Raw genomic sequence first — 57,671 nt, forward strand, 5'->3', positions numbered from 1 at the left:
CAATGGTATTCCCTCTCCTGCCACCACGCGCTATGTCTCCGGCATGAGCGTCGAAAAAGGCGTCGTCAGCCTCACCGGGCAGGAAAGCCTCAACGGTCTGAGCGTCACCCTGACGCCCAACTGGGACAATGCCAACGGTATTACCGGCTGGAGCCGTAATTGCAACATCCAAAATGACGGTGCTTTGCAGCAGGCCTGTGAAGACGTTTTCCGTTTTGATGCCAACTAAGGAACAACGATGAATACCACGCAACTGACGGCACTATGCCAACGCTATCAAGGAATATTACTGGATGCAGACAATGACGTGGTTCACATCGCCGTCGTGGATGCGCCTTCCCACGAACTGCTGGATGCACTGCATTTTGCCACGACCAGACGCATCGACATCGTGTGCTGGACGCGCCAGCAAATGGAAGGTCATGCGCACAAACCGCGGCAAATGCTGCCAGCGGTCATCCCTGAAAGCAGCGCGACAGCAGCAGAATTACTCACACAGACGCTACAATCCGCGCTGGTAAAACGGGCATCTGATATTCACATTGAGCCCGCACAACATCACTATCGGATACGGCTACGCGTAGATGGCGTGCTGCACACGTTACCGGAGGTGTTGACGGAGAGGGGTATTGCGCTTACCGCAAGGTTAAAAGTGCTGGCCAGTCTGGACATTGCCGAGCACCGACTACCGCAGGATGGGCAATTTACCGTTGAGATTTCAGGTGCCCCCATCTCATTTCGCATTGCGACACTCCCCTGTCGCTACGGAGAAAAAGTGGTGTTACGCCTGCTGCATCAGGTTGAGCAGGCGTTGGAAATTAACGCGCTGGGTATGCAGGACGCGCAGATGGTCGCCTTTGCGCAAGCCTTACAGCAGCCTCAAGGGTTGATTCTGGTCACCGGTCCGACCGGAAGTGGCAAAACGGTCACGCTTTACAGCGCGCTACAAACCCGAAATACCCCGGAGGTGAATCTGTGTAGTGTAGAAGATCCGGTAGAGATCCCGATTGACGGGGTAACTCAGACGCAAATTCACCCGCGCGCAGGCCTGACGTTTCAGGGTGTATTACGTGCACTGCTGCGCCAGGATCCCGACATTATTATGGTGGGTGAAATCCGCGACGGTGAAACAGCAGAGATCGCCCTTAAAGCCGCGCAAACCGGTCATCTGGTTCTTTCAACGCTGCATACTAACTCCACCAGTGAAACACTGGTACGCCTGCAGCAAATGGGCGTCGCCCGATGGATGATCGCCTCCGCGCTGACGCTGGTTATCGCCCAGCGATTAGTCAGAAAGCTGTGCCCCCATTGTCGGCAGCGCCTTGATGTCCCGGTCACGCTGCCAGCATCGCTCTGGCCCACGCCGCTTCCGCGCTGGCAGGCTCCAGGCTGCGAACACTGCTATCAGGGATTTTATGGCCGCACGGCGCTGTTTGAAGTTCTGCCCATCACACCCACAGTACGCCAGCTCATCGCTAACGGTACCACTGCTGACATAGTGGAATCCGGCGCCCATCAGGCGGGAATGAACTCACTTTTCGAGAACGGATGTCAGGCGGTTGAAAGAGGGTTAACGACGTTTGAAGAGCTCATCCGTGTACTGGGCATGCCCCATGCCCGTTAAGCAACTCTGGCGATGGCAAGGCATAAACGCTCAGGGTCAGCCAGCAGAAGGTGCGCTATGGGCGGACGATCGCCCCTCGCTGGTCTATGCGCTGCAACAACTGCACATTACGCCAATTCGTATTAAGAGTATGCATGTTAAAACCTCGCACTGGCGTAGAGAACAAAGCACGGAAGTCATACACCAACTGGCTACATTGCTGAAAGCAGGGTTGACGCTTTGCGACGGATTAACACTGCTTGCCGACCAGCATCCCAGCAATCAGTGGCAGGCACTACTGCGCTCGCTGGCTTACGACATGGAACAAGGTATGTCACTGTCCGCCTCGCTGTCGCGTTGGCAACACGTTTTTCCGCCACTTTACCAGGCGATGATTCGCACCGGAGAGCTTACCGGCAAACTGGACGTCTGCTGTTTTGAACTGGCCCGCCAGCAGACACAACAGCAGCAACTGACCGATAAAGTTAAAAAAGCACTGCGTTACCCAGTCATCATTCTCACCATGGCGGTAATGGTCGTCATCGCGATGCTGCACTTTGTACTACCTGAATTTGCCGCCATCTATCGTACGTTCAACACCCCGCTACCGGCGTTAACGCAGGGGATTATGACCCTTGCCCATTACAGCAGTCGATGGGGATGGATGATCGGATTACTCGGTCTGGTGCTGGGGGTGACATATAGCCTGATACAGCAAAAACCGTCCTGGCTTATTCTGCGTCAGCGTTTTTTGCTGCGCTGTCCGGTTATGGGACCGCTGGTCAGGGGCCAAAAACTCACGCAGATCTTCACCGTTCTGGCATTGACGCAAAACGCGGGAATTCCCTTTCTACAAGGTCTGGAGAGCGTAGTGGAAACCCTCGCCTGCCCTTTCTGGTCACAACGATTAGCGCAGGTACACCGAGACATCAGTGCCGGAAAACCGGTCTGGCAAGGGCTGAAAAATGCAGGAGAATTTAGTCCACTGTGTTTACAGCTGGTGAGAACCGGTGAAGCTTCCGGCTCGCTGGATGCGATGCTGCATAATTTGGCCCGGCATCATAGCGAAAACACAATGTCTCAGGCCGAGAATCTGGCTGCGCTGCTTGAGCCTGCATTGCTTGTGATTACAGGATTAATTATCGGCACGCTGGTGGTGGCGATGTATTTACCGATTTTTCATCTGGGAGATGCGATGAGCGGAATGGGGTAAATTCAGATGCCGGATGGCGGCGTAAACGCCTTATCCGGCCTACGAAAATCATGAACGTAGGCCTGATAAGCTGAGCGCCATCAGGCATTTTACAGCGTGCTATTTGTTCTTACAGGCTATTGAAAATACGGTTTTCTTGTTCCTGCACACGAATAAAGGTTGTACGTTTGGTCAACTCTTTCAGACGAGACGCACCGACGTAAGTGCAGGCAGAACGCAGACCGCCGAGGATATCACGGGCGGTATTCTCAACCGGACCGCGCAGTGGCAGCTTAACGGTTTTACCTTCTGCTGCACGGTACTGGGCAACACCACCCACGTGACGCGTCATGGCGGACTCAGAGCTCATACCGTAGAACAGCATAAATTTCTCACCGTTCTCTTCCACCACTTTACCGCCACTTTCTTCGTGACCGGCCAGCATACCGCCCAGCATGACGAAGTCTGCACCGCCGCCAAACGCTTTTGCCACGTCACCCGGCATCGTGCAACCGCCATCGCTGACAATCATACCGCCCAGACCGTGTGCAGCATCCGCACATTCGATAACCGCTGACAGCTGAGGATAGCCCACGCCGGTTTTTACTCGTGTGGTACAAACAGAACCTGGACCAATGCCGACTTTGACGATATCCGCGCCAGAAAGCACCAGCTCTTCACACATTTCACCGGTCACCACATTACCGGCACAGATTGTTTTCGTCGGCCATGCTTCGCGTGCTTTCGACACAAACTGAACGAAATGCTCTGAGTAGCCATTTGCCACATCAATGCAAATGAAGTTCAGCGCAGGATTCTGCGCCAGAATTTGTTTGGTTTTTTCGAAATCGGTGTCAGATGTCCCGGTCGAAACCATCACGTGTTTGATGACATCAGCAGATGCATTCGCAACGAAAGCAGACCAGTCTTCTACGGAATAGTGTTTATGTACAGCAGTCAGAATGTCGAAAGAGGCAAGCGCGGTTGCCATGGCAAACGTTCCGACAGTGTCCATATTTGCGGCGATGATTGGCACGCCGGACCATTTCTGACCTGAATGTTTAAAGGTAAATTGACGTTCCAGCTCAACATCGGAACGGCTTTTGAGAGTAGAACGCTTAGGGCGGATAAGAACGTCTTTGAAACCTAACTTCAGATCTTCTTCGATACGCATGTGCGGATTCCTGGGGTTAATGGCGAAAAATCGAAACTCACAACTCCAGTGACGCTATCATACGCACTAATCAATACCGCGCAAGACTGCGAAATTCTCTTTTTTTACGCTACAATCCCATAAATTTACCTGGCGCAGAGTAGGTCAATCCTGCAGCAGCCTCGCCTTCGCATGCTTAACTTTTAACTGTTTGATAATCAAACTTAAACTCCAGGATCCGGATCTATGAGGTATACGGTAGCCTTAACTGGCGGTATTGGCAGTGGTAAAAGTACCGTTGCCAATGCGTTCGCTGACCTCGGAATAAACGTGATTGACGCCGATATTATTGCGCGTCAAGTTGTTGAGCCTGGTACGCCTGCCCTTAACGCGATTGCTGAACATTTTGGCAGTGAACTCATCGCCGCAGATGGCACGTTGCAACGGCGAATTTTACGCGAACGTATTTTTTCCGATCCTGATGAAAAATCCTGGCTGAACACCCTGCTCCATCCACTGATTCAACAGGAAACTCTGCGCCAGTTTCAGCAAGCGACATCTCCTTATCTGTTATGGGTTGTCCCCCTGCTGGTTGAAAACTCACTGTACAAAAAGGCCAATCGCGTACTCGTGGTGGATGTTACTCCCGAGACCCAGCTCAGACGAACCATGCAGCGTGATGATGTGACACGCGAACATGTTGAACAAATTTTGGCAGCCCAGGCAACACGTGAAGCTCGTCTTGCCGTGGCTGACGATGTTATTGATAATAATGGCGCACCGGATGCCATCACCTCGGATGTCGCCCGCCTGCACGCGCGCTATTTGCACTGCGCGTCGCAGTTTGTCTCACAGGAAAAACCGTAATGCACACCCAGGTCCTTTTTGAACACCCTCTCAATGAGAAGATGCGTACATGGCTGCGCATTGAGTTTCTGACCCAGCAACTCTCCGTTAACTTACCCATTGCCGATTATGCAGGCGCACTGCATTTTTTTAGAAATATTGGGGATTTACTGGATGTATTTGAACGCGGCGAAGTCCGTACCGAACTCCTCAAGGAACTGGAACGACAACAGCGTAAACTTCAGGCCTGGGTTGAAGTTCCCGGCGTCGATCAAAGCAGAATAGATGCCCTGCGCCAGCAGTTAAAAAGCGCAGGCAGCGTTTTGATTTCAGCACCGCGTATTGGACAAACGCTACGTGAAGATCGCCTGATTGGTCTTGTACGCCAGCGTTTAAGTATTCCTGGTGGATGCTGCAGTTTTGATTTGCCAACTCTGCATATCTGGCTGCATCTGCCTCAGTCACAGCGAGATGCGCAGGTTGAAAACTGGCTTGCCAGCCTGAATCCACTGACTCAGGCGCTGACGCTGGTTCTGGATCTAATCCGTAATTCGGCACCGTTCCGTAAGCAAACTAGCCTGAACGGTTTTTACCAGGATAACGGTGACGATGCGGATTTGCTACGTTTGCATCTGCCGCTTGATTCACAGCTCTACCCGCAGATATCCGGTCATAAGAGCCGTTTTGCCATTCGTTTTATGCCGCTGGATAGCGAAAATGGCCAGGTACCAGAACGCCTCGATTTTGACCTGGCGTGCTGTTAAGGAGTAAACATGTCTGAACAAACCATCGTCAACTGCCCAACCTGTGGTAAACCCGTCGTCTGGGGGGACGTGAGTCCGTTTCGCCCATTTTGCTGTAAACGCTGTCAGTTAATCGATTTGGGCGAATGGGCCGCAGAAGAGAAGCGTATTCCCAGCTCCGGCGACTTATCAGAAAGCGATGACTGGAGTGAAGAGCAGAACTAATTCTGCTAAAGCGTAGGCCGGATAAGGCAACGCCGCATCCGGCATTTTTATGCCATTCTGCCGGATGACGCTGCGCTTATCAGGCCTACGAATACCGTTCATTATCCCGCAATCAGCTTGGTAATCACCGGTTCATTGGCCGGCGGAAAATCCTCTGCATTCAGTGCAGACTGCGCAACCCACTGCGCCGGTTGCCCCTCTTTACCCCATGGCTCACCTTCCCAGCTGTCGACCAGCCAGAACCACAGCGTGATGTGTCGGTCCGGGAACGCGTACTCCAGCTTTTCGAACAGCGTACTATGAACGGGTGTAATCCCGACTTCTTCCTGTAGCTCTCGAATCAGCGCCTGCTCAGGGGTTTCGCCTGCTTCAATTTTGCCACCGGGGAATTCCAGCTTATTCGCCATGTGGGCATCCGCAGCACGCTGAGTAATAAAAATCTCTTTTTGCTGATTACGAATAATCCCAACGGCAATTTGCAGTATTTTCATTTTGTTTATCCATAAAAAAGGCGCAGAATTCTGCGCCTTTTCAGTGAGTTATTTGCTTAGCTCAATCGACCATGGCACTGCTTGAATTTTTTACCGGAACCGCAAGGGCACGGATCGTTACGACCGACTTTACGATCGCCGGTCTGCGCAGCAAGTTCTTCTGCTACAGCAGATTCATCATCTTTGTGGCTCAGTTGCTGCATCTGCGCTAAACGCTCAGCATCTTCGCGACGCTGCTGCTCCATTGCTTCGACTTCTTCAGGCATACGCACCTGAACTTTGCTCAGAGTACTGATCACTTCATATTTCAGCGACTCCAGCATCGATGCAAACATAGAGAAGGATTCACGCTTGTATTCCTGCTTCGGATCTTTCTGCGCATAACCACGCAGGTGAATACCCTGACGCAGGTAGTCCATTGCTGCCAGGTGCTCTTTCCACAGGGAATCGAGGGTTTGCAGCATCACGCCTTTTTCGAAGTGGCGCATCATTTCTGCGCCCACAACCTCTTCTTTACGCTGATACACTTCAATGGCGTTAGCCAGAATACGTTCACGCAGCGTCTCTTCATGCAGCTCAGGTTCTTTATCCAGCCACTCTGAAATCGGCATCTCGAGGTCGAAATCGTTTTTCAAACGTTCCTGCAGGCCCGGAATATCCCACATTTCTTCCAGCGACTGAGGCGGAATATAAGCATCAATAGTAGCTTTGAAGACGTCTTCACGGATGCTGTTGATAGTTTCGCTAACGTCAGTCACATCCAGCAGTTCGTTACGCTGGGTGTAGATGGCGCGACGCTGATCGTTGGCAACATCATCGTATTCCAGCAGCTGTTTACGAATATCGAAGTTGCGGCTTTCTACTTTACGCTGCGCGTTGGCGATGGCTTTGGTTACCCACGGGTGCTCGATCGCTTCGCCCGGTTTCATACCCAGTTTACGCATCATTCCTGACACACGGTCAGAGGCAAAAATACGCATCAACGCATCTTCCATCGACAGGTAGAAACGAGAAGAACCCGCATCCCCCTGACGGCCAGAACGACCACGCAGCTGGTTATCGATACGACGAGATTCGTGACGTTCGGTACCAATGATGTGTAAACCACCGGAGGCTAATACCGCGTCGTGACGCACCTGCCAGTCGGCTTTAATCTGCGCGATTTGCTCTTCGGTCGGGTTCTCCAGCTCGGCAACTTCTGCCTGCCAGCTCCCGCCCAGCACGATATCCGTACCACGACCCGCCATGTTGGTGGCGATGGTCACGGCTGACGGATAACCCGCCTGTGCAACGATCGCCGCTTCGTTGGCGTGGAACTTGGCATTCAGCACGTTGTGCTTAATACCGGCTTTGGTTAGCTCGTTAGAAACCACTTCAGATTTTTCGATGGAGATAGTCCCCACCAGCACCGGCTGACCGTTAGCGGTACGCTCTTTAATATCTTCAATAATAGCCTGAATTTTTTCCGCTTCAGTCATGTACACCAGATCCGGTAAATCCTTACGGATCATCGGACGGTTGGTCGGCACGACAACGGTATCCAGTTTGTAGATAGAGCTGAACTCAAACGCTTCGGTATCCGCTGTACCGGTCATACCGGCCAGTTTTTCGTACAAACGGAAGTAGTTCTGGAAGGTGATGGATGCCAGCGTCTGGTTTTCATTCTGGATATCCACGCCTTCTTTCGCTTCAACGGCCTGGTGCAGACCATCGGACCAGCGACGGCCCTGCATGGTACGTCCGGTGTGTTCGTCGACAATGATAACTTCGCCGTCTTTCACAATGTAATCAACATCGCGAGTAAACAGGACGTGCGCGCGCAGCGCAGCGGTTACGTGATGCATCAGCATAATGTTGCCCGGAGAGTACAGTGACTCGCCTTCATCCATGATGCCTTCATTCACCAGCAGTTCTTCGATCAGTACCAGACCTCGTTCGGTCAGGTTCACCTGACGCGCCTTCTCATCGACAGAGAAGTGGCCTTCGCCCTGGAAGGTGTCAGAATCGTCTTTCTCCTGACGCACCAGATGCGGGATGATTTTGTTCACTTTTTTATACATTTCCGAGCTGTCTTCAGCCGGGCCGGAAATGATCAGCGGCGTACGCGCTTCATCGATCAGGATGGAGTCAACTTCATCCACCAGCGCATAGTGCAGTTTACGTTGAACGCGCTCTTCCGGGCTAAACGCCATGTTGTCGCGCAGGTAGTCAAAACCGTATTCGTTGTTGGTACCGTAGGTGATATCGGCGGCATAGGCTTCACGCTTAGCAGGCGCGGGCAGGCCAGACATGTTGATCCCTACGGTCATACCGAGGAATTCGAACAGTGGGCGGTTATTCTCGGCATCACGCTGTGCCAGATAGTCGTTGACGGTCACCACGTGTACGCCTTTACCGCTTAACGCGTTCAGGTATGCCGGCAGCGTCGCGGTCAGCGTTTTACCTTCACCGGTACGCATCTCAGCGATGCAGCGCTCGTTGAGTACCATGCCGCCCAGCAGCTGCACGTCGAAGTGGCGCATACCAAATACGCGTTTACTCGCTTCACGTACCACCGCGAATGCTTCAGGGATCAGGCTCTCAACGGTCGCGCCTTTTTCCAGACGCGCGCGGAACTCAGCGGTCTTCGCTTTCAGTTCATCATCGGAGAGTTTTTCCATCTCCGGTTCCATGGCATTGATGACGTTGACCACTTTGCGCATACGACGCAGTGTACGTTCGTTACGACTACCGAATACTTTCGTTAATAATTTGATTAGCATAATAAAATCTCAAACGCCCCGCAGCGCGGAGTCAAAAATTATAGTTGGAAGGTTCTTTTTTTAGCTGAGGCGTTGAGGACCGGCACGGATCCCCTGCAGCTGGCTTATCCAGACAGGAACGCTAAACGCGGCTTGAGAAGTAAAATGGGCATACGTCACGCGACTTACGGTCGCCGGCGGGTTGCCTTCCTGCGTCAGCATCGCGCTGAGCGTATTCAGTAAAGCAAGATGATGTGCCTGATTCGGCAATGGATCTTCGGCAACGGGTAACGCCTGAGGAGCCATGGCAAAAGAAAGGTGGCGGATAACCGTACGAATAGCATGCTGATGCCAGTAATCGACGGTAAAATTCGGGCGACGATTGCTCGCCTCCAGCAACGCCAATTGGCTAAAGTTGACCTTAGCTGATTGATCGTGATTACGGGTGGTCGCCTTGGCGGGGGTATTCGGTTCAGCGGCATTACCGATCGCGGGCAGGCCAAAACTCGCCGCGACCATCCCCAATAAGAGATGCGGCCAGAAGTACCGTCTGCCTAACTGTCGCCAGCGCGTCAGTATTCCACTCACGTTTTTGCCACCTGATATACCCTGCATTTGGGGTTATAAATTCAAAACGATTTTTGCGCACGGATCTTATCATTAAAGCGACCGCTCCACAGCAGTAATGACAACCCGCCATGGGAAAATATGCTCAACAAAGCAGCGATCGCACACTATTTTAACGTTACGGCAGGGAAAAGTTTGCGTTGAGAAAGGCTGCGTTAGTGAGTATATAAAAAAAACGACTGGCTTACCTGGCCGGAGAGAGTACCAGATTTACCAGTCGAATTTTGCGACAACGGGTGTCGTTACGCCAGTACGGTCGAAGGTGCTTTGAACGCCAGCGGCAGTTCTGCATCGTCCTGGAAGGTCACAAATTCCCAAGCTTCCTGTTTTGCCAGGACAGCCTGCAACAATTTATTATTCAATGCATGACCGGATTTATACGCGGTGAATGCACCAATAATGTTGTGACCACACATGAACAAGTCACCAATCGCGTCGAGCATTTTGTGACGAACGAATTCATCTTCAAAACGCAGGCCGTCTTCGTTCAATACGCGATAATCGTCAACAACGATGGCACAATCGAAGCTACCGCCCAGGCACAGGCCACGGGACTGCAGATATTCGATATCACGCATGAAGCCGAAAGTACGCGCACGGCTAATCTGGCGCATAAACGCATCCGCAGAGAAGTTCATCGCATAGCGCTGGGTGCTGGAATCAATCGCCGGATGGTTAAAGTCGATGGTAAAGTCCAACGAGAAACCATTGTACGGTTTGAATTCAGCCCACTTGTCGCCATCTTCGACACGAACGGTCTCTTTGATGCGTACAAATTTTTTGGCGCAGTTCAGTTCTTCAATACCTGCGTCAAGCAGCAGGTAAACGAACGGAGCAGCACTGCCATCCATGATCGGGATTTCCGGGGCATTAACCTCAATAACGATGTTATCGATGCCTAAGCCCGCCAGAGCAGCGTTGAGGTGCTCAACGGTTGAAATCCGTACATCATGCTCATTGACCAGACACGTACAGAGCATGGTATCACGCACAGATTTGGCATCGGCCGGGAAATCTACCGGAGGATTCAAGTCGGTGCGACGATAGATGACCCCGGTGTTGGCCGGCGCAGGGCGTAATGTCAGGGTGACTTTTTTGCCGGTATGCAAACCGACGCCAGTCGCCTGAACGATACGTTTAAGAGTCCTTTGTTTGATCATCGTATAATCTCGCCAAATTACCTATCCAACCGAAGTGTACTATACATTCGGTGGGCCAGTTTAGCACAAAGAGGCACAATTCCCAAATTCCAGCTAATTCTTAATCAGCTTGCTTACGCAGGAATGCGGGGATATCCAGATAATCCGGCTCTTTGGTGGTCTGCGGCGTATTGTCGTTGACCACTTTTGCTACCGGTTTCTGCTCTTGCGTCAACGGCGCCATACCGTGCTGCTGGTAACGATCCATTACCGGCTGCTGTACCTGCTTGTTGGTCACCAGAGTGATTTCCGGACGCTTGTCCATACCAATTCCAGTGGCCACCACGGTGACGCGCAGTTCGTCGTTCATATCCGGGTCCAGAGAGGTACCGATAACCACGGTCGCGTTATCCGAAGCAAATGCACGGATGGTGTTGCCGACGGTTTCGAACTCATCCAGACGCAGGTCGAAGCCCGCAGTGATGTTGACCAGCACGCCGCGTGCGCCAGACAGATCGATGTCTTCCAGCAGCGGAGAAGAGATCGCCATTTCAGCGGCTTCTTCTGCACGGTCTTCACCGCTCGCCACGCCAGATCCCATCATCGCGTAGCCCATTTCGGACATCACGGTGCGTACGTCTGCAAAGTCAACGTTCATCAGACCCGGACGGGTGATCAGCTCAGCGATACCCTGAACCGCGCCTTTCAGCACGTCGTTCGCTGCGCCAAACGCGTCCAGCAGTGAAATACCGCGACCCAATACTTTCAGCAGTTTGTCGTTCGGGATAGTGATCAGAGAGTCCACATGTTTGGACAGCTCGGTGATACCCTGCTCCGCGAATGCCATACGCTTCTTGCCTTCAAAGTTGAAAGGCTTAGTCACGACAGCAACGGTCAGAATACCTAAATCTTTTGCTACTTCAGCAACCACTGGCGCTGCACCGGTACCGGTACCGCCACCCATGCCTGCTGCGATGAACACCATGTCTGCGCCGTCAAGCGCTGCACGCAGAGCTTCACGATCTTCATCAGCCGCATTGCGACCGACTTCCGGGTTTGCACCCGCGCCCAGACCTTTGGTAATACCGCTACCAATCTGAATGGTCTGTCCAACCGCAGTCTTACGCAACGCCTGAGCGTCGGTATTCACCGCGAAGAATTCAACACCTTCGATGCGCTCGCGCACCATGTGTTCAACGGCATTACCGCCGCCGCCACCGACGCCGATGACTTTAATCACCGCGTCGTTGGTTAGTTCCATAGGTTCAAACATAGTTTCTCTCTCCGTTTTACACTTCATCCTTCAAGCCGCCTCTTTGTTGGCTGCCTTCACTCACTCCCGTCACATAGTAAACTATGCTCCAGGTGATTCGCTCAGTTGCCGCCGCGATGCAACTTGAATGATGTTGTGTATGTGCCTGTCGCCTGAGACCGTAATTGTTGCCGGTCTCATAAAAATTAAAACTCTTTTCGCAGCCAACTGTTGAGTCGTTTGATCCACGATCCAACCGATGCTGTTACACGTTTTTCAACTTCAGCCTCACCACTCAAATGGGATTCTTTCCCGTAGTGAAGCAACCCCACTGCCGTTGAATAATACGGCTCTTGGGCATAATCTGTCAGACCGGTAATGTTCAGCGGTGCACCAATTCGCACCTGCGTGTGGAACACGCGTTGAGCGCAGGCCGCAAGGCCTTCAATTTGTGCCGCACCACCGGTTAATACAATCCCCGCCGCCAGATGATGTTTCACACCCTGCTGGCGAAGCTGTTCCTGTAATTGCAAAATCTCTTCGTTGACCAGGTTGAGCAGCTCGGTATAACGCGGCTCAATCACCTCTGCCAGGGTCTGACGCTGCAGACTGCGCGGCGGACGACCGCCCACGCTTGGCACCTCAACGCTTTCATCTTTACCGACGATAGATCCCAGCGCGCAGCCATGGCGCACTTTGATGGCTTCGGCATCGCTCGGCGGCGTACCAAAGGCATACGCGATATCGCTGGTTACCACATTCCCTGCGTAAGGGATCACTTTGGTGTGGCGCAACGCGCCGCCAGTATAAACGGCGATATCCATTGTACCACCACCAATATCGACTACGCAGACACCCAGCTCACGTTCGTCTTCCGTCAAGACAGAATAACTGGCTGCCAACCCGGCAAATATGAGTTGGTCAACTTTCAGGCCACAACGTTCAACAGCTTTAACAATATTCTTCGCCATGTCGTTGTGGCAGGTAATCAGATGCACTTTAGCCTGCATGCGTACGCCGGAAAGCCCTACCGGATTTTTAATGCCTTCCTGGTAGTCAATGGCGTATTCCTGCGGAATGACATGCAGAACACGATGCTCATCGCGTACGCGTACGGATTTCGCCGTATGCACCACGTTCTCTACGTCTTCCTGTGTCACTTCCTCTTCGGAAATGGGCACCATACCAATTTCATTCTGACAGCTAATATGTTTACCAGAAAGCGCCAGATACACCGAGGAAATCTGGCAATCCGCCATCAGTTCAGCCTGGTCAATGGCGCGCTGTACGCATTTCACCACTGACTCAAGGTCATTCACCCCGCCTTTATCCATACCTCGCGATGGGCAACTGCCCACGCCAATGATATTGACCATACCGTCGGGCAGAACTTCCCCTACTAAAGCGGCTACCTTCGCGGTGCCTATCTCCAGTCCAACTACCAGTTTTCTGTCCGTCGCCTTGATCATTGTTGTTCTGCCTGTGCCTGATTCTGTTGCTGATTAGATTCCTCAGGAGGCAAGGGAACCCAGCCTACTGCCGCTCCTGAGTCATAACGCAAATCAACGTAGCTAATCCTTTTGCCATCGGTTTGCGCCTGCTGCTGTAAAACCGGGTAGAGTTCCACAAAGCGAGCCAAACGTTTTATCGTATCGCCCCTGCCCAGATTCAGCTTAATATCGTTATTCAGCGTCAACTGCCAGGAACGACGCGCGGTCATTGCCGCTTCCTTCAGGGTGAATCTGTCCTTAGCCAGCACCTGCCCCATATCGCGGAACCCTTGCAGCACTTCACTTGCGCTACCTTCCGGGCCATACAACATCGGTAATACCTGCTTGTTGGAGCGACCCGTCGGTATGCTGAACGTATTTCCGTCTGCATCGACCATATGCTGATCATTCCAACGCGCTATTGGCACATATTCAACCAGATGAATCTTCAATTCATCAGGCCATTGCTTCCTGACGCTCGCCTGTTTAATCCATGGCAGGCGTTCAATCTGACTCTGGATGATGTTGACATCCTGAGTCATAAAGGTTCCTGGTGCGCCCAGCGCCAGGATGGACTGACGAATATCATCGTTGCGCGTGTAGTGACGCTCGCCGGTCAAAACCAGTTTTGACAACGGCAAACGCTGCGCATCTTCCATCCATCCCAACACTACCCAGCCGCTGACAAACACGGTGCACAGCACTGTCAGCAGGAAAATAATTCCTGCAAGACGCGTTCCATTGTTGCGGCGTGAGGAGAGAGCTTCTTCTTCATCATCACCGTTTCGCGTGTTCAGCGCAGCCTGCGACATATCAGTCCGCCAACTCCAAAATTCGTACCACCAACTGCGAGAAGCTCAGGCCCGCCTGACGTGCCGCCATCGGCACCAGGCTGTGGCTGGTCATACCCGGAGAGGTATTCGCTTCCAGCAGATAAAACTGGTCATCACTGTCCAGCATGACGTCAATGCGACCCCACCCCTTACAGCCCAGCGCGGTCCATGCTTTCAGGACTAATGCCTGTAAAGCAGCCTCTTGTTCAACTTCCAGACCAGCAGGGCAGAAATATTGTGTCTCATCAGACAGATACTTCGCCTCATAATCATAGAAGGTTCCGGCCGGTTGGATACGTATTGACGGTAAAATTTCTTCGCCAAGTATTGCAACGGTAAATTCCGGGCCACTCAGCCATTTTTCAATCAGTACTTCTTCATCATGCTGAAAAGCCAATGCTAATGCAGCCTGCAAAGCATTTTCTTCTTCAACTTTTGACATCCCAACGCTGGAGCCTTCGCGGCTTGGCTTCACAATCAGCGGCAAGCCTAACGCAGAAATCTGCGTAACCACTTCATCGCTAAGCCCTTTTTCAAACTCAGCGCGGGTCAACGCCACCCATGGTGCAACAGGTAGCCCTGCCCCCTGCCACAGCAGCTTGCTGCGCAGTTTATCCATTGAGATAGCGGAAGCCATCACACCACTCCCGGTATAGGGCAAGCCTATCAACTCCAGCATGCCCTGCAAGGTACCATCTTCCCCACCACGGCCGTGCAGTGCAATAAACACCTTCTGAAAACCCATTGATTTCAGAAGCGTGACATCGACCTCTTTTGGGTCAACCGGGTGCGCATCCACGCCGCCTTCGCGTAAACCGGCTAGCACCGCTGCGCCTGAATTCAACGACACTTCTCGTTCTGCGGAGGTTCCGCCCAACAGGACCGCGATTTTATCAGCCATGTTGCTCTTCCTCCGGGTTTTGCGGCTTCAGTTTGATTTCAGCTAAGGAACGCGCGATTTTGCCGATATTTCCAGCGCCCTGCACCAAAATCAGATCGTTACCCGTTAACACCGATGCCAGCATTTCAGCCACCTGTGCCGGATCGGACACCAGGATCGGGTCAACCTTGCCACGGCCACGAATGGTACGGCACAGCGAACGGCTGTCAGCCCCCGGGATCGGCGTTTCACCTGCGGCATACACGTCCAGCATCAACAGCGCGTCAACCTGTGTCAGGACGTTAGCAAAGTCATCGTACAGATCGCGGGTACGCGTATAGCGGTGCGGCTGGAACAGCATCACCAGATTTTTGTCCGGCCAGCCCGCACGTGCGGCTTTGATCGTGGCATCCACTTCCGTCGGGTGATGCCCGTAGTCATCCACCAACATTGCGCTACCGGCTTTACCGTTGACGGGCTCCAGCGGGAATTCACCAAGGAAGTCAAAACGACGCCCAGTACCCTGGAAACTTTCCAGCGCGCGCAGAATAGCGTCGTCCTCAATACCCTCTTCGGTCGCTACCGCAACCGCGGCTGCCGCGTTCAGCGCATTGTGACGGCCTGGCGCATTTAACGTAACGCGCAGATCGGCCATCCCCTGACGCAACAGCGTAAAGTGACCCTGCGGGCCAATCTGCTGGTAATCTTCTATGCGTACGTCAGCATCATCGCTGAAACCATAGGTTGTAGTCTGACGACCGACGCGCGGTAACAATTCACGGATCACCGGATCGTCAACGCACATCACTGCACGACCATAAAACGGCAGGTTATGCAGGAAATTAATAAACGTCTGCTTTAAATTTTCGAAGTCGCCCTGGTAGGTATCCATGTGGTCAGCTTCGATATTGGTGACAATCGCCACCATCGGCTGCAAATGCAGGAACGACGCATCGCTCTCATCCGCTTCCGCAATTAAATAACGGCTATGGCCTAAGCGCGCATGTACGCCCGCCGCCTTCACCAGCCCACCGTTGACAAACGTCGGATCCAGCCCTGCTTCTGCGTAAATGCTGGAGACCATCGCGGTGGTCGTGGTTTTACCGTGCGTCCCGGCAATGGCGATACCATGACGAAAACGCATTAACTCAGCCAGCATCTCTGCGCGACGAATCACCGGAATACGCGCTTCATGCGCCGCCACAATTTCCGGGTTATCCGCAGAAATGGCGCTGGACACCACCACCACGCTCGCATCACGCACGTTTTCCGGGCGATGGTTGAAGAAAATCGTCGCGCCCAGATTACTCAGCTGTTGCGTGACCGGATTCGGCGCTAAGTCAGAACCGCTGATCTGATACCCTTCATTGGCCAAAACTTCGGCAATACCACCCATACCAGCACCACCGATGCCGACAAAGTGAATGTGCCGAACGCGACGCATTTCGGGCACGATGGAACGCAGTTTTGCCAATTGTTGTGTATTCATTCTTTAGCCATTAACTTCTCAGTTCATGCGATGCAAAAGGCATCGCCACAATTACGCCCGGGCAGCCCGGCTCACTGCATTTGCAACCCATTCGGTGGAATTCGGTATGGATGCATTACGAGCACGTTCTGCCATGGTTAATAAGGTTTCTCGCGACCACCCTTCAAGGGTGCTGGCGACGGCATCCACAGTAAACTGCGGCTGCTCTAAAATTTTGGCGGCGCCCGCTTTTTCCAGCGGCAACGCATTCCAGTACTGCTGTCGGTCTTTATGCTGGAACGGCACAAAAATCGCTGGCAGGCCCGCTGCTGCGATCTCGCTCACCGTTAGCGCGCCGGAGCGACAAACCACCACATCTGCCCACGCATAGGCTGCGGCCATATCATCAATAAATTCGGTGACCTTATGCTGCGGCTGTCCGGCATCAACATAGGCCTGTTCCACGGTCTGCTGTGCGCCTTTACCGCTCTGATGCCAGATAGTCACCGCGTCGCCAAGCTTTGCAGCAACCTGCGGCAGCGTTTGGTTCAGCACGCGCGCGCCCTGAGACCCCCCGACCACCAGCACGCGAACCGGACCTTCACGTCCAGCCAGGCGTTCTTCAGGTAATGGCAGCGCCAGCACATCGGTACGTACCGGGTTGCCCACCACTTCCGCATCCGGGAAGGCGCCGGGAAATGCCTGCATCACCGTCGTGGCAATCTTTGACAGCCATTTATTGGTTAAGCCTGCGATGCCGTTCTGCTCGTGCAGCACGACCGGAATGCCTAACGACCAGGCCGCCAGACCACCGGGGCCCGAGACATAACCGCCCATCCCCAGCACCACGTCAGGCTTAAACTGCTTCATGATGGCGCGAGCCTGGCGCCAGGCGTTAAAAATACGCACGGGTGCGGCCAGCAGTGCGTTGAGGCCCTTGCCACGCAAACCGGAGATACGAATAAAATCAATGTCAATGCCATGCTTCGGCACTAAGTCCGCTTCCATACGATCGGCGGTGCCCAGCCAACGAACCTGCCAGCCCTGGGCCATTAAATGGTGCGCAACCGCCAGTCCCGGGAACACATGCCCACCGGTACCGCCTGCCATCACCATTAACCGCTTCGGTTGACCACTCATCGTGCACCTCGTGTAAACGCCTGTGCTTTTTCCAGACGCGTTTCATAATCAATACGTAACAAAAACATGATGGCCGTCGACATGATCAACAGACTTGAACCACCATAACTAATCAGCGGCAGCGTCAGACCTTTCGTGGGCAGCATACCTGCCGCAGCCCCAACGTTAACCAGCGCCTGAAAACTAAACCAAACCCCAATCGAGCAGGCTAAAAAGCCAGAAAAACGGTGGTCAATTTCCAGCGCTTTACGGCCAATCGACATCGCGCGAAAAGCGACGAAGAATACCATTAAAAGTGCCAGTACCACACCGATATAACCCAGTTCTTCCCCAATAATGGCGAAGATAAAGTCAGTGTGCGCTTCCGGCAAATACTCCAGTTTTTGTACCGAATTCCCCAGCCCCTGCCCCCAAATCTCACCACGACCAAAGGCCATCAGGGATTGCGTCAGCTGGTAGCCGCTACCAAACGGATCCTCCCAGGGGTTCCAGAAAGAGGTTACGCGACGGATACGATACGGTTCGGCGAGGATCAGCAGCACCACCGCCGAGATCCCCATGCCGATGATGGCGATGAACTGCCACAATTTTGCACCGGCCAGAAACAGCATCGCCAGCGTGGTAACAAACAGCACCACCACAGTACCGAGGTCAGGCTGCGCCAGCAGTAGCACCGCCAGCACCAGGATCACGCCCATCGGTTTTAAGAAGCCGCGCAGGTTGTTACGCACCTCATCCACCTTACGTACCAGGTAGTTGGCGAGATAACAGAACAGCGACAGCTTGGTAAATTCCGCCGGCTGAATACGCAGCGGGCCCAGTGCAATCCAACGCGATGCCCCGTTAACCGAGCTGCCTACCACCAGTACGATCAGCAACATGATGATCGAGGCGATCAACATGGTGGTGCTGTACTTTTGCCAGAATTCCATCGGCAGACGTAGCGTGACCATCGCCAGACAGAACGCCAGGAAGATATACAGCGCATCACGTTTGGCGAACAGGAAAGGATCGCCCGCCAGACGTTGCCCAACGGGCATTGACGCCGATGTCACCATCACAAAACCAATCGCTGCCAGACCAAACGTCAGCCACAGCAACATGCGGTCATACATGATCAGGCTGTCCGCGTCTTTATCACGCGACGCCATCACCCAGCCTTTAAGCGCCGCGAAGATCCACGCCAGGACACCCAATCCCGGTATGCGCGGCATTCTCAGACGAGGGAGAGATAAACGCATCAACCCAACTCCTTCGCCAGGCGGGTAAAGACATCGCCACGCTGCTCAAAGTTTTTAAACTGGTCGAGGCTGGCGCAGGCCGGCGACAGCAACACCATATCGCCCGGTTTAACGCGCGGCGCGAGCAGACGCATCGCCTGCTCCATGGTTTCAGTTTGCTCGGCAACGTCTGGTCGCAGAGCGGCAAGCTGCGCCCCATCGCGACCAAAACAGTAAAGACGAATACGATCGCCAACCAGATAACGACTGAGCGGAGAAAAATCAGCGGATTTCCCGTCCCCGCCCAGCAGCAGATGCAGCGTGCCGTCAACGTGCAGGCCATTCAGCGCCGCTTCAGTACTGCCGACGTTGGTGGCTTTAGAATCGTTAATCCAGCGTACGCCGTTATGTTCCAGCACAACCTGAAAACGATGCGCCAGTCCGGTAAAGGTGGTTAGCGCTTTCAGGCTGGATGCCCGCGGCAGGCCCGCAGCATCCGCCAGCGCCAGCGCTGCCAGAGCGTTGGTATAGTTATGCTGACCGGAAAGCGTCATCTCTTTCACGTTCAGCACTTTTTCGCCCTTCACGCGCAGCCAGGTTTCGCCCTGCTGACGATTCAGGTGATAGTCACCCATATTGATGCCAAAGCTCACGCAGCGTTCATCAGCTCCGCGAACCGGCATCGTCAGCGCATCGTCGGCGTTAACCACACACACTTTCGCGTTCTCATAGACGCGCAGTTTCGCTGCACGGTACTGCTGCAACCCAAACGGGTAGCGATCCATATGATCTTCAGTCACGTTCAGAATAGTGGCCGCCACAGCCTGCAGGCTGGAGGTGGTTTCCAGTTGGAAGCTGGATAGCTCCAGAACGTACAGCTCGCGTTCAGCATCCAGCAGCATCAACGCAGGCAAACCAATATTACCGCCGACGCCGACATTCACCCCGGCCGCTTTCGCCATTTCACCGACCAGCGTGGTGACGGTGCTTTTACCGTTAGAACCGGTAATCGCCACGATCGGTGCCTGCGCTTCGCGACAGAACAGCTCAATGTCACCCACAATTTCAATACCAGCATCAGCGGCCGCGCTCAGCGCTGGATGCGCCAGGGCAATACCTGGGCTGGCGACGATGAGATCGGCGGCCAGCAGCCAGTCATCATTCAGGCTGCCAACATGGCGCTCAACCGCTTCCGGTAATTTATCCAGCCCCGGTGGCGTCGTGCGGGTATCCATCACCCGCGGCGTAACGCCACGCGCGAGGAAAAAATCCACGCAGGACAGCCCAGTCAGCCCCAGACCGATAATGACGATTTTTTTACCCTGGTAATCAGCCATGATTAACGTACCTTCAGCGTTGCCAGGCCAATCAGCACCAGCATCAGCGAAATAATCCAGAAGCGCACGATCACGCGCGGCTCCGGCCAGCCTTTCAATTCATAGTGGTGGTGGATCGGCGCCATACGGAAGATGCGCTGTCCGCGCAGCTTGAAGGAGCCAACCTGCAGAATCACCGACAGGGTTTCCACCACAAACACACCGCCCATAATCACCAGCAGGAATTCCTGGCGCAACAGCACGGCAATAATGCCCAGTGCGCCACCCAGTGCCAGCGAACCGACGTCGCCCATAAAGACCTGCGCCGGATAAGTGTTAAACCACAGGAAGCCTAATCCTGCCCCGACAATCGCCGTGCAGACGATCACCAACTCCCCCGCATGGCGTAAATACGGAATATGCAGATAGTTGGCAAAGTTCATGTTCCCGGTCGCCCACGCCACCAGCGCAAAGCCAGCAGCAACAAACACGGTCGGCATAATAGCCAGGCCATCAAGGCCGTCGGTCAGGTTGACCGCATTGCCGGTACCGACAATCACGAAGTAGGCCAGCAGAACGTAGAACAGGCCCAACTGCGGCATGACGTCTTTAAAGAACGGCACGACCAGCTGCGTGGCGGGCGTATCTTTGCCCACCAGATACAGCGCGAAGGCCACGCCTAATGCAATCACCGACATCCAGAAGTACTTCCAGCGGGCGATCAGGCCTTTGGTGTCTTTACGCACCACTTTGCGGTAGTCATCGACAAAACCGATAATGCCGTAACCCACCAGCACCACCAGTACGCACCAGACGTAAGGGTTAGACGGGTAGGCCCACAGCAGAACGGAGATAACAATCGCGGTGAGGATCATAATGCCGCCCATGGTCGGCGTACCGCGCTTGCTGAAATGCGATTCTGGGCCGTCGTTACGCACAACCTGACCAAAAGACATTTTTTGCAGGCGGGCGATCATGCGCGGGCCCATCCACAACGAGATGAACAGCGCGGTCAGCAGGCTGACGATGGCGCGAAACGTCAGATAAGAGAAGACGTTAAAGCCGGAATAATATTTGACCAAATGTTCGGCCAGCCAAACTAACATGTTGCATTCTCCTGTAATGCGCGTACTACCTCTTCCATAGCGGCACTACGTGAACCTTTCACTAAAATCGTCATCACCTGATGCTCGGCAATCAATGTCTTAAGATGCGCGGCCAGCGCGGGTTTATCCGCAAAATGTTCGCCAACACCGCTGGCATCGCTGATTGCCTGACTCAGTTTCCCTGTACTCAATACGCGGTCGATACCCGCCGCCTTCGCAGCCTCTCCTACCTGTATGTGACAGGCTTCGCTTTCCGCGCCAAGTTCTGCCATATCGCCCACCACCAGCACGCGATAGCCCGGCATTTCAGACAACACCTGTACCGCGGCGGTCATCGAACCGACGTTGGCGTTATAGGAGTCATCCAGCAGCAACTGATTCTCGGCAAGCGGGATAGGGAACAGGCGTCCCGGCACTGCGTGTAAATCTTTCAGGCCGGTTTTAATCGCCTCATGCGTCGCGCCAACCGCCATGGAGAGCGCGGTGGCAGCCAGGGCATTGGCAATGTTGTGACGCCCCGGTAACGGCAGCAAAACATCAATGCTGCCCGTCGGCGTGTGCAGCGTAAACTCAGTGCCGTGTGACGTAACATGAATGTTGGTAGCAGAAAAGTCGCTGTTGGCCGCATTCGGCGAGAAGCGCCAGACGGTGCGATCGCCAATAATGCTCTGCCAGTTCAGCCAGTCGTTGTTATCGGCATTCATAATGGCGATACCGTTTTCCGCCAGGCCGGTAAAGATTTCGCCTTTTGCTTTGGCGACACCCGCCAGAGAACCAAACCCTTCCAGGTGAGCCGCCGCCAGGTTATTCACCAGCGCCGCTTCCGGTCGAGTTAATCCGACGGTCCAGGCAATCTCGCCCTGGTGGTTGGCACCAAGCTCAATCACCGCATAGTCATAATCGTTGTTCAGTCGCAGCAGCGTCATTGGTACGCCGATGTCGTTGTTCAGATTGCCCGCAGTGTATAACGTGTTCCCACACTGGCTGAGAATCGCGGCTGTCATCTCTTTGACAGAGGTTTTACCGGATGAACCGGTCAGTGCCACCACGCGGGCCGGAACCTGAGCGCGCACCCACGCCGCCAGCTCACCAAACGCCAGGCGTGTGTCCTTCACAATCACCTGCGGCAGAGAAACATCCAGCGGGCGACTGACCAGCAGCGCTCCCGCCCCGTTCTCCTTCGCCGTTTCGGCAAAATCATGGGCATCGAAGCGTTCGCCTTTCAGCGCTACAAACAGGCAACCCGACGTGACTTTACGCGTATCGGTGGTCACCGCATCAAGGGTCAGATCGCCCCCTTTCAGTTCGCCACCGAGGATCTCCGCCAACTGGCTGAGCGTTACGCTAATCATGCGATCACCCCCAGCAAACGAGCGGCCGTCACGCGGTCAGAATAGTCGAGGCGATGCGCGCCGACGATCTGGTAATCTTCGTGGCCTTTACCGGCCACCAGCACAACGTCGTTTTCTTTCGCCTGCATAATGGCGTTGGTGACCGCTTCAGCACGACCTTCCATCACCTTCGCGTGCCCGGCATCCAGCATACCTGCCAGAATGTCGTTAATGATGGCGCGCGGCTCTTCAGTGCGCGGGTTGTCATCAGTGACCACCACAATATCCGCGAACTCTTCCGCGATGGCGCCCATCAGCGGACGCTTGCCTTTGTCACGATCGCCGCCGCAGCCAAAGACGCACCACAGCTTACCGGTGCAGTGCAGACGTGCCGCCTGCAGCGCTTTTTCCAGCGCATCCGGCGTGTGGGCATAATCCACCACCACCGTTGTTTTGCCCGGCGCACTGAACACTTCCATACGCCCGCAAACTGGCTGCAGACGTGCCGCCGTTTTCAGTAAATCCGCTAACGGGTACCCTAATGCCAGCAGCGTTGCCAGTGCCAGCAGCAGATTACTGACGTTGAAGGCGCCCATCAGGCGGCTTTCAATTTCACCGTCACCCCAGGACGAGGTAAAGCGGATCGTCGCGCCGCTGTCGTGATAATTCACCTCAACCGCTTTCAGCCAACGACCGTGGCAGTTCGGGTTAATATGGTCTTCCATCGAAACGGCGACCGCATCCGGCAATTTTGCCAGCCAGCGACGGCCGACTTCATCATCTGCATTGACGATGGCCTGACCGCAATGGTGCGTGGAGTACAGCAGCCACTTCGCGGCTTCGTAATGTTCCATATCGCCGTGATAGTCGAGATGGTCACGGCTTAAGTTGGTAAATACCGACGCGGCAAACTTCAACGCTGCCACGCGATGCTGAACCAGACCGTGGGATGACACTTCCATCGCGCCTAACGTGGCCCCCTGCTCAACCAGCCCCGCCAGCACATGCTGGACGTCAACGGCTGAACCGGTGGTATTTTCGGTCGGGATCACTTTGCCCAGCAGGCCATTGCCAACGGTCCCCATTACGGCGCTGGTTTCGCCCAACAGCTGGCTCCACTGCGCCAGCAGTTGGGTGGTCGTGGTTTTCCCGTTGGTGCCGGTGACCCCCACCAGACGCATAGTGTCAGAAGGCTCGTGGTAAAAGCGGCCCGCCAGTGCTGATAAACGTTCGTTAAGCTGGCTCAGATAGATAACCGGTACGCCGTGCATTTCACGGATTTCACCGTCGGTTGCCTCATCTTTTGCCTCTGCAATAATGGCAGCCACACCTTGCGCTATCGCCTGCGGGATATATCGACGCCCGTCCGCCTGATGACCTACCACTGCCACAAAGAGATCGCCCGATGCAGCCACACGGCTGTCGAGCGTCATCTCCCGCAGTGCTCGCTCCGGTGCACCCGGCACCCATGGAGCAAGAAGGTCGCGCAAATTACGATCTGCCACCTGTCGCCTCGCCTTGATTATTCACAAAATCACTTTTATCGCTCGTTGTCAGCGCATCCGGCTCGATGTTCATGGTGCGCAGTACGCCGCCCATGATGGCACCGAAGACCGGCGCGGAAACGGCGCCACCGTAGTATTTACCCGCCTGCGGATCGTTGATAACAACCACCAGCGCGAAGCGCGGCTGACTCGCAGGCGCAACGCCTGCGGTATAAGCAATGTATTTGTTGATGTAGCGACCATCCGGCCCTACTTTTTTCGCCGTACCGGTTTTAATGGCGATGCGATAGCCTTTAATCGCCGCCTTCACGCCGCCGCCGCCGGGCAGCGCCACGCTTTCCATCATATGAACGACGGTACGTACGGTAGATTCCGGGAAGATACGCTCGCCCGGAACAGGAGGATCAACTTTGGTAATCGACAGCGGGCGATAAACGCCATAGCTGCCGATCGTTGCGTAGACTCGCGCTAACTGTAACGGGGTTACCATTAGCCCATAGCCGAAAGAGAAGGTGGCCCTCTCTATGTCAGACCACCGTTGTTTTTGAGGATATAAGCCACTGCGTTCTCCGACCAACCCCAAATTGGTCGCTTTTCCCAGCCCAAAACGTGAGTAAGTATCTACTAACGCTGAGGACGGCATCGCTAACGCCAGTTTGGAAACACCGACGTTACTCGACTTCTGTAGTACCCCGGTCAGGGTCAATTCGCTATAACGCGCCACGTCTTTGATTTCGTGGCCATTAATTCGATAGGGAATGGTGTTCAGCACGGTGTTTTCACGCACTACGCCGCGCTGCAGTGCCGTCATCACCACCATCGGTTTAACCGTTGAGCCCGGTTCAAATACGTCAGTGATGGTACGGTTACGCATGACATCTTTTTGCGTACCGGAGAGATTGTTTGGGTTGTAGGATGGGCTATTCGCCATCGCCAGCACTTCGCCGGTGTTGACGTCTACCAACACGGCGCTACCTGATTCCGCTTTGTTAAACGCGACGGCGTTGTTCAGTTCGCGATAGACCAGTGCCTGCAAGCGCTCATCAATACTCAGCGCCAGGTTATGTGCCGCCTGACTGTCTGTTGAAGAAATATCTTCAATCACGCGGCCATAGCGGTCTTTACGCACCACGCGCTCGCCCGGCTGACCGGTGAGCCATTTATCAAAACTCTTCTCAACGCCTTCAATGCCCTGGCTGTCGACGTTGGTAAAACCGATGAGGTGAGCGGTCACTTCCCCGGAAGGATAGTAACGGCGGGATTCTTCGCGCAGATGAATCCCCGGCAGCTTGAGTTTTTTGATGTAGTCGGCCATGTCAGGGTTGACCTGGCGTGCGAGGTAGATAAAACGCCCTTTCGGGTTGGCATTGATGCGAGAAGCCAGTTGGTCGAGCGGGATGTTCAGCGCAGTCGACAGCGCTCGCCAGCGTTCGCCAACGCTTACGCCACCCGCATCATGCACTTCTTTCGGATCGGCCCAGATGGCCTTCACCGGCACGCTCACCGCCAGCGGACGGCCGGAACGGTCGGTAATCATGCCACGTGACGTGGAGACTTCCTGGACGCGCAAGGAGCGCATGTCGCCCTGACGCACCAGCATGTCAGGCGCAATAATTTGCAGCCACGCAACGCGTCCCAGCAGGAAGCACAGCGCCAGCAAAATACAGCCGCACAGTAACGCAAAACGCCAACTGATAAAGTTGGCTTGTTCTTCCTGGCGTTTTGGTTTGAGCGTCTTTGCCGCTGCTTTCATGCGTCGCGTTTATCCTTATTTTTGTACAACGATATTTTCTTGTGAGGGATCGACATGCTGCAACTGCAGCTTTTCCGTTGCGATCCGTTCAACACGGCTATGGTCACCGAGAGCGTTCTCTTCGAGGATCAGGTTACGCCATTCGATATCCAGTGCATCGCGTTCCAGAACTAACTGTTCACGCTGCGCGGTCAGTAACCGCGTATGGTGCGCGGTCGTCACGACGGTGACCGCCGTCAAAATAATGCAAATGAACAGGCAGAGTGGCAGCTTCCCGAACCGCAAAAGATCGTCACCGATCACGCCAGGCAAAGCATGGCGCTCGTTACTTCCTATCGATCCTTTAACTTTGCTGAGGGCTTCTGTCACTCTGCTGATCATGCGTTCGTCCTCTCTGCAATGCGCAGAACTGAACTACGGGCACGAGGATTTTCTGCGACCTCTTCTTCACCCGGCATCAACTTGCCTAATGCTCTCAACTCACGGCCGCCCAGCTTTTGGATCTGCGCTTCGGTCATCGGGATCCCCGCCGGAACCTGAGGACCGCGACTTTGTTCGCGCATAAAGCGCTTCACAATACGGTCTTCAAGCGAGTGGAAACTGATGACAGAAAGGCGACCACCTGGAGCCAGCACGCTGAGCGAGCTTTTTAGCGCCTGCTCTATCTCCTCCAGTTCACTGTTCACCCAAATGCGCACCGCCTGGAAGGTACGGGTCGCGGGATGTTTGAATTTGTCTTTTACCGGCATGGCCGCCGCAATGACTTCCGCCAGTTGTTTGGTGCGGGTCATCGGTTCAACGCGGTTACGCTCGACAATGGCGCGAGCAATGCGTTTGCCAAAGCGTTCTTCGCCAAAGGTTTTAATCACCCAGGCAATATCCGCTTCATCTGCCGTTTGCAGCCACTCGGCGGCTGACTGGCCGCGCGTTGGGTCCATACGCATGTCCAACGGACCGTCACGCATAAACGAAAAGCCGCGCTCCGCATCGTCTAATTGCGGAGAAGAGACGCCAAGATCGAGAAGGATGCCATCGATCTTACCGGTTAGCCCGCGCTCACTCACGTACTCAGCCAGCGCGGAGAAAGGTCCATGAATGATGGAGAAGCGGGGATCGTTAATGGTCTGAGCCACCGCAATAGCCTGCGGATCGCGATCGATAGCCAGCAAACGCCCCTCTTCGCCAAGCTGCGAGAGGATCAGTCGTGAGTGACCGCCGCGACCAAATGTCCCGTCAATGTAGATGCCGTCCGGACGAATATTCAGACCGTTTACGGCCTCATCCAGCAACACCGTTGTATGTTTAAAATTTTCCATCATCTTATAGAGACAAATCCTGCAATCGTTCCGACAGCGCGCCGGTAACAGATTGCTCAGCGTCGATATCTTCCTTGACCTGTTGATACCAGGTCGTTTCATCCCACAGCTCAAATTTGTTGAACTGCCCAACCAGCATCACTTCTTTTGTTAACCCTGCATGTTGCCGCAAAATGGGTGCTATCAGTAATCGACCGGCGCTATCCATCTGACATTCACTGGCATGCCCCAACAGCAGGCGCTGTACGCGGCGCTCGACCGGATTCATGCTGGACAGACGAGATAGCTTCTGCTCGATAATTTCCCATTCAGGCAGGGGGTAAAGCAGCAGGCACGGGTGATGGATGTCAATGGTGCAAACCATTTGACCGGTAGCACTCTCGAGCAGTTGATCCCGATACCGGGTAGGCACTGATAAGCGCCCTTTACTGTCGAGATTAACTAACGTCGCTCCCCGGAACATGCCCGTCTCACCCCCGATTACCACTTTGTCCCACAAAATCCCACTTATAAGGAGTTTACGGAGCGGAGGAAAACCTTGTCAAGCAAGTCACGGCGCTTAGCGGAGCAAAAAACCCAATGTTTACGGCTAATATCAGCGTTGAACAAATTCCGTACAGCGAACGAAGCAAATTAACGTCATGAATATTTGTAAGAAAAAAATCCAACAACTCATCATTGTTTAAAACAACTCAATATCATCTCGAGAAAATATAAAGTGTCAGTTTGCGACGCGAGCGGCATTTTAGGACAATATGCAGCGAGATAACAGTACCAGTTAATCGGTCTGTACGCCTTGTACGACCAAGGCAGGTGAGAAAAATCTGCAATACAGAAGCAAAGTGTTTGTTAATTCGGCAATTCCCTACAACGATGTAACAAATTAATACAATCGTAACGCGTCGTTACGTATCAATAACGTAAAAATGGTGGTTTGCGTTTTTAATCACGATATATAGAAATTGAATTTCAGACAATTCTAAAGAATATTCTTAAATATAATGAGGTTATTTCTGATAATTGAATAAATGACCGCGCCAGAAGGTTATCGCCTTCCAGCGCGTCCAGCAGAACACCTTAACTCCGACTGAGAATACCGCGGCGATACAGGTTACGCTTGATGCGCGTTAAGCCTGGTTTTGGCTTACGCGGCTCATCCAGACTGGCCAACACGATTTCCAGTACGCGCTCTGCAACGTCGCGATGACGTTGCGCCACCGCCAGTACCGGGCACTGTAGGAAGTCGAGCAATTCATGATCGCCAAAGGTAGCAATCGCTAAATCAGACGGTAGCTGCCCGTCACGACGTAATGTCACATCCATCACGCCCTGTAAAAGCGCAAAGGAAGTGGTAAACAACGCCTGTGGCATCGGGTGCGTTTCCAGCCATTTATCAAACAGCTGCGCGGCGGCTTCCCGCTCATAGCTATTGGCATACAGGAAATTCACTTCACGCGGATCGTCCTTCCACGCGGTACGAAAACCCTGCTCACGCAGGAAACTCACAGATAATTCCGGCAGCGCACCGAGATAAAGGACGGTATCAGCCGGGAACTTACGCAATTCTTCCGCCAGCATTTCTGCATCGTCCTGATCGGCCCCGACAACGCTGGTGAAATGTTCACGATCCAGCGCGCGGTCTAACGCCACAATCGGGAATGCGCTGTTAGCCCAGCGCTGGTAAAACGGATGCTCCGGCGGCAAAGAGGTCGACACAATAATGGCATCAACCTGGCGTTGTAATAGATGTTCAATACAGCGCATTTCGTTATCTGGCTGATCTTCAGAGCAGGCAATCAGCAGCTGATAGCCACGCTGACGCGCCTGGCGCTCCAGATAGTTGGCTATCCGGGTATAACTTGTATTCTCCAGATCCGGGATCACCAGCCCGATAGAACGTGTGCGTCCAGCACGTAGCCCGGCTGCCACAGCATTTGGGTGGTAATTATGCTCGCGCACCACCGCCATGACTTTTTCAACCGTTTTGTCGCTTACGCGATATTGCTTTGCTTTGCCATTAATAACGTAGCTTGCAGTCGTTCGCGAAACGCCGGCCAGCCGAGCGATTTCATCCAGTTTCACAATTGCCCCTTGCGTAAAATGTACCAACCATAACCTTTGAGATGGCATGGGTTAAACTACTAACATCTAAGCGCAGAATAATGACCGCGGCAACCGCTTTTGTCTCTGGTTACCGCTGATTTCTCAAAAAAAAGCCCAACCGGTAGCATTGGGCTCACGAATTAATAACTGGGCCATGATTAGCGCATGATTTTATCACCGCGAGAAAGCCCCACCACGCCGGAGCGCGCAACCTCGACGATTTTCGCCACTTCACGCAATGTAGCCAGGAAAGCATCGAGCTTATCGCTGGTACCTGCCAGTTGTACGGTGTAGATGGACGGCGTGACGTCAATGATTTGCCCGCGGAATATTTCCGTATTGCGCACCACTTCTTCACGACCGTAACCGCTGGCCTGAATTTTCACCAGCATGATCTCTCGTTCAACATGAGCCCCCTGTCCCAACTCGCTTACGCGCAGGACATCCACCAGTTTGTGCAGCTGCTTTTCGATCTGCTCAAGGACCTTTTCATCACCCACCGTCTGGATCGTCATTCGCGATAACGTCGGATCGTCCGTCGGTGCGACGGTCAGGCTTTCAATGTTGTAACCGCGCTGAGCGAAGAGACCAATCACTCGTGACAATGCACCCGACTCGTTTTCCAGTAATACTGATAATATCCGGCGCATAATCAGGTCCTCTCCGTTTTGCTTAACCACATTTCATCCATACCGCCTCCGCGAATCTGCATCGGGTAGACATGTTCACTGCCATCAACGGTGACATCGACAAACACCAGACGATGGTTACGCACGTGCTCCAGCGCCTCACCCAATTTGCTCTCGAGTTCATCCGGATGGTTTATCTGGATACCAATATGACCATATGCCTCGGCAAGACGTACAAAGTCGGGCAGCGACTGCATGTAAGACTGCGAGTGACGCCCGGAGTAAATCATGTCTTGCCACTGTTTAACCATGCCGAGGTAACGGTTGTTAAGATTGAGTACCAGCACCGGCAGCTCATATTGCAACGCCGTCGACAGCTCCTGGATATTCATCTGAATACTGCCATCGCCGGTGACGCACACCACCGTTTCATTCGGTAGCGCCATCTTTACGCCTAATGCTGCAGGTAAACCGAATCCCATGGTGCCGAGGCCACCGGAGTTAATCCAACGACGCGGCTTATCAAACGGGTAGTACAGCGCGGCAAACATCTGGTGCTGACCAACGTCCGAGGTTACATACGCATCCCCTTTCGTCAGACGCCAGAGGGTTTCAATGACAGCCTGCGGCTTAATGCTCTCACTTTGCGTGTCATATTTCAGACACTGGCGCGCACGCCACTGTTCTATCTGCTGCCACCAGTCGCGGTTATCATCAAGCGGTTGCTGCGATTTCTCCTGCGGTAACAGTTCCAGCATCTGATCCAGCACCAGTCGGGCGTCGCCGACAATCGGAATATCCGCAGTGACGGTTTTCGAAATAGAGGTCGGATCGATGTCGATATGCAGTACGGTCGCATTTGGGCAATATTTTGCCAGGTTATTGGTTGTGCGATCGTCAAAGCGAACACCAACGGCAAAGATCACATCGGAATGATGCATGGTCATATTGGCTTCGTAGGTGCCATGCATCCCCAGCATGCCCAGCGCCTGACGATGCGTGGCCGGAAACGCGCCCAATCCCATCAACGAAGAAACAACCGGCAGGTTAAGCGCTTGTGCAATCTGGCCAAGTTGTTCATGACAGGCCGCATTGACCGCACCGCCGCCAACATATACCACCGGTTTTTTAGCCGCGACCAGCGTTTGTAGCGCGCGCTTTATTTGCCCCTTATGTCCGGTTGTCGTCGGATTATACGAGCGCATACTGACCGACTCCGGCCAGCTATACGGCAGTTTCTTTGCCGGATTCAGAATATCCTTTGGCAAATCCACGACCACAGGGCCTGGGCGACCGCTTGCCGCCAGCCAGAAGGCCTTTTTCAGGACCTGAGGAATATCTTCCGTTTGCTTAACGAGGAAGCTGTGCTTCACCACCGGACGAGAGATACCGACCATGTCGCACTCCTGAAAGGCATCGTAGCCAATCAGCGACGTCGCCACCTGCCCGGAGAGGATCACCAGCGGAATGGAATCCATATACGCCGTAGCAATACCGGTAATCGCATTGGTTGCGCCCGGCCCGGAGGTCACCAGAACTACGCCGACGTCACCCGTGGCACGCGCCAGACCATCGGCCATATGTACGGCGGCTTGTTCATGACGGACCAACACATGATCGATTCCCCCGACCGTATGCAGCGCATCATAAATATCGAGGACCGCGCCCCCAGGATAACCAAATACCTGCTTCACACCCTGATCGATGAGCGATCGCACGACCATCTCGGCTCCAGACAACATCTCCATGGCTTGCCTCCACTCTTATAATGAATAACGGTTTAACAACACATTAACCGCTGAGGATGACGCATGGCAATTGACACCTAAGAGGGGGAATTCGCATGAATAAGAATAAAAAGGAGGTAAGCGCAGAATAAATGGAGATTTAAACCAGCATCCGCTAATGAAATGAGAAATAATCGCTTAAAAATGGAGACTTACAGCGATTAGTCTATTTTTTTACACTTTTGGACAGATGCAGAAAGACAAGTTCAGCACAAAATCTTAGATAAAAAGCCAAAAGCAGAATAAACCAGACGTCTTGCCCGATTTATTCTGCCGAATACTACTGCTTACAGACGGAGACTAACAACTCTTCCATCCATTGGTGGCCTTTATCCCTGCCCGCAGCTTCATGCCAGGAAAGATAGCATGTACGGCTATTCAATTTTAACGGTAAAGGCAATATCTGCAGATCTAACTGCTCAGAGAATTCTTCCGCTAACCAACGTGGTGCAATAGACACCAGATGCGTTTGCGAAACAATATTCAACACGCTGATTAACGCCATACCTTGATAAGCAACACAAGATTGTTTATCCGCAGTGTCATACCAGGGTTGGCTAAATGATGCAAAGCGATCGAGAGATACCACCGCATGCTGTTCATTATAAACATCGTTTTCCAATAATGGGCCACTAATACGGGGGTGTTTTCTGCTCGCGACTAACACCATCTCATCATTGAACAAGGGAATACTGGTGAATTCAGGGCGACGGAACTCTTCATAACTAATAACGAACTCCGTTTCCTGATAGCGTAATTGATGTTCGGTATTTTGATTGAGTGAAGATTTAAATACGACATTAATGTTTGGCGCAACTTGCTCAACCCGATTATAAATCAAGGAAGTCAGAATATTATCCAATGGGCTGCATACGCAGAGGTTGAATACGCGCTCGCTACTGGCAGGCTCAAACCCCGAACCCGGCAGTTCATTCTGTACCAGTTGCAATGCCTGACGGACGGAGCCAAAAAGTTGGAAGGCCCGCGCTGTCGGCTGGATCCCACGGCCATAACGAACAAAAAGTTCATCATTGAACATAATTTTCAAACGCGCCACAGCATTACTGACTGCAGGTTGCGACATCCCCAGAGTATGCGCAGCGCGGGTAATATTTTGTTCCTGCATTACCGCGTCAAAGACGGTTAATAAATTAAGATCAACCATGCGAAGCTGCGGCTTTCCCATTGTTATAGGATTTGGTTTATCTATTATTTTCACTTCTGGCATATTTAACTCCACTGTCACTCTAAACTCCCTTTTCCCAGACGGAGTGAAGAAATAACCTCCGTTAATATGATTTACCATGCATATAAAATAAGAAAAAGGAAAAACATTAAAATTAGGAAAACATAAAGGTACGAACCTAAATGAACAGAAACCCAATGCGAGCGCAGTGTGGCAGATGTCACTGCACGATGATTCATATGTTTAAATTTCACGAACAATATAACCATAAGCACGACGAATACACAATCATACGCACGGTGAATATATATTTAAGATTTGATTAAATGTTTATATTATTAATACATTAAAAGTTAACATTAATTTATCAATCATTGAGAAGCGTGCCCCCTGTATTCATTCATGGACACTATAAAAACTGATAAATCATAAAGATAAAAAGTGTATCTACACCCCATCTCATCAGCATGCTGTCACAATAGTTGCAAACAAATATGCTCAAATATGTCAAAGCATGAAAAGTATGTACGAACGCACACTAATTTATTTTATGCTTCTCTAAAAATTCAGCACAATTCGCTTAGATTGCAGAGGTGTTTTTCTTCTGAATACGGACGTTTACCGGGAGCGGGGTTGACATCAGCTTTCATATCCAGTACCACTAAAAGCATATCGCATTCGCCTGGAGCCTGATTGATGACTTACATTGTTCGTTTTAACGGTCTACTACTACTAAACGCATCTTCGTTGCGCGGTAGACTGGTGAACGACATTTAGCATTACGTCAGCTCCAGTTAAGACAAAAACCCGCGCCGCTGCGCGGGTTTTTTTATGCTCGAAGCAAGGCGCCAAAAAAGACAAAGGACCTAAACCATGAGCCAGCAAGTCATTATTTTCGATACCACCTTACGCGATGGTGAACAGGCGTTACAGGCAAGCCTGAGTGTGAAAGAAAAACTGCAGATTGCTCTGGCTCTCGAGCGTATGGGCGTTGACGTGATGGAAGTCGGTTTCCCTGTGTCTTCGCCAGGTGATTTTGAGTCGGTACAGACCATTGCCCGACAGGTTAAAAACAGCCGCGTCTGCGCCTTAGCCCGCTGTGTGGAAAAAGATATCGATGTCGCCGCTGAATCCCTGAAGGTGGCTGAGGCTTTCCGCATTCATACGTTTATCGCCACCTCGCCGATGCATATCGCCACCAAATTACGTAGTACGCTGGATGAAGTTATCGAGCGGGCTGTCTATATGGTTAAGCGTGCGCGTAATTACACGGATGACGTGGAATTCTCATGCGAAGACGCCGGCCGTACCCCTATTGCCGATCTGGCTCGCGTGGTAGAAGCGGCGATTAATGCCGGTGCCAAAACCATTAATATCCCCGATACCGTCGGGTACACCATGCCCTTCGAATTTGGCGCAATCATTTCCGGCCTGTATGAACGAGTGCCGAATATCGACAAAGCGATCATTTCCGTGCACACCCACGACGATTTAGGTCTGGGCGTCGGTAACGCGCTGGCCGCTGTTCATGCCGGTGCGCGTCAGGTCGAAGGGGCGATGAACGGGATCGGTGAACGCGCCGGTAACTGCTCGCTGGAAGAAGTGATCATGGCGATCAAAGTCCGCAAAGATATTCTGAACGTACAGACCCGCATTAATCATCAGGAAATCTGGCGTACCAGCCAGTTAGTCAGCCAAATCTGCAATATGCCGATTCCGGCCAACAAAGCGATTGTCGGTAGCGGCGCCTTTGCCCACTCTTCCGGTATTCATCAGGACGGCGTACTGAAAAACCGTGAAAACTACGAAATCATGACCCCGGAGTCCATCGGTCTGAACCAGGTGCAACTGAACCTGACGTCCCGTTCCGGACGTGCTGCGGTCAAACACCGTATGGATGAGATGGGCTATAAAGAGAGTGAATACAGTCTGGACAACCTGTACGACGCCTTCCTGAAGCTGGCGGATAAAAAAGGTCAGGTATTTGATTACGACCTGGAAGCGCTGGCCTTTATTAACAAACAGCAAGAAGAACCCGAACATTTCCGCCTGGATTACTTCAGCGTGCAGTCTGGCTCCAATGATATTGCCACCGCCTCCGTCAAACTGGCCTGTGGCGAGAATGTGAAAGCCGAAGCCGCCAACGGTAACGGCCCGGTCGATGCTATTTATCAGGCCATCAACCGTATTACCGACTACGACATCGAACTGGTGAAATACAGCCTGACCGCAAAAGGCCACGGTAAAGATGCGCTGGGTCAGGTGGATATCGTCGCCAACTTTAACGGCCGTCGCTTCCACGGCGTAGGCCTGGCAACGGATATTGTCGAGTCCTCCGCGAAAGCCATGGTGCATGTACTGAATAACATCTGGCGCGCCGAAGAAGTCGAAAAAGAATTGCAACGCAAAGCTCAAAACAACGAGAACAACAAGGAAACCGTGTGATGTCGAAGAATTATCATATTGCTGTTTTGCCGGGTGACGGTATTGGCCCGGAAGTGATGGCGCAGGCTCTGAAAGTACTGGACGCGATTCGCACCCGTTTCGCTATGCGCATTACCACCAGCCACTATGACGTGGGCGGCGTTGCCATCGACAACCACGGTCAGCCGCTGCCACCTGCAACAGTTGACGGCTGTGAGCAGGCCGATGCCATTCTGTTTGGCTCCGTGGGCGGCCCGAAATGGGAAAACCTGCAGCCAAACCAGCAGCCGGAGCGTGGTGCCCTGTTGCCGTTGCGTAAACACTTCAAATTATTCAGCAACCTGCGCCCGGCTAAGCTGTACCAGGGGCTGGAAGATTTTTGCCCGCTGCGCGCCGATATTGCCGCCAACGGTTTCGACATCCTGTGCGTACGCGAACTGACGGGCGGGATCTACTTCGGTCAGCCAAAAGGTCGTGAAGGTAGCGGTCAACATGAAAAAGCCTTTGATACCGAGGTCTATCACCGTTTCGAGATCGAACGTATTGCGCGCATTGCATTTGAATCTGCCCGCAAGCGTCGCTGTAAAGTAACGTCGATTGATAAAGCCAACGTGCTGCAAACCTCGATTCTGTGGCGTGAAGTGGTCAATGAAATAGCCAATGAATACCCGGACGTTATCCTGACGCATATGTATATCGACAACGCCACCATGCAGTTGATTAAAGATCCGTCTCAGTTTGACGTGCTGCTGTGCTCCAACCTGTTTGGTGACATCCTGTCCGATGAATGCGCGATGATCACCGGCTCCATGGGCATGCTGCCGTCTGCCAGCCTGAATGAGCAGGACTTTGGCCTGTACGAGCCCGCCGGCGGCTCAGCACCGGATATCGCCGGTAAAAACATTGCCAACCCGATTGCCCAGATTTTGTCACTGGCGCTGTTGCTGCGCTACAGCCTGGACGCCAATGATGCAGCAGCAGCCATTGAAAGCGCCGTTAACCGCGCATTAGCAGAAGGTATTCGCACCGGTGATTTAGCCCGTGGCACAGCCGCAGTCAGTACCGATGAGATGGGCGATATCATTGCTCGCTACGTCGCAGAAGGGGTGTAATCATGGCTAAAACGTTGTATGAAAAGTTGTTCGATGCGCACGTCGTGTATGAAGCGCAGGACGAAACGCCGCTGCTGTATATCGACCGCCATCTGGTGCACGAAGTGACCTCACCGCAGGCATTCGACGGCCTGCGGGCGCATAACCGTCCGGTTCGCCAGCCGGGTAAAACCTTCGCCACCATGGATCATAACGTCTCGACGCAAACCAAAGACATTAACGCCTCCGGTGAAATGGCGCGCATCCAGATGCAGGAGCTGATCAAAAACTGCAATGAGTTCGGCGTCGAACTGTACGATCTGAACCACCCTTTTCAGGGCATCGTCCACGTGATGGGACCCGAGCAAGGTGTGACCTTACCGGGTATGACCATCGTCTGCGGTGACTCCCACACCGCCACACACGGTGCGTTCGGCGCGCTGGCGTTTGGTATCGGGACCTCAGAAGTCGAACACGTGCTGGCCACGCAAACCCTGAAGCAAGGGCGCGCCAAAACCATGAAGATCGAAGTTAATGGCACGGCAGCACCAGGAATTACTGCCAAAGATATCGTGCTGGCGATTATCGGTAAAACCGGTAGCGCAGGCGGTACCGGGCACGTGGTTGAGTTTTGCGGCGATGCCATCCGCGCCCTGAGCATGGAAGGTCGTATGACCCTGTGTAACATGGCAATCGAAATGGGGGCCAAAGCGGGTCTGGTCGCACCGGATGAAACCACCTTCAACTATGTACAGGGACGTTTGCATGCCCCTAAAGGTCAGGATTTTACCGATGCCGTCGCCTGGTGGAAAACGCTGAAAACCGACGACGGGGCGACGTTTGATACCACCGTCACCCTGCAGGCAGAAGAGATTGCTCCGCAGGTCACCTGGGGCACTAACCCAGGCCAGGTAATCTCCGTAAACGATAACATTCCCGACCCCGCGTCGTTTAGCGATCCGGTTGAACGCGCATCAGCGGAAAAAGCGCTGGCCTATATGGGGCTGAAGCCGGGCATTCCATTGACGGAAGTGGCTATTGATAAAGTGTTTATCGGCTCCTGCACCAACTCGCGTATTGAAGATTTACGTGCCGCAGCTGAAATCGCCAAAGGCCGCAAGGTCGCGCCGGGCGTGCAGGCACTGGTGGTACCGGGTTCAGGTCCGGTTAAAGCCCAGGCTGAAGCAGAAGGTCTGGATAAGATTTTCATTGAAGCCGGTTTTGAATGGCGCTTACCGGGTTGCTCAATGTGCCTGGCGATGAACAACGATCGTCTGAATCCGGGCGAACGCTGTGCTTCCACCAGCAACCGTAACTTTGAAGGTCGTCAGGGCCGCGGAGGGCGTACGCACTTAGTCAGCCCGGCCATGGCCGCCGCGGCCGCCGTTACCGGTCATTTTGCCGACATTCGCCGCATCAAATAAGGAAACTACCATGGCAGAGAAATTTACCCAGCATACCGGCCTGGTTGTCCCCCTGGATGCCGCCAACGTCGATACGGATGCAATCATTCCCAAACAGTTTTTGCAGAAGGTGACGCGTACCGGTTTTGGTGCGCACCTGTTTAACGACTGGCGCTTTCTCGATGAGAATGGTCAGCAGCCTAATCCGGAATTCGTACTGAACTTCCCGGAATATCAAGGCGCGTCGATTCTGCTCGCGCGCGAAAACTTTGGCTGCGGATCCTCGCGCGAACATGCGCCGTGGGCGCTGACCGATTACGGTTTCAAAGTGGTGATCGCCCCAAGCTTCGCCGACATTTTCTACGGCAACAGCTTTAATAACCAACTGCTGCCGGTGAAATTAAGCGACGACGAAGTGGATGAACTGTTCACGTTGGTACAGGCCAATCCGGGGATCCGTTTTGAGGTGGATCTGCAGGCACAGGTGGTGAAGGCTGGCGATAAAGCGTATCCGTTTGAAATCGACACCTTCCGCCGCCACTGCATGCTGAACGGTCTCGACAGTATTGGGCTGACGTTGCAGCACGAAGACGCGATCTCGACTTACGAGAACAAACAGCCCGCGTTTATGCGCTAGTGCTTGTTGTTGCCGGATAAGCATGCCGGATGACGACGCAAAAGCGTCTTATCCGGCCTACGGAAAGATTTGTAGGCCGGATAAGCGCAGCGTATCCGGCACACCCACTACACATCCTTCACTCGTCCGGTCATCACCAGCGTAACCACCGAAATTCCCGCAATCACCCAGTAGACGGCATAATGCCCATAACTTTGCGCCACCGCCCCCTGAATGACCCCCGCCAGAATCACCCCCGTGGAGATACTGTTGGTAAATAAGGTGGTAGCTGAACCCGCCCTGCCCGGCATCAGATCCTGAAACCACAGCATGCCTATTCCGGCAACAATCCCGATGAATACCGCATTAAACAGCTGCAGGACCAGTAGCGCCGTATGGCTATGGAAGAAGATAAGCCCAAGGTAAAACAGCACGCCTGCCGCCACGGCGGTTATCATCATCCGCCGCTTACCAAAACGCTTCACGTAGTAACCCGCCAGAATCATTGCCGGAATTTCCAACCCGGCGGCGGTGCCCATCAGGATCCCTGCCAGTTTGTCCGGTAGTCCCAGTTCAAGGCTAATCCACAGCGGCATATCGATAATGTACATGGTGTTGCAGGTCCACATCAGCGTGGAGGCAATAAACAACATGCGCACATTTTTGTCCTGCCAGCTGCCGGTCTGCTCAAGCGGGACATCGACAGGCTGCTCGACCCGCGCCACCGACGGCAGTATCAGCGCGATCAGCACCAGGCTAACGGCAAATATCCCGGCAGCAATCGAAAACATCATCGTGAAGCCGTAATTTAACGCCAGCATAAACGCCAGCGGCGGCCCAATCACCCACGCCAGCGAAAGCTGCGCACGCATCACCGAGCTGAACATCACCACTTCTCGCGCCGAGTTATCGGCATACTCCCGCGCCAGCGCAAACAGCTGCGGCATGGCGGTATTTGCCAGCGAAGCCAGCAGCACCCCGCAGGTGATCAGCGTTAAATAGTGGCGGTTAAAGGCGAACAGCAACGCATTGCCAATCGCCATCAGACAGCAGAACATGATCAGCTTACGCCGATCGCCCCGACTGTCGGATCGTTTCGCCAGACCAAGGCTGACCGCGATCCCGGCGATCGCATTGACGGTGTAAAACAGCCCAACCCAAAATGGCTGTGCCCCCACCTCGCGACTCAGAAACAGGCTCAGCGTGGGTGCCTGTAACGCGCCCGCTACGCCCATCATAAAGGCAACCAGCATAAACGCCGCATACACGCCGTTAAGGCGCCGTCCCATGGTCATAATCCAGAGCATATCTTTCCTTTTAAGCGCAGCGGAAACGAAAAAAGCCAGCAGATAATACCTGCTGGCGCGGCGATTAACACCAATACTCAGTCACACATGATGTCTGCAATTCCCAATTCAGAGGTCAGTCTTGCAACTCCCACTGCATCAGTTCATCAAGCATCTTTAAGCGCTGCGGCGCACTCAGGCAAGCCAACCAGGACAAACGCGCTGTCGAGGTAAAGTACTTTAAATAGAACTGACGCATAGATGACCCCTTCGTTGTCTCATCGCTTCATCGGAATTCATTATTGGCTTAATATGGGGATAATAAAATTGCTGAGTTTTCCGTGGGAGTTCCCCTTTTATGTCTTCTGGTCGTTTGCAACAACAGTTTATCCGCCTGTGGCAATGCTGCGACGGCAAAACGCAAGACACCACGCTGAACGAGTTGGCAGAGTTACTCAGTTGCTCGCGCCGCCATATGCGCACCCTGCTCAACACCATGCAGGAACGCGGCTGGCTAACGTGGGAAGCCGAGGTCGGTCGCGGCAAACGTTCACGCCTGACCTTTCTCTACACCGGGCTGGCGCTCCAGCAGCAGCGGGCGGAAGACCTGCTGGAACAGGATCGCATTGATCAACTGGTGCAACTGGTCGGCGATAAAACAGCCGTGCGACAAATGCTGGTTTCCCATCTGGGCCGCAGCTTTCGCCAGGGGCGGCACATCATGCGCGTCCTTTACTATCGCCCGATGCGCAATCTGCTCCCCGGTACGGCGCTACGCCGTTCCGAAACCCATATCGCCAGGCAAATCTTCAGCGCCTTAACCCGCGTAAATGAGGAAAATGGGGAACTGGAAGCCGACATTGCCCACCACTGGCAACAAATTTCGCCGCTGCACTGGCGGTTCTTCCTGCGTCCTGGGATCCATTTTCATCATGGTCGCGAGCTGGAAATGGAGGATGTGATCGCCTCACTGAGGCGGATCAACAGCCTGCCGCTGTACTCGCACATTACGCAAATTGCCTCCCCCACGGCCTGGACGCTGGATATCCATCTGGCGCAACCTGATCGCTGGCTGCCGTGGCTACTGGGACAGGTCCCCGCCATGATCCTGCCGCGCGAATGGGAAACGCTGAATAACTTTTCCAGCCACCCGATTGGCACCGGTCCCTATGCGGTCGTCCGCAATACGAGTAACCAGCTAAAAATTCACGCTTTTGATGATTACTTTGGTTACCGGGCGCTGATTGACGAAGTGAACGTGTGGGTGTTACCGGACATCGCCGAAGAGCCTGGCGGCGGACTCACGCTCAAAGGCCCGACGGAAGATGAAAAGGCTATCGAAAGCCGGCTGGAGGAAGGGTGTTATTACATACTGTTTGATTCCCGCGCCCATCGCGGAGCCAATCAGGAGGTGCGCGAATGGGTAAGCCGCATACTCTCGCCGACGAATTTAATTTTTCAGGCTGACGAGCAGTATCAGCGACACTGGTTTCCCGCGTACGGATTACTACCTCGCTGGCATCACGCCAGGCCAGGACTCGGTGAAAAACCGGCGGGACTGGAAACGCTGACGCTCACCTACTATCGCGATCATATCGAGCATCGGGTGATTGCGCAGATCATGAAAACGTTACTGGCGGAGCATCAGGTACAGCTGAATATTCAGGAGATCGACTACGATCAATGGCACGCAGGTGAGACCGTCAGCGATATCTGGCTCAACAGCGCCAACTTTACCTTACCGCTGGACTTCTCGCTGTTCGCCCATTTGTGCGAAGTCCCGCTGCTGCAAAACTGTCTTTCTCTGGACTGGGAAAGCGACGCCGCCCGCTGGCGCACTGGCGAGATGAGCCTCGCAGCATGGTGTCAGCAACTGCTTGCCAGTAAAGCCATTGTACCGCTGATCCATCACTGGCTGATCATTCAGGGGCAGCGCAGTATGCGTGGGTTACGCATGAATACGCTTGGCTGGTTTGATTTTAAATCAGCATGGTTTGCACCACCGGATCCTTAACGCCTTGTTCAGTAGGCGTAATCGGTGAAGACAGTTTGAACACGGACAGCGCGGAAAAACCGGAGCGTACACGTAGTACGTGAGGATTTTGAGCACTGCCCAGGTTCAAACTGGCAAACAAGATAGCCTAATGGACAAGGCTCTTGATTGCCGCATAGCAACAAAATCATTACACTAACGCCGTTCTCAACGGGGTGCCAATAAAAAACATACACAAAATCATTCATGATGCATCAAGGCGGCAAGCAAACGCAGCCAACGCAGCCAACGCAGCCAACGCAGAGGCAGCGTGAAGGATGAAGTGTATGAGGCTGAGAGATACCCGTCGAACCTGATCCGGATAATGCCGGCGAAGGGATTTGAGGCTGTAGCTCAAGTCCTTTGCCACCTAACTCGTCATACTTCAAGCTGCAGATGCGTTGGCTTTCCTCGCTCACCCCAGTCACGTACTACCTGTACGCTCCCGGGGATGCGCTACGTCGCCGCCTTCCTGCAACTCGAATTATTAAGAGTTTTACTTTATGAGGTGCAAAGTGTTTAAAAAATGTCTTCCGCTTTTACTGCTGTGCGCAGCGCCTGCCTTCGCCAAACCCGTTCTGACCGTCTATACCTACGACTCGTTCGCCGCCGACTGGGGCCCCGGTCCAACCATCAAAAAAGCCTTTGAAGCCGACTGCAACTGCGAACTAAAGCTGGTGGCGCTGGAAGATGGCGTCTCGCTGCTTAACCGCCTGCGTATGGAAGGAAAAAACAGTAAAGCCGACGTCGTGCTCGGACTGGATAACAACCTGCTCGACGCGGCAATGCAGACCAAACTGTTTGCCAAAAGCGGCGTGGCGAGCGATGCCATCAACGTCCCTGGCGGCTGGAAAAACGACACCTTTGTACCGTTTGATTACGGTTATTTCGCCTTTGTGTATGACAAAAACAAGCTGAAAAACCCACCGAAGAGCCTGAAAGAACTGGTCGAAAGCGACCAGAAATGGCGCGTAATTTATCAGGACCCACGCACCAGCACGCCGGGTCTGGGACTGCTGCTGTGGATGCAGAAAGTGTACGGCGATAAAGCGCCGGAAGCCTGGCAGAAACTGGCGGCTAAAACCGTCACCGTCACCAAGGGCTGGAGTGAAGCCTACGGTTTGTTCCTGAAAGGTGAAAGCGATCTGGTGCTGAGCTATACCACCTCTCCGGCGTATCACATCATCGAAGAGAAGAAAGATAACTACGCCGCCGCCAATTTTAGCGAGGGACACTATTTGCAGGTGGAGGTCGCCGCACGTACCGCCGCCAGCAAACAGCCCGAACTGGCGGAAAAATTCCTGACATTTATGGTTTCTCCGGCGTTCCAGAACGCGATCCCCACTGGCAACTGGATGTATCCGGTAACCCAGGTCACGCTTCCTCCTGGCATTGCACAACTGGAAAAACCGTCCACCGCGCTGGAATTCACCCCACAACAGGTAGCAACTCAACGTCAGACATGGATTAACGCATGGCAACGCGCCGTCAGCCGTTAATTCCCGGCTGGCTGCTCCCAGGGCTTTCGGCCGCTACGTTGATAGTGGCCGTCGCCCTGGCGGCGTTTCTGGCGCTGTGGCTGAACGCCCCTCAGGGAGACTGGTTCACGCTGTGGCAGGACAGCTACCTGTGGCACGTGGTGCGTTTTTCCTTCTGGCAGGCATTTTTATCCGCTGCGCTGTCGGTGATCCCGGCAATCTTCCTCGCCCGGGCGCTTTATCGTCGCCGTTTCCCTGGGCGTATAGCGCTGCTGCGCCTGTGCGCAATGACGCTGATCCTGCCGGTGCTGGTCGCCGTCTTTGGCATCCTTAGCGTCTACGGTCGTCAGGGCTGGCTGGCCTCACTTTGGCAGGCTCTCGGCCTGGAGTGGACGTTTTCACCGTACGGTCTGCAGGGCATTCTGCTGGCACACGTCTTTTTCAACCTGCCGATGGCCAGCCGTTTACTGCTGCAGTCGCTGGAGAATATTCCCGGCGAACAGCGGCAGCTCGCCGCGCAGCTAGGTATGCGCGGCTGGCATTTCTTCCGCTTCGTTGAATGGCCGTGGCTGCGCCGCCAGATCCCTCCGGTAGCGGCGCTCATCTTTATGCTGTGCTTCGCCAGTTTTGCTACCGTGCTGTCGCTCGGCGGCGGGCCACAGGCGACCACCATCGAGCTGGCTATCTATCAGGCGCTGAGCTTCGACTACGATCCCGTGCGCGCCGCCATGCTGGCACTGATCCAGATGATTTGCTGCTTAGGACTGGTGCTGCTCAGCCAGCGCATGAGTCGAGCGATAGCCCCCGGCACCACGCTGGTACAAGGCTGGCGCGATCCCGACGACCGCCTGCACAGCCGAGTGACCGACACCCTGCTGATTATTCTGGCGCTGCTGCTGTTACTCCCGCCGCTGCTGGCGGTGATTGTCGATGGTGTTAACCGTCATATTCTGGACGTTCTCGCGCAGCCTGTATTGTGGCAAGCCCTGTGGACTTCGCTGCGTATTGCGCTGGCGGCAGGCCTGCTGTGCGTCATTCTCACCATGATGCTGTTGTGGAGCAGCCGCGAGCTGCGGGCACGGCAGCAAGTTTTAGCCGGTCAGGCGCTGGAACTGAGCGGCATGCTGATCCTCGCAATGCCGGGCATCGTGCTGGCAACCGGGTTCTTCCTGCTGCTCAATAACAGTATTGGACTGCCGGACTCTGCCGACGGCATTGTGATTTTTACCAATGCACTAATGGCTATCCCTTATGCGCTGAAAGTGCTGGAAAACCCGATGCGTGACGTGACGGCGCGCTACAGCATGTTGTGCCAGTCTTTAGGCATTGAAGGATGGTCGCGGTTGAAAGTGATTGAGCTGCGTGCGTTGAAACGCCCGCTGGCGCAAGCCATGGCCTTCGCCTGCGTCCTGTCGATTGGCGATTTTGGCGTGGTAGCCCTGTTTGGCAACGAGGACTTCCGCACGCTACCGTTTTACCTCTATCAGCAGATTGGCTCCTATCGCAGTCAGGATGGTGCAGTCACCGCATTATTGCTGCTGATCCTGTGCTTTACGCTGTTTACTGTTATTGAGAAATTACCGGGTCGACATGTTAAAACTGATTGATATCACATGGCTGTATCACCATTTACCCATGCGCTTTACGCTGTCGGTCGCGCGCGGTGAACAGATCGCCGTGCTGGGACCCAGCGGCGCCGGGAAAAGTACGCTATTAAACCTGATTGCCGGTTTTCTGGCACCAGCCAGCGGCACAATGATGATTGGTGGTGAGGATCACACCCGCACGCCGCCTTCTCGCCGCCCTGTCTCCATGCTGTTTCAGGAAAACAATCTGTTCAGCCACCTGAGTGTGCAACAGAATATCGCCCTCGGCCTTAACCCTGGGTTGAAACTGAACGCGCAGCAGCAGGAGAAAATGCGCCACATTGCTCAACAAATGGGACTCGACATGTTGCTGGAAAGGCTTCCTGGCGAGCTTTCTGGCGGGCAACGCCAGCGTGTAGCCCTGGCGCGCTGCCTGGTGCGGGAGCAGCCCGTGTTGCTGCTTGATGAACCGTTCTCCGCACTCGACCCCGCCCTGCGTCAGGAAATGCTCACACTGGTGGCCGACGTGTGTCGTGAGAAGCAGCTGACGATGCTGATGGTATCCCACAGCGTAGAAGACGCCGCGCGCATTGCGCCACGTTCAATCGTAGTCGCCGACGGGCGCATTGCGTGGCAAGGTAAAACAGATGAGCTGTTGAGCGGTCACGCCAGCGCCTCGGCGCTGTTGGGTATTAAAGCATAGTGGCGCAATTTGCGGCCCGTAGGCCGGATTAGCGCCAGCGCCATCCGGCAAAATCAGCCCTAATAGCCCACCACTTTGCGCAGGATATCGATATACACCGGCATCAGCGGATGGCGGATCAGTGCGACCAGCGCCACCACGCCGATCCCGAGAACAAGCGGCGCCAGATACAGCAGTCGACCTCGCGGCAAATAAACGGTTAAGCGATCAACAGCCGCTTTGCCGCTACGCCATAGCCGCCAGCACAGCCATCCCCCGACCCACAGCAATAGTGCGGTCGCCAGCAATAGCCATTTGAAATCGCCGCTCTGTACATCTGAGGGAATATCAATTGCCGCGCCCGCCAGGATACCCGGCAGAAAATAAAACGGCGGCCACAGTACACAGCCAATGATATTAGGCACAATAAATTTGGCGACAGGCAGATCAAGCATCCCCGCCACCATTGGCACCAGCGGACGCGTCGGACCAACAAAACGACCTACCAGAATAGTAAACATGCTGTGCTGATGAAGCGCATGTTCAGTTTTATCCAGTAACGCCTTGTTCTTTTTCATAAAAGACCAGCGATGCAGCGGCTTTTTAAAACGCCAGCCCAGCCAGAAGGAGATCCAGTCACCCATCAGGCAGCCGACAATGCCCGCAAGCCAGGCATGCCAGAAGTTCAGTTCACCGCTACCAATCAGCGCACCCAGTCCGGCCATCAGCACGGTACCGGGTAAAATTAAGCCCACCAGCGCCAGCGACTCCAGAAAAGCCACCAGCAGTACGGCTATCAAAGAGTATACGGCGGACTGGAGAATAAAATGTTCCAGCAATGCTTGCATAATGTGTCCGTCAGATTTACGAAGCAAGGATTCTGATAACCCTTCTCAACTTCGTCAAGCCATCATTCGTATGAATAGTTTGCGAGATATGACAACTTTTCGGACACATCATTCACTTTTTATTCACAGCCAGCGCGAAACTCGCTCGGGCTGGCGCCGGTACATTTTTTGAAAACGCGGGAGAAATAGAGCTGATCGTCAAACCCGACGTTGCGCCCGACGGTGGCGATCGGCATGCGCGTGGTGCTCAACAGGAGCTTCGCCTGGCTGATTCGCTGATCCTCACGCCAGCTGAGTACGCTGATGCCGAGCTGCTGGCGGAACAGGTGCGACAAACGAGACGGCGACAGGCAGACATGCTGCGCGACGCTGGCAATATCAAAATTGCTGTCCGCCAGGTGATCGCTGATGTACTGACAGGCATCACGCACGCGGTTATCCATGGGGGGATGCAGAGATTCATTAATTGCTTCCATACGTCTGAGCAGCAGTTGTTCCAGCAAATTGATCGCCAACAGCTCAGAGTAACGACCCTCCCGCTGCCCGGCGCTGATTATCTGGCCGAACAGTTCGTTGAAGTGTGGCTGATGCGCTTCATCCGGGCGGAAAAAACCAGTCTGTGCAAAAATCGCCGGCCAGGTAAGCCACTCCTGCCAGTAGGCGCGAGGTCGAAAGTAGACCCACTGGTGGTACCATTCACTGGCATCGGGATGGCGGCCGTAATGGTGAACTTCACCCGGCGGAAACAGCAAAATATCGCCCGGTCGGCAAACAAACTGCTTACCTTGATTGTTGATGACCCCTTCCCCGCGAATGGTCAGGTTCAGGATATAGCCCTTCATTCCCAGCGGTCTGTCAATAAAAAAATCCAGGTACCCGTTCGCCTCAATAGGGGTTAATCCCGCCACTAAATGCGCGTTAAACGAGTAGCCCGGCAACAGGGGATCGTTTTGCGGTTCAGCCATAATTTCAATACTCCCGGTGTTCTGATAAGAAACAAATCGTCCATATTATGCAAGATATCGTCACCGTCGCCCCTCTAGACCGTTATGGTTTCAGTGATGGACCATCAACCCCGCATGCGAAAAGCATTTTGTAAAAAACATGTCCTGCGCCAACGATAAAAACGGCTAACAAAAGTGTCTATAACTACGGCAGAAATGTCCACATTGAATATTTGCACGGCGTCACACTTTGTGATGCCACAGCATTTTAGTCCATAAGATTAGCGGATCCTGCCTGACGGTTTTTACCCCTATTATCTACTGTTTATCCATACCCGTATTTTTGGATGGAGTAAGACGATGGCGATTGCAATTGGCCTCGATTTTGGAAGTGATTCAGTACGCGCTTTGGCGGTGGAATGTGCCACCGGCGAGGAGATTGCCACCAGCGTAGAGTGGTACCCACGTTGGCAGGAAGGGCAATATTGCGATGGCCCAAACAACCAGTTTCGCCATCACCCGCGTGACTACATTGAATCCATGGAAGCCGCACTGAAAACGGTCCTCGGCGAACTGAGCGCAGAACAGCGTGCGGCAGTGGTCGGGATTGGCGTTGACAGCACCGGTTCAACCCCTGCGCCTATTGATGCCAACGGCAACGTCCTCGCACTCAGAGAAGAGTTCGCCGAGAACCCGAACGCGATGTTCGTCCTGTGGAAAGACCACACGTCAGTCGAAGAAGCCGAAGAAATCACCCGCCTGTGTCATACGCCGGGCAAGGTCGATTATTCCCGCTATATCGGCGGCATTTATTCCAGTGAATGGTTCTGGGCGAAAATCCTGCACGTTACCCGCCAGGACAACGCAGTCGCGCAGGCTGCCGTGTCCTGGATTGAGCTGTGCGACTGGATCCCCGCCCTGCTCTCTGACACCACGCGCCCACAGGATATTCGTCGCGGACGCTGCAGCGCCGGTCACAAATCCCTGTGGCATGAAAGCTGGGGTGGCCTGCCGCCAGCCAGTTTCTTTGATGAACTCGACCCCCTCATCAACCAACATCTGCAATACCCGATGTTTACCGATACTTTCACCGCAGACCTGCCAGTGGGCACGCTCTGTGCGGAATGGGCGCAGCGCCTGGGTCTGCCGGAAAGCGTGGTCATTTCCGGCGGTGCATTCGACTGCCATATGGGCGCAGTCGGCGCGGGCGCACAGCCAAACACGTTGGTGAAAGTCATTGGCACCTCGACCTGCGACATTCTGATTGCCGACAAAGCCAGCGTCGGCGAGCGCGCAGTGAAAGGCATATGCGGCCAGGTTGATGGCAGCGTGGTGCCGCACTTTATTGGCCTGGAAGCCGGTCAATCCGCCTTCGGCGATATCTATGCCTGGTTTAGCCGCGTGCTGAGCTGGCCGCTGGAGCAGCTTGCTGCGCAGCACCCGGAACTCAAAACACAGATTAAAGCCAGCCAAAAACAGCTGCTGCCTGCGCTAACCGAAGCATGGGCAAAAAATCCGTCGCTGGATCATCTGCCGGTAGTACTCGACTGGTTCAACGGGCGTCGTACACCCAATGCCAACCAACGTCTGAAAGGGGTCATTACCGACCTTAACCTCGCGACCGACGCACCAGCGCTGTTTGGTGGATTGATTGCCGCAACGGCGTTTGGTGCACGCGCCATTATGGAATGCTTTACCGAACAAGGCATCGCAGTGAATAACGTGATGGCGCTCGGCGGCATCGCACGTAAAAACCCGGTCATCATGCAGGCCTGTTGTGACGTCCTTAATCGTCCGCTGCAGATTGTCGCCTCAGACCAGTGCTGCGCGCTTGGTGCGGCAATTTTTGCCGCCGTTGCCGCAAACGTGCATGCCGATATCCCCGCCGCCCAGCAAAAAATGGCGAGTGCCGTGGAAAACACACTGCACCCTCGTCCTGAGCAGGCTCAACGTTTTGAACAACTGTATCGCCGCTACCAGCAGTGGGCGGTAAGCGCCGAACAACAATACCTTCCGACTGCCGCACCGGCGCACAAAGCCCCGGTAGATCTGGCAACCCTGACACATTAAGGACACGACAATGACGATTTTTGATAACTATGAAGTGTGGTTTGTGATTGGTAGCCAGCACCTGTATGGCCCAGAAACCCTGCGTCAGGTAACCCAGCACGCCGAGCACGTTGTTAACGCACTGAATACTGAAGCTAAACTGCCCTGCAAACTGGTGTTAAAACCGCTGGGAACATCGCCTGACGAAATCACGTCTATTTGCCGCGATGCCAACTATGACGATCGTTGTGCGGGCCTGGTGGTCTGGCTGCATACCTTCTCACCGGCCAAAATGTGGATCAACGGCCTGACCATTCTCAACAAACCGCTGATGCAGTTCCATACCCAGTTCAACGCCGCCCTACCGTGGGACAGCATTGATATGGACTTTATGAACCTGAACCAAACTGCACACGGCGGCCGTGAGTTTGGCTTCATCGGCGCGCGTATGCGCCAGCAGCATGCCGTGGTCACCGGTCACTGGCAGGATAAGCAAGCGCACGAGCGTATCGGTTCCTGGATGCGCCAGGCCGTGTCCAAACAGGATACCCGCCATCTGAAAGTATGCCGTTTTGGCGACAACATGCGTGAAGTTGCAGTCACTGACGGCGATAAAGTGGCTGCACAGATCAAATTTGGTTTCTCAGTGAACACCTGGGCCGTGGGCGATCTGGTACAGGTAGTGAACGGGATTAGCGATGGTGAGATCAACGCGCTGATCGACGAATATGAAAGCACCTACACCATGACGGCAGCAACGCAAATCCACGGTGACAAGCGTCAGAACGTGCTGGAAGCCGCCCGTATTGAACTGGGCATGAAGCGTTTCCTCGAACAGGGTGGATTCAATGCCTTTACCACCACGTTTGAAGATTTGCACGGCCTGAAACAACTTCCGGGTCTGGCCGTACAGCGTCTGATGCAGCAGGGCTACGGCTTTGCAGGCGAAGGTGACTGGAAAACTGCCGCTCTGCTTCGCATCATGAAGGTGATGTCAACCGGTCTGCAAGGCGGCACTTCATTTATGGAGGATTACACCTACCACTTCGAGAAGGGCAACGATCTGGTGCTCGGCTCGCACATGCTGGAAGTGTGCCCGTCGATTGCCGTAGAAGAAAAACCGATCCTCGACGTGCAGCACCTGGGCATTGGCGGTAAAGACGACCCTGCTCGTCTGATCTTCAACACCAAAACCGGCCCGGCCGTGGTTGCCAGCCTGATCGATCTCGGCGATCGCTATCGTCTGCTGGTCAACTGCATTGATACAGTACAAACCCCGCACGACCTGCCGAAACTGCCGGTGGCGAACGCGCTGTGGAAAGCCCAGCCGGATCTGCCTACCGCGTCTGAAGCCTGGATCCTGGCCGGTGGCGCACACCACACCGTCTTCAGCCATGCGCTGGATCTGAATGACATGCGTCAGTTCGCTGAAATGCACGATATCGAGATCGCGGTGATCGACAACGATACCCGCCTGCCGGCCTTTAAGGACGCGCTGCGCTGGAACGAAGTGTACTACGGGTTCAAACGTTAATTATCGAAACGGATTGCCCGGTGGCATTTCATTTACCGGCCTACAAATCACCGTAGGCCGGATAAGCGTAACGCCATCCGGCATTCAGGAGTTAACATGCTAGAAGATCTTAAACGTCAGGTCCTGGAAGCGAATCTGGCGCTGCCAAAGCACAACCTGGTGACCCTCACCTGGGGGAATGTCAGCGCCGTCGACCGTGTACATGGCGTGTTCGTGATCAAACCTTCCGGTGTTGATTACAGCGTAATGACCGCGGACGATATGGTAGTGGTCAGTATTGCCACCGGTGAAGTGGTGGAGGGGCAGAAAAAACCGTCTTCCGATACGCCCACTCACCGTCTGCTGTATCAGGCTTTCCCGAGCATTGGCGGTATTGTCCACACCCATTCACGTCACGCGACGATCTGGGCACAGGCGGGTCAGTCGATTCCAGCCACAGGAACGACCCACGCAGACTATTTCTACGGCGCTATTCCCTGCACGCGAAAAATGACCGATGCAGAAATTAACGGTGAATACGAGTGGGAAACCGGGAATGTGATCGTTGAATCCTTTGAAAAACAAGGTATTGATGCGGCACAAATGCCAGGCGTACTGGTACATTCTCACGGCCCGTTTGCATGGGGTAAAAACGCCGAAGATGCCGTTCATAACGCGATTGTGCTGGAAGAGGTTGCCTATATGGGGATCTTCTGCCGCCAGCTCGCACCGCAGCTACCGGATATGCAGCAAACGCTGCTGGACAAGCATTATCTGCGTAAGCACGGTGCTAAAGCCTACTACGGACAATAATCTTCTTTATAAGCGCGTAGATAAACTACGCGCTCCAGTATCATTATTCGCTGAAGTATTCAGCAAAGGAAGCTTGATATACGCAATCATTTGAGCAGAGATAGTCAATTACAGTATCACAATGCCCATTATCTTGATCGCCCTCCACACAATGGAAAAAGACATAATCTGAAATTGTAGTCTGCCACTTCTGACCATTCACCACGTAATTAATAACCGTATCACGATGACCGTTACTTTTATCACTACCCTGCCAATGGAAAAAAGCATTGCCATCATCAATAACTTCAGCATTCCACAGTTGACCGTTCCATGTTTTATATAAAATAAATTTACTCACGGTCTTTACAGCAGGGTTAGCCAGCAATGTATTAACAAACATATAGTTACTGTACTTGACGCTAAGTTGCTGTTTAGAGAAAATATTCATAAAGACTCCATTCTCATATTAATTACATGAAATATAATAAACATTTGAAGTATCCCAGTTAGCGCTAGAAATAAAATTATATTAAAATAAAAATCAAATAACACAGAGAGATAACCCGACGAAATCGAACTGAAATCCGTTTTTATTCAACAATAGAATCCCAGTTAAATATATTATATTTAACCTACTAGCCCGAACACTTCGAATAAAATTCTTACACCAACCTGTAATAAACACAAATAGAAAAAACATAATTTTCCATTTCCGAGAAATTAGTTGCATAATTAAATAAGCACAATTCCTAAAAATCGACAAAAATCCGGAAATGGACTTGAATTCAACTCGCAATATATAAATCAGATAAGTAATAAAAAATTAAAAAAGTAAGCCTACGAATAAAATAATTCATCCACCCAAATCTTCATCCTCGTATTCATGAATCAAATTCGTCATAAGCTGTATAAAAAAACAGTACAACCAGATAAACCAGGCTATAATCATGCCGGGTTTTTTGATGGGTACGCAGCGTGGCGCAGGCAGGTTTTATTTTAACCCGGCACTGGCGGGATACCCCACAGGGGACAGAGGTTTCATTCTGGCTGGCAACGGACGACGGGCCATTGCTGGTCACGCTTGCGCCGCAGGAGTCAGTTGCCTTCATCCCAACCAGCCAGGTTTCCCGCGTTACTTCACTATTACGCGCAGAAAACGGCTTTCGGCTGGCTCCGCTTAACCTGCAAGATTTTCATCGCCAGCCCGTTTCGGGGCTGTACTGCCGATCCCATCGCCAGTTGATGCGTCTTGAGAAGCTGCTACGCGAAAATAGCGTCACGGTCTATGAGGCCGACGTGCGTCCGCCGGAACGTTATCTGATGGAGCGCTTTATCACCTCCCCCGTTTGGGTGGATGGCGATCGGTATAACGATACGCTGATCAACGCGCGGCTGAAGCCAAACCCGGACTATCGCCCCCCCTTAAAATGGCTATCGCTGGATATCGAAACCACGCGGCACGGCGAGCTTTACTGCATTGGTCTCGAAGGCTGCGGACAGCGTATTGTCTATATGCTCGGCCCGGCCAACGGTGATGCCTCACAACTTGATTTTGAACTTGAATATGTGGCGAGCCGTCCGCAGTTGCTGGAAAAGCTCAACGCGTGGATAGCCCACCACGATCCTGATGTCATCATCGGCTGGAACGTCGTGCAGTTCGATTTACGTGTCCTGCAAAATCATGCTGAGCGTTACCGAATTCCCCTGCGTTTTGGCCGTGACAACAGCGAACTGGAATGGCGCGAGCACGGTTTCAAAAACGGCGTTTTTTTCGCCCAGGCCAAAGGCCGCCTGATCATTGACGGCATTGAGGCCCTCAAATCCGCGTTCTGGAACTTTTCCTCGTTTTCGCTGGAAACGGTGTCGCAGGAGCTACTGGGTGAAGGGAAATCAATTGATAATCCCTGGGACCGCATGGACGAAATTGACTGCCGATTCGCTCAGGATAAGCCCGCGCTTGCCACTTATAATCTCAAAGACTGTGAACTGGTCACACGCATCTTTCATAAAACCGAGATCATGCCGTTTCTGTTGGAGCGCTCAACGGTCAACGGTCTGCCGGTCGACAGGCACGGTGGCTCGGTTGCGGCATTTGGTCATCTCTATCTTCCGCGCATGCACCGTGCCGGTTACGTTGCGCCAAATCTCGGGGAAGTCCCCCCCCATGCCAGCCCCGGCGGCTATGTGATGGACTCGCGTCCTGGTTTCTACGACTCGGTGCTGGTTCTGGATTACAAAAGCCTGTACCCGTCTATCATCCGCACCTTTCTGATCGATCCGGTGGGACTTATCGAAGGTATGGCGCAGCCGGATCCTGAACACAGCACTGAAGGATTCCTTGGTGCCTGGTTTTCGCGCGAAAAACACTGCCTACCGGAAATAGTGACCCAGATCTGGCACGGGCGTGACGAAGCAAAACGCCAGGGAAATAAGCCGCTCTCGCAGGCGCTCAAAATCATTATGAACGCCTTTTACGGCGTGCTAGGCACCACGGCATGTCGATTTTTCGATCCCAGACTGGCCTCGTCGATCACCATGCGCGGGCATGCGATCATGCGCCAGACCAAAGCGCTGATTGAAGCGCAGGGTTATGACGTTATCTATGGCGATACCGACTCAACGTTTGTCTGGCTCAAAGGCGCACACGCGGAAGAGGATGCGGCAAGGATTGGTCGGGAGTTGGTCCATCATGTCAACACCTGGTGGGCGCAGTCGCTGCAACAACAAAACCTGACCAGCGCGCTCGAACTGGAGTTTGAAACCCATTTTTGCCGCTTTTTGATGCCGACCATTCGCGGCGCGGATACGGGCAGTAAGAAGCGCTACGCCGGGCTCATTCAGGACGGGGACCAGCAGCGCATGGTCTTCAAAGGATTGGAAACCGTACGCACTGACTGGACACCGCTGGCACAACGGTTCCAGCAGGAACTCTATTTGCGGGTCTTTCGCCAGGAGCCGTATCAGGATTTTGTCAGGGAAACCATCGACAGCCTGATGGCCGGTGAACTGGACGATCAGCTGGTTTACCGTAAGCGCCTGCGCCGCCCGTTAAGCGAATATCAGCGTAATGTCCCGCCCCACGTTCGCGCCGCGCGGCTTGCCGATGAACAGAACGTCAAGCGAGGCCGTCCGCCGCAGTATCAAAACCGTGGCACCATAAAATATGTCTGGACGATAAACGGCCCGGAACCTGTGGATTATCAGCTCTCTGCGCTGGATTATGAGCATTATCTTACGCGCCAGATACAGCCGGTTGCCGAGGGAATTCTTCCCTTTGTTGATGATAACTTTGCTACACTACTCACAGGGCAACTGGGGTTATTTTGACGCGTGACGAAACCGTCGCCATCCAGTACCATAGCGCCCTTTCCATTCCTGGACCCATTTAACACCACTACCACTGATTCACTAGCCTGGTAGCGGGGTCGTATGCTCTGAAAACTCGGGTTACCCGATACATGACGAGTATTGCCTGCAATTAAAGATATAGAGCCGAACACATATGCCTTTTACACTTGGTCAACGCTGGATCAGCGATACAGAAAGCGAATTGGGACTTGGTACCGTTGTCGCCATGGATGCGCGAACCGTCACCTTACTTTTCTCATCGACGGGTGAAAACCGTCTGTATGCGCGCAGTGACTGCCCTGTGACCCGCGTGATGTTCAATCCTGGTGATACGATCACTAGCCATGAAGGCTGGCAATTGCATGTCGATGAAGTAAAAGAAGAAAACGGACTGCTTGCCTATATCGGAACCCGCCTTGATACCGAAGAAACCGGCGTCGTGCTGCGCGAAGTCCTGCTCGACAGCAAGCTGGTGTTCAGCAAACCTCAGGATCGTCTGTTTGCTGGCCAAATCGACCGTATGGACCGCTTTGCGCTGCGCTATCGTGCGCGTAAATTTCAGAGCGAACAGTATCGTATGCCGTGGAGTGGTCTGCGCGGTCAACGTACCAGCCTGATCCCCCACCAGCTTAATATTGCCCATGATGTCGGTCGTCGCCATGCCCCTCGCGTTTTGCTGGCAGATGAAGTGGGCCTGGGAAAAACCATTGAAGCCGGGATGATCCTGCATCAGCAACTGCTGTCCGGTGCCGCCGAACGCGTGCTGATCATCGTCCCTGAGACGTTACAGCACCAATGGCTGGTCGAAATGCTGCGCCGTTTCAACCTGCGCTTTGCGCTGTTTGATGATGAGCGCTATGCCGAAGCGCAGCACGATGCCTACAACCCGTTTGAAACCGAGCAGCTTGTCATCTGCTCTCTGGATTTTGCGCGTCGTAGCAAGCAGCGTCTGGAGCATTTGTGTGAAGCAGAATGGGACCTGTTGGTGGTCGATGAAGCTCATCACCTGGTGTGGAGCGAAGATGCGCCAAGCCGCGAGTATATGGCGATCGAACAACTGGCCGAGCGCGTACCGGGCATCTTGCTGCTGACCGCAACGCCGGAACAGCTGGGTATGGAAAGTCACTTTGCGCGTTTACGCCTGCTGGACCCAAGCCGTTTCCACGATTTCGAGCAGTTTGTTGAAGAGCAAAAAAATTACCGTCCGGTAGCCGATGCCGTCGCCATGCTGCTGGCAGGCAATAAACTGAGCAACAATGAGCTGAACATGCTCGGCGATCTGATTGGCGAGCAGGACATCGAGCCGCTGCTGCAAGCTGCTAACAGCGATCGTGAAGATGCCCAGAGCGCGCGCCAGGAACTGGTTTCCATGCTAATGGACCGCCATGGCACCAGCCGCGTACTGTTCCGTAACACCCGTAATGGGGTGAAAGGTTTCCCGAAACGCGAACTGCATACTATTAAGCTGCCGCTGCCGACCCAATACCAGACAGCAATCAAAGTCTCCGGCATTATGGGCGCACGTAAAAGCGCAGAAGAGCGCGCCCGCGACATGCTCTATCCAGAGCAGATTTATCAGGAGTTCGAAGGCGATACCGGCACCTGGTGGAACTTCGACCCACGCGTTGAATGGTTGATGGGCTACCTGACCAGTCATCGTTCGCAGAAAGTACTGGTTATCTGTGCGAAAGCGACCACCGCGTTGCAGCTGGAGCAGGTGCTGCGCGAGCGTGAAGGCATTCGCGCTGCCGTATTCCATGAGGGTATGTCGATCATCGAACGTGACCGTGCTGCCGCCTGGTTTAGCGAAGAGGACAGCGGTGCGCAGGTAATGCTGTGCTCGGAGATCGGTTCTGAAGGCCGTAACTTCCAGTTCGCCAGCAACCTGGTGATGTTTGACCTGCCGTTTAACCCGGATCTGCTGGAACAACGTATTGGACGTCTGGACCGTATTGGTCAAGCGCACGATATTCAGATCCACGTCCCGTACCTGGAAAAAACCGCCCAGTCCGTGCTGGTGCGCTGGTACCACGAAGGTCTGGATGCGTTTGAGCATACCTGTCCGACCGGGCGTACGATTTATGATACGGTCTATAACAACCTGATTGGTTATCTGGCGGAGCCGGAAAACAATGAAGGATTTGATGATCTGATCAAAGCCTGCCGTGAACAGCATGACGCACTGAAAGCGCAACTGGAACAAGGGCGCGACCGTCTACTCGAGATTCACTCCAACGGCGGCGAAAAAGCGCTGGCGCTGGCTGAGAGCATTGAGGAGCAGGATGACGACACCAGCCTGATCGCCTTCGCCATGAACCTGTTTGATATCGTCGGTATTAACCAGGACGATCGCGGGGACAACTTAATTGTGCTGACGCCGTCCGATCATATGCTGGTCCCGGATTTTCCGGGGTTGCCTGAAGACGGCTGCACCATTACCTTTGAGCGAGATATTGCACTGTCGCGTGAAGACGCCCAGTTTATCACCTGGGAGCATCCGC

Annotated in this window: 49 protein-coding genes and 1 riboswitch (2 of these 50 cut by a window edge); of the genes, 20 read left to right on the forward strand and 29 right to left on the reverse strand. The window is 53.6% G+C overall.

Annotation, left to right across the window (positions count from 1 at the left end; genetic code table 11):
- The 3 genes in view from ppdD to hofC are tightly spaced (at most 9 nt apart) and all read left to right on the forward strand, a layout consistent with a single transcriptional unit that may run on beyond the window.
- Positions 1–229, forward strand: partial view of a prepilin peptidase-dependent pilin gene (gene ppdD / locus IB214_RS20155; protein WP_115259446.1) — the 3' portion only. Its footprint begins 209 nt before the window's first position; 229 of the gene's 438 nt are visible here — the last part of the coding sequence; its start codon lies off the left edge, out of view; it ends in the stop codon at positions 227–229.
- 9 nt (positions 230–238) lie between these two features.
- Positions 239–1,624, forward strand: coding sequence for a type II secretion system protein GspE (gspE, locus tag IB214_RS20160; RefSeq protein ID WP_117342308.1), 1,386 nt, complete (start codon positions 239–241; stop codon positions 1,622–1,624).
- The gene (gene hofC, locus IB214_RS20165; protein WP_117342309.1) at positions 1,614–2,816 is read left to right on the forward strand and encodes a protein transport protein HofC; all 1,203 of its coding nucleotides are present in this window, start codon (positions 1,614–1,616) and stop codon (positions 2,814–2,816) included. Before gspE ends, hofC begins: the two co-directional genes overlap by 11 nt.
- 109 nt (positions 2,817–2,925) lie before the next feature.
- Here hofC and IB214_RS20170 read toward each other — a convergent pair whose 3' ends face one another.
- Positions 2,926–3,969, reverse strand: coding sequence for a GMP reductase (locus IB214_RS20170; RefSeq protein ID WP_117342310.1), 1,044 nt, complete (start codon positions 3,967–3,969; stop codon positions 2,926–2,928).
- Between the two features lie 225 nt (positions 3,970–4,194).
- On the opposite strand from IB214_RS20170, the gene coaE reads away from it, so the two are divergent.
- Genes coaE through yacG form a run of 3 tightly spaced genes read left to right on the forward strand, consistent with a single transcriptional unit; the run spans position 4,195 to position 5,762 of the window.
- Positions 4,195–4,815, forward strand: coding sequence for a dephospho-CoA kinase (gene coaE / locus IB214_RS20175; RefSeq protein WP_117342311.1), 621 nt, complete (start codon positions 4,195–4,197; stop codon positions 4,813–4,815).
- On the forward strand, positions 4,815–5,558 hold the full coding sequence (zapD, locus tag IB214_RS20180) for a cell division protein ZapD (protein ID WP_096758294.1): 744 nt from the start codon (positions 4,815–4,817) through the stop codon (positions 5,556–5,558). The genes coaE and zapD overlap by 1 nt, the downstream gene beginning before the upstream one ends.
- Positions 5,559–5,567: 9 nt before the next feature.
- Complete coding sequence (yacG, locus tag IB214_RS20185) at positions 5,568–5,762, forward strand: DNA gyrase inhibitor YacG (protein ID WP_117342312.1); 195 nt, start codon at positions 5,568–5,570, stop codon at positions 5,760–5,762.
- A gap of 101 nt (positions 5,763–5,863) precedes the next feature.
- Here the strand turns inward: yacG and mutT are convergent, their stop codons facing one another.
- The 23 genes from mutT to leuO form a co-directional block, all read right to left on the reverse strand.
- Positions 5,864–6,253, reverse strand: a complete 390-nt coding sequence (gene mutT, locus IB214_RS20190; RefSeq protein WP_117342313.1) for an 8-oxo-dGTP diphosphatase MutT — start codon at positions 6,251–6,253, stop codon at positions 5,864–5,866.
- A 56-nt stretch (positions 6,254–6,309) separates the two neighbouring features.
- The gene (secA, locus tag IB214_RS20195; protein WP_115259454.1) at positions 6,310–9,015 is read right to left on the reverse strand and encodes a preprotein translocase subunit SecA; all 2,706 of its coding nucleotides are present in this window, start codon (positions 9,013–9,015) and stop codon (positions 6,310–6,312) included.
- Between the two features lie 60 nt (positions 9,016–9,075).
- Complete coding sequence (secM, locus tag IB214_RS20200) at positions 9,076–9,582, reverse strand: secA translation cis-regulator SecM (RefSeq protein WP_115259455.1); 507 nt, start codon at positions 9,580–9,582, stop codon at positions 9,076–9,078.
- A gap of 281 nt (positions 9,583–9,863) precedes the next feature.
- Positions 9,864–10,781, reverse strand: a complete 918-nt coding sequence (gene lpxC / locus IB214_RS20205; protein WP_045439825.1) for a UDP-3-O-acyl-N-acetylglucosamine deacetylase — start codon at positions 10,779–10,781, stop codon at positions 9,864–9,866.
- Between the two features lie 100 nt (positions 10,782–10,881).
- Complete coding sequence (gene ftsZ, locus IB214_RS20210) at positions 10,882–12,033, reverse strand: cell division protein FtsZ (protein ID WP_003018753.1); 1,152 nt, start codon at positions 12,031–12,033, stop codon at positions 10,882–10,884.
- Between the two features lie 185 nt (positions 12,034–12,218).
- Complete coding sequence (gene ftsA / locus IB214_RS20215; RefSeq protein WP_003018755.1) at positions 12,219–13,481, reverse strand: cell division protein FtsA; 1,263 nt, start codon at positions 13,479–13,481, stop codon at positions 12,219–12,221.
- The gene (gene ftsQ, locus IB214_RS20220) at positions 13,478–14,314 is read right to left on the reverse strand and encodes a cell division protein FtsQ (protein WP_096758299.1); all 837 of its coding nucleotides are present in this window, start codon (positions 14,312–14,314) and stop codon (positions 13,478–13,480) included. The genes ftsA and ftsQ overlap by 4 nt, the downstream gene beginning before the upstream one ends.
- Before the next feature lies 1 nt (position 14,315).
- Entirely contained in the window at positions 14,316–15,236 is a 921-nt protein-coding gene (locus tag IB214_RS20225; RefSeq protein ID WP_117342314.1) for a D-alanine--D-alanine ligase, read from the reverse strand.
- The gene (murC, locus tag IB214_RS20230) at positions 15,229–16,704 is read right to left on the reverse strand and encodes a UDP-N-acetylmuramate--L-alanine ligase (protein ID WP_115259457.1); all 1,476 of its coding nucleotides are present in this window, start codon (positions 16,702–16,704) and stop codon (positions 15,229–15,231) included. The genes IB214_RS20225 and murC overlap by 8 nt, the downstream gene beginning before the upstream one ends.
- A 51-nt stretch (positions 16,705–16,755) precedes the next feature.
- Positions 16,756–17,823 carry an undecaprenyldiphospho-muramoylpentapeptide beta-N-acetylglucosaminyltransferase gene (murG, locus tag IB214_RS20235; protein WP_115259458.1) on the reverse strand — a complete coding sequence of 356 codons (1,068 nt, stop codon included), beginning with the start codon at positions 17,821–17,823 and terminating at the stop codon, positions 16,756–16,758.
- Positions 17,820–19,064 carry a cell division protein FtsW gene (gene ftsW / locus IB214_RS20240; protein ID WP_096758303.1) on the reverse strand — a complete coding sequence of 415 codons (1,245 nt, stop codon included), beginning with the start codon at positions 19,062–19,064 and terminating at the stop codon, positions 17,820–17,822. Before ftsW ends, murG begins: the two co-directional genes overlap by 4 nt.
- Positions 19,064–20,380 (reverse strand): UDP-N-acetylmuramoyl-L-alanine--D-glutamate ligase, encoded by a 1,317-nt coding sequence (murD, locus tag IB214_RS20245; RefSeq protein ID WP_115259459.1) that lies wholly within the window; start codon positions 20,378–20,380, stop codon positions 19,064–19,066. The genes ftsW and murD overlap by 1 nt, the downstream gene beginning before the upstream one ends.
- 2 nt (positions 20,381–20,382) lie before the next feature.
- Positions 20,383–21,465: a phospho-N-acetylmuramoyl-pentapeptide-transferase gene (gene mraY / locus IB214_RS20250; RefSeq protein ID WP_096758305.1), complete on the reverse strand. Its 1,083-nt coding sequence runs from the start codon at positions 21,463–21,465 to the stop codon at positions 20,383–20,385.
- Positions 21,459–22,817, reverse strand: a complete 1,359-nt coding sequence (gene murF, locus IB214_RS20255; protein ID WP_117342315.1) for a UDP-N-acetylmuramoyl-tripeptide--D-alanyl-D-alanine ligase — start codon at positions 22,815–22,817, stop codon at positions 21,459–21,461. The genes mraY and murF overlap by 7 nt, the downstream gene beginning before the upstream one ends.
- Positions 22,814–24,301 (reverse strand): UDP-N-acetylmuramoyl-L-alanyl-D-glutamate--2,6-diaminopimelate ligase, encoded by a 1,488-nt coding sequence (gene murE, locus IB214_RS20260; RefSeq protein WP_117342316.1) that lies wholly within the window; start codon positions 24,299–24,301, stop codon positions 22,814–22,816. Before murE ends, murF begins: the two co-directional genes overlap by 4 nt.
- Complete coding sequence (gene ftsI / locus IB214_RS20265; protein ID WP_096758308.1) at positions 24,288–26,054, reverse strand: peptidoglycan glycosyltransferase FtsI; 1,767 nt, start codon at positions 26,052–26,054, stop codon at positions 24,288–24,290. Before ftsI ends, murE begins: the two co-directional genes overlap by 14 nt.
- Positions 26,055–26,069: 15 nt before the next feature.
- Positions 26,070–26,435, reverse strand: a complete 366-nt coding sequence (gene ftsL / locus IB214_RS20270; RefSeq protein WP_115259462.1) for a cell division protein FtsL — start codon at positions 26,433–26,435, stop codon at positions 26,070–26,072.
- Positions 26,432–27,373 carry a 16S rRNA (cytosine(1402)-N(4))-methyltransferase RsmH gene (gene rsmH, locus IB214_RS20275; RefSeq protein WP_096758310.1) on the reverse strand — a complete coding sequence of 314 codons (942 nt, stop codon included), beginning with the start codon at positions 27,371–27,373 and terminating at the stop codon, positions 26,432–26,434. Before rsmH ends, ftsL begins: the two co-directional genes overlap by 4 nt.
- 1 nt (position 27,374) lies before the next feature.
- Positions 27,375–27,833 (reverse strand): division/cell wall cluster transcriptional repressor MraZ, encoded by a 459-nt coding sequence (gene mraZ, locus IB214_RS20280; RefSeq protein WP_005124560.1) that lies wholly within the window; start codon positions 27,831–27,833, stop codon positions 27,375–27,377.
- 614 nt (positions 27,834–28,447) lie between these two features.
- On the reverse strand, positions 28,448–29,452 hold the full coding sequence (gene cra / locus IB214_RS20285) for a catabolite repressor/activator (protein WP_096758311.1): 1,005 nt from the start codon (positions 29,450–29,452) through the stop codon (positions 28,448–28,450).
- A gap of 179 nt (positions 29,453–29,631) precedes the next feature.
- Positions 29,632–30,123, reverse strand: coding sequence for an acetolactate synthase small subunit (gene ilvN, locus IB214_RS20290; protein ID WP_096758312.1), 492 nt, complete (start codon positions 30,121–30,123; stop codon positions 29,632–29,634).
- Between the two features lie 2 nt (positions 30,124–30,125).
- A complete protein-coding gene (ilvI, locus tag IB214_RS20295) occupies positions 30,126–31,850 on the reverse strand; it encodes an acetolactate synthase 3 large subunit (RefSeq protein WP_096758313.1) in 1,725 nt (574 codons plus the stop codon).
- 319 nt (positions 31,851–32,169) lie between these two features.
- Positions 32,170–33,117, reverse strand: coding sequence for a transcriptional regulator LeuO (gene leuO / locus IB214_RS20300; RefSeq protein WP_115259465.1), 948 nt, complete (start codon positions 33,115–33,117; stop codon positions 32,170–32,172).
- 654 nt (positions 33,118–33,771) lie between these two features.
- On the opposite strand from leuO, the gene leuL reads away from it, so the two are divergent.
- The 5 genes from leuL to leuD all read left to right on the forward strand — a co-directional run bounded on the left by leuL (position 33,772) and on the right by leuD (position 38,630).
- The gene (gene leuL, locus IB214_RS20305; protein WP_115259466.1) at positions 33,772–33,852 is read left to right on the forward strand and encodes a leu operon leader peptide; all 81 of its coding nucleotides are present in this window, start codon (positions 33,772–33,774) and stop codon (positions 33,850–33,852) included.
- Between the two features lie 96 nt (positions 33,853–33,948).
- Positions 33,949–35,520 (forward strand): 2-isopropylmalate synthase, encoded by a 1,572-nt coding sequence (leuA, locus tag IB214_RS20310; RefSeq protein WP_117342317.1) that lies wholly within the window; start codon positions 33,949–33,951, stop codon positions 35,518–35,520.
- The gene (gene leuB, locus IB214_RS20315; RefSeq protein ID WP_117342318.1) at positions 35,520–36,611 is read left to right on the forward strand and encodes a 3-isopropylmalate dehydrogenase; all 1,092 of its coding nucleotides are present in this window, start codon (positions 35,520–35,522) and stop codon (positions 36,609–36,611) included. Before leuA ends, leuB begins: the two co-directional genes overlap by 1 nt.
- A 2-nt stretch (positions 36,612–36,613) precedes the next feature.
- Entirely contained in the window at positions 36,614–38,014 is a 1,401-nt protein-coding gene (gene leuC, locus IB214_RS20320) for a 3-isopropylmalate dehydratase large subunit (protein ID WP_117342319.1), read from the forward strand.
- Positions 38,015–38,024: 10 nt separating this feature from the next.
- A complete protein-coding gene (gene leuD / locus IB214_RS20325) occupies positions 38,025–38,630 on the forward strand; it encodes a 3-isopropylmalate dehydratase small subunit (protein WP_096758318.1) in 606 nt (201 codons plus the stop codon).
- A gap of 107 nt (positions 38,631–38,737) precedes the next feature.
- Here the strand turns inward: leuD and IB214_RS20330 are convergent, their stop codons facing one another.
- Positions 38,738–39,916 carry a sugar efflux transporter gene (locus tag IB214_RS20330; protein ID WP_117342320.1) on the reverse strand — a complete coding sequence of 393 codons (1,179 nt, stop codon included), beginning with the start codon at positions 39,914–39,916 and terminating at the stop codon, positions 38,738–38,740.
- A 115-nt stretch (positions 39,917–40,031) separates the two neighbouring features.
- Positions 40,032–40,154, reverse strand: a complete 123-nt coding sequence (gene sgrT / locus IB214_RS20335; RefSeq protein WP_096758320.1) for a glucose uptake inhibitor SgrT — start codon at positions 40,152–40,154, stop codon at positions 40,032–40,034.
- A 99-nt stretch (positions 40,155–40,253) separates the two neighbouring features.
- Between sgrT and sgrR the strand changes: the two genes are divergently transcribed.
- From sgrR to thiQ, 4 genes are all read left to right on the forward strand, one after another.
- The gene (gene sgrR / locus IB214_RS20340; protein WP_117342321.1) at positions 40,254–41,909 is read left to right on the forward strand and encodes an HTH-type transcriptional regulator SgrR; all 1,656 of its coding nucleotides are present in this window, start codon (positions 40,254–40,256) and stop codon (positions 41,907–41,909) included.
- A 180-nt stretch (positions 41,910–42,089) separates the two neighbouring features.
- Positions 42,090–42,285: riboswitch (TPP riboswitch) on the forward strand.
- Positions 42,286–42,442: 157 nt separating this feature from the next.
- Entirely contained in the window at positions 42,443–43,426 is a 984-nt protein-coding gene (thiB, locus tag IB214_RS20345) for a thiamine ABC transporter substrate binding subunit (RefSeq protein WP_115259471.1), read from the forward strand.
- Complete coding sequence (thiP, locus tag IB214_RS20350) at positions 43,402–45,012, forward strand: thiamine/thiamine pyrophosphate ABC transporter permease ThiP (RefSeq protein WP_117342323.1); 1,611 nt, start codon at positions 43,402–43,404, stop codon at positions 45,010–45,012. Before thiB ends, thiP begins: the two co-directional genes overlap by 25 nt.
- Positions 44,996–45,694 (forward strand): thiamine ABC transporter ATP-binding protein ThiQ, encoded by a 699-nt coding sequence (gene thiQ / locus IB214_RS20355; RefSeq protein ID WP_117342324.1) that lies wholly within the window; start codon positions 44,996–44,998, stop codon positions 45,692–45,694. Before thiP ends, thiQ begins: the two co-directional genes overlap by 17 nt.
- A gap of 59 nt (positions 45,695–45,753) precedes the next feature.
- On the opposite strand, the gene IB214_RS20360 is transcribed toward thiQ, so the two are convergent.
- Both IB214_RS20360 and araC read right to left on the reverse strand, forming a co-directional pair.
- Positions 45,754–46,521, reverse strand: a complete 768-nt coding sequence (locus tag IB214_RS20360) for a DedA family protein (RefSeq protein WP_096758325.1) — start codon at positions 46,519–46,521, stop codon at positions 45,754–45,756.
- A gap of 119 nt (positions 46,522–46,640) precedes the next feature.
- Entirely contained in the window at positions 46,641–47,486 is an 846-nt protein-coding gene (gene araC / locus IB214_RS20365) for an arabinose operon transcriptional regulator AraC (protein WP_117342325.1), read from the reverse strand.
- A 339-nt stretch (positions 47,487–47,825) separates the two neighbouring features.
- Between araC and araB the strand changes: the two genes are divergently transcribed.
- The 3 genes from araB (at position 47,826) to araD (ending at position 51,840) form a co-directional block, all read left to right on the forward strand.
- Positions 47,826–49,535, forward strand: coding sequence for a ribulokinase (gene araB / locus IB214_RS20370; protein WP_115259475.1), 1,710 nt, complete (start codon positions 47,826–47,828; stop codon positions 49,533–49,535).
- 10 nt (positions 49,536–49,545) lie between these two features.
- Positions 49,546–51,048: an L-arabinose isomerase gene (gene araA, locus IB214_RS20375; RefSeq protein WP_117342326.1), complete on the forward strand. Its 1,503-nt coding sequence runs from the start codon at positions 49,546–49,548 to the stop codon at positions 51,046–51,048.
- 96 nt (positions 51,049–51,144) lie between these two features.
- Complete coding sequence (gene araD / locus IB214_RS20380; protein ID WP_117342327.1) at positions 51,145–51,840, forward strand: L-ribulose-5-phosphate 4-epimerase; 696 nt, start codon at positions 51,145–51,147, stop codon at positions 51,838–51,840.
- Between the two features lie 43 nt (positions 51,841–51,883).
- Here araD and IB214_RS20385 read toward each other — a convergent pair whose 3' ends face one another.
- Positions 51,884–52,270, reverse strand: a complete 387-nt coding sequence (locus tag IB214_RS20385) for a DUF4751 family protein (protein ID WP_115259478.1) — start codon at positions 52,268–52,270, stop codon at positions 51,884–51,886.
- Positions 52,271–52,797: 527 nt separating this feature from the next.
- On the opposite strand from IB214_RS20385, the gene polB reads away from it, so the two are divergent.
- Positions 52,798–55,149 carry a DNA polymerase II gene (gene polB / locus IB214_RS20390; protein ID WP_117342328.1) on the forward strand — a complete coding sequence of 784 codons (2,352 nt, stop codon included), beginning with the start codon at positions 52,798–52,800 and terminating at the stop codon, positions 55,147–55,149.
- Between the two features lie 175 nt (positions 55,150–55,324).
- Positions 55,325–57,671 carry the 5' portion of an RNA polymerase-associated protein RapA gene (gene rapA / locus IB214_RS20395; protein ID WP_115259479.1) on the forward strand. The gene runs 560 nt beyond the window's last position, so only the first 2,347 of its 2,907 coding nucleotides appear in the window; it begins with the start codon at positions 55,325–55,327; its stop codon lies beyond the right edge, outside the window.

The organism is Citrobacter sp. C1 (assembly GCF_014596895.2).
GTDB lineage: Bacteria > Pseudomonadota > Gammaproteobacteria > Enterobacterales > Enterobacteriaceae > Citrobacter > Citrobacter gillenii.

What these genes read in the sequence shown, in the direction of transcription:
- gspE (WP_117342308.1), top strand. Translation starts at nt 239, where the DNA reads ATGAATACCACGCAACTGACGGCACTATGCCAACGCTATCAAGGAATA.
- hofC (WP_117342309.1), top strand. Translation starts at nt 1,614, where the DNA reads ATGCCCGTTAAGCAACTCTGGCGATGGCAAGGCATAAACGCTCAGGGT.
- IB214_RS20170 (WP_117342310.1), bottom strand. Translation starts at nt 3,969, where the DNA reads ATGCGTATCGAAGAAGATCTGAAGTTAGGTTTCAAAGACGTTCTTATC.
- coaE (WP_117342311.1), top strand. Translation starts at nt 4,195, where the DNA reads ATGAGGTATACGGTAGCCTTAACTGGCGGTATTGGCAGTGGTAAAAGT.
- zapD (WP_096758294.1), top strand. Translation starts at nt 4,815, where the DNA reads ATGCACACCCAGGTCCTTTTTGAACACCCTCTCAATGAGAAGATGCGT.
- yacG (WP_117342312.1), top strand. Translation starts at nt 5,568, where the DNA reads ATGTCTGAACAAACCATCGTCAACTGCCCAACCTGTGGTAAACCCGTC.
- mutT (WP_117342313.1), bottom strand. Translation starts at nt 6,253, where the DNA reads ATGAAAATACTGCAAATTGCCGTTGGGATTATTCGTAATCAGCAAAAA.
- secA (WP_115259454.1), bottom strand. Translation starts at nt 9,015, where the DNA reads ATGCTAATCAAATTATTAACGAAAGTATTCGGTAGTCGTAACGAACGT.
- lpxC (WP_045439825.1), bottom strand. Translation starts at nt 10,781, where the DNA reads ATGATCAAACAAAGGACTCTTAAACGTATCGTTCAGGCGACTGGCGTC.
- ftsZ (WP_003018753.1), bottom strand. Translation starts at nt 12,033, where the DNA reads ATGTTTGAACCTATGGAACTAACCAACGACGCGGTGATTAAAGTCATC.
- ftsA (WP_003018755.1), bottom strand. Translation starts at nt 13,481, where the DNA reads ATGATCAAGGCGACGGACAGAAAACTGGTAGTTGGACTGGAGATAGGC.
- ftsQ (WP_096758299.1), bottom strand. Translation starts at nt 14,314, where the DNA reads ATGTCGCAGGCTGCGCTGAACACGCGAAACGGTGATGATGAAGAAGAA.
- IB214_RS20225 (WP_117342314.1), bottom strand. Translation starts at nt 15,236, where the DNA reads ATGGCTGATAAAATCGCGGTCCTGTTGGGCGGAACCTCCGCAGAACGA.
- murC (WP_115259457.1), bottom strand. Translation starts at nt 16,704, where the DNA reads ATGAATACACAACAATTGGCAAAACTGCGTTCCATCGTGCCCGAAATG.
- murG (WP_115259458.1), bottom strand. Translation starts at nt 17,823, where the DNA reads ATGAGTGGTCAACCGAAGCGGTTAATGGTGATGGCAGGCGGTACCGGT.
- ftsW (WP_096758303.1), bottom strand. Translation starts at nt 19,064, where the DNA reads ATGCGTTTATCTCTCCCTCGTCTGAGAATGCCGCGCATACCGGGATTG.
- murD (WP_115259459.1), bottom strand. Translation starts at nt 20,380, where the DNA reads ATGGCTGATTACCAGGGTAAAAAAATCGTCATTATCGGTCTGGGGCTG.
- mraY (WP_096758305.1), bottom strand. Translation starts at nt 21,465, where the DNA reads ATGTTAGTTTGGCTGGCCGAACATTTGGTCAAATATTATTCCGGCTTT.
- murF (WP_117342315.1), bottom strand. Translation starts at nt 22,817, where the DNA reads ATGATTAGCGTAACGCTCAGCCAGTTGGCGGAGATCCTCGGTGGCGAA.
- ftsI (WP_096758308.1), bottom strand. Translation starts at nt 26,054, where the DNA reads ATGAAAGCAGCGGCAAAGACGCTCAAACCAAAACGCCAGGAAGAACAA.
- ftsL (WP_115259462.1), bottom strand. Translation starts at nt 26,435, where the DNA reads ATGATCAGCAGAGTGACAGAAGCCCTCAGCAAAGTTAAAGGATCGATA.
- rsmH (WP_096758310.1), bottom strand. Translation starts at nt 27,373, where the DNA reads ATGATGGAAAATTTTAAACATACAACGGTGTTGCTGGATGAGGCCGTA.
- mraZ (WP_005124560.1), bottom strand. Translation starts at nt 27,833, where the DNA reads ATGTTCCGGGGAGCGACGTTAGTTAATCTCGACAGTAAAGGGCGCTTA.
- ilvN (WP_096758312.1), bottom strand. Translation starts at nt 30,123, where the DNA reads ATGCGCCGGATATTATCAGTATTACTGGAAAACGAGTCGGGTGCATTG.
- ilvI (WP_096758313.1), bottom strand. Translation starts at nt 31,850, where the DNA reads ATGGAGATGTTGTCTGGAGCCGAGATGGTCGTGCGATCGCTCATCGAT.
- leuO (WP_115259465.1), bottom strand. Translation starts at nt 33,117, where the DNA reads ATGCCAGAAGTGAAAATAATAGATAAACCAAATCCTATAACAATGGGA.
- leuL (WP_115259466.1), top strand. Translation starts at nt 33,772, where the DNA reads ATGACTTACATTGTTCGTTTTAACGGTCTACTACTACTAAACGCATCT.
- leuA (WP_117342317.1), top strand. Translation starts at nt 33,949, where the DNA reads ATGAGCCAGCAAGTCATTATTTTCGATACCACCTTACGCGATGGTGAA.
- leuB (WP_117342318.1), top strand. Translation starts at nt 35,520, where the DNA reads ATGTCGAAGAATTATCATATTGCTGTTTTGCCGGGTGACGGTATTGGC.
- leuC (WP_117342319.1), top strand. Translation starts at nt 36,614, where the DNA reads ATGGCTAAAACGTTGTATGAAAAGTTGTTCGATGCGCACGTCGTGTAT.
- leuD (WP_096758318.1), top strand. Translation starts at nt 38,025, where the DNA reads ATGGCAGAGAAATTTACCCAGCATACCGGCCTGGTTGTCCCCCTGGAT.
- IB214_RS20330 (WP_117342320.1), bottom strand. Translation starts at nt 39,916, where the DNA reads ATGCTCTGGATTATGACCATGGGACGGCGCCTTAACGGCGTGTATGCG.
- sgrT (WP_096758320.1), bottom strand. Translation starts at nt 40,154, where the DNA reads ATGCGTCAGTTCTATTTAAAGTACTTTACCTCGACAGCGCGTTTGTCC.
- sgrR (WP_117342321.1), top strand. Translation starts at nt 40,254, where the DNA reads ATGTCTTCTGGTCGTTTGCAACAACAGTTTATCCGCCTGTGGCAATGC.
- thiP (WP_117342323.1), top strand. Translation starts at nt 43,402, where the DNA reads ATGGCAACGCGCCGTCAGCCGTTAATTCCCGGCTGGCTGCTCCCAGGG.
- thiQ (WP_117342324.1), top strand. Translation starts at nt 44,996, where the DNA reads ATGTTAAAACTGATTGATATCACATGGCTGTATCACCATTTACCCATG.
- IB214_RS20360 (WP_096758325.1), bottom strand. Translation starts at nt 46,521, where the DNA reads ATGCAAGCATTGCTGGAACATTTTATTCTCCAGTCCGCCGTATACTCT.
- araC (WP_117342325.1), bottom strand. Translation starts at nt 47,486, where the DNA reads ATGGCTGAACCGCAAAACGATCCCCTGTTGCCGGGCTACTCGTTTAAC.
- araB (WP_115259475.1), top strand. Translation starts at nt 47,826, where the DNA reads ATGGCGATTGCAATTGGCCTCGATTTTGGAAGTGATTCAGTACGCGCT.
- araA (WP_117342326.1), top strand. Translation starts at nt 49,546, where the DNA reads ATGACGATTTTTGATAACTATGAAGTGTGGTTTGTGATTGGTAGCCAG.
- araD (WP_117342327.1), top strand. Translation starts at nt 51,145, where the DNA reads ATGCTAGAAGATCTTAAACGTCAGGTCCTGGAAGCGAATCTGGCGCTG.
- IB214_RS20385 (WP_115259478.1), bottom strand. Translation starts at nt 52,270, where the DNA reads ATGAATATTTTCTCTAAACAGCAACTTAGCGTCAAGTACAGTAACTAT.